Source organism: Flavobacterium hydrophilum (assembly GCF_003202405.1).
Lineage (GTDB): Bacteria > Bacteroidota > Bacteroidia > Flavobacteriales > Flavobacteriaceae > Flavobacterium > Flavobacterium hydrophilum.
In genome coordinates, this window is sequence record NZ_QJHL01000006.1 from 173,015 (window position 1) to 230,685 (window position 57,671).

The following is a 57,671-nucleotide window of genomic DNA, read 5'->3' on the forward strand; positions in this document are numbered from 1 at the left end:
AGGCGATGGGAGGACATTGTGATACTATCGGTGTTGCAATTAATGAAGATGGTTCAGTAACAGTTGAAGACAATGGTCGTGGTATTCCGGTTGATTTACATAAAAAAGAAGGAGTTTCTGCACTTGAGGTTGTAATGACCAAAATTGGTGCCGGAGGTAAATTTGATAAAGATTCTTATAAAGTTTCGGGAGGTCTTCACGGTGTTGGAGTTTCAGTTGTAAATGCACTTTCTGTTCATATGAAATCTACTGTTTTTAGAGAAGGAAAAATCTACGAGCAGGAATACGAAAGAGGGAAATCATTATATCCGGTAAAACAAATCGGAGAAACAGATAAAAGAGGTACACGTCAGACTTTTTATCCAGACGATACTATCTTTACTCAGACTACAGAGTTTTCTTACGACACATTGTCAGCGCGTATGCGTGAGCTTTCTTTTCTGAATAAAGGAATTACAATCACTTTTACAGATAAAAGAGAAGTTGACGAAAAAGGAGAATTTAAAAGCGAAGTTTTTCATTCTACAGAAGGGCTTAAAGAGTATATTCGTTATTTAGACGGAAATCGTGAGCCAATTATTGCGCATGTAATCTCTATGGATCATGAAAAAGGCGAAATTCCGGTTGAAGTTGCCCTGATTTATAATACAAGTTATACAGAGAATATTTTCTCTTACGTAAATAATATCAATACGCACGAAGGAGGAACGCATTTACAAGGTTTTAGAAGTGGTTTAACAAGAACACTTAAAAAGTATGCGGATGCTTCCGGAATGCTGGATAAACTGAAATTCGAAATTGCAGGAGATGATTTCCGTGAAGGATTAACAGCAATTATTTCGGTAAAAGTAGCTGAACCACAATTCGAAGGACAAACAAAGACAAAATTAGGAAACAGAGAAGTAGTTTCTCCGGTTTCTCAGGCTGTTGGAGAGATGCTGGAGAATTATTTGGAAGAAAATCCAAATGATGCCCGACTCATTATCCAGAAAGTAATTTTGGCCGCCCAGGCCCGTCACGCTGCGAAAAAAGCACGTGAAATGGTACAGCGCAAAACTGTTATGGGTGGCGGTGGATTACCAGGAAAATTATCAGATTGTTCTGAACAGGATCCTGCAAGATGTGAGGTTTATCTTGTCGAGGGAGATTCGGCTGGTGGAACGGCAAAACAAGGTCGTGATCGTGCATTTCAGGCTATTTTGCCATTACGAGGTAAAATTTTGAATGTTGAAAAAGCTATGCACCACAAAGTGTTCGAAAACGAAGAGATTCGAAATATTTTTACGGCACTTGGTGTGACTGTGGGGACAGAAGAGGATAGTAAAGCATTGAATCTTTCGAAACTCCGTTATCATAAAGTAATTATTATGTGTGATGCGGATGTCGATGGTAGTCACATTTCTACCTTAATATTAACGTTCTTCTTCCGTTTTATGAAAGAATTGATTGAAGAAGGTCACGTTTACATCGCAGCTCCACCTTTATATTTAGTTAAAAAAGGAAATAAAAAAGAATATGCATGGAATGATGTACAGCGTGATCAGGCCAACGAAAGAATGGGAGGAAGTGCAGCTATTCAGCGTTACAAAGGTCTTGGGGAGATGAATGCGGAGCAATTATGGGAAACTACAATGGATCCAAATTTCAGAACTTTACGTCAGGTAAATATTGATAGTCTGGCAGAAGCTGATCAGGTTTTCTCCATGTTAATGGGAGATGAAGTTCCGCCTCGTAGAGAGTTTATCGAGAAAAATGCTGTTTACGCCAATATCGATGCCTAATAAAATTTAACCGTCAATTCGTTTAATTGTTTAAATTTACCTAAACGATTAAACGAATTGTTGATTTATCAAATAAGCAGATTAATAACCAATAAAGTATAAAATATGAAAGTTACCATTGTAGGAGCAGGAAATGTTGGAGCCACTTGTGCGGATGTTATTTCTTATAGAGGAATAGCCAGCGAAGTAGTATTGTTGGATATTAAAGAAGGTTTTGCCGAAGGTAAGGCGTTGGATATTATGCAATGTGCTACAAACACAGGTTTTAATACTCATGTGTCAGGTGTTACAAACGATTATTCTAAAACCGCAGGAAGTGATGTAGTGGTAATTACATCGGGAATTCCAAGAAAGCCGGGAATGACTCGTGAAGAATTAATTGGTATAAATGCAGGAATTGTAAAAACAGTTGCTGAAAATGTACTGAAATATTCGCCTGATACCATTATTGTTATGGTTTCTAATCCAATGGACACCATGACTTATCTGGCTTTAAAATCGACTGGATTACCTAAAAACCGAATAATAGGTATGGGTGGGGCATTAGACAGCTCCCGGTTCAGGACTTATCTTTCTTTAGCTTTGGATAAACCGGCAAATGATATTTCAGCAATGGTAATTGGCGGTCATGGTGACACAACTATGATTCCGTTAACCCGTCTGGTATCTTATAACGGAATACCGGTAACTGAATTTCTTTCAGAAGATGTGTTGCAAAAAGTAGCTGCTGATACAATGGTTGGAGGAGCGACTCTTACAGGTCTATTGGGAACATCAGCATGGTATGCACCGGGGGCTTCAGTTGCATTTTTGGTGGATAGTATTTTAAATGACCAGAAAAAAATGATAGCCTGTTCTGTTTATGTAGATGGAGAATACGGACAAAAGGATATATGTATTGGTGTTCCATGTATAATTGGTAAAAATGGAGTTGAACAAATTCTGGAAATTCATTTGAATGAAGCAGAAAAAACTCTGTTTTCAAAAAGTGCAGATGCAGTTAGAGGCATGAATGATGCCCTGAAATCGATTTTAGTATAAAAAATATCGAAAAAAAAGAAAAAGGCTGCACTTTTGCAGTCTTTTTTTTGAGATTAATTAATAAATAAATTGTTTAATCTTTTCGAGAATTATATATTTGCTCGGTTTAAAAAAAATGTTGTAATTCGTGATCGCGATTTTTTAGTTTTAAAAACTCATGTCAGGACTTATTTTATGGGAATTTAAAGCAAAAACAAACAATAAAACATAATTAATTTTTAGTAATAATGCAGAATAAAGGACTTATTAAATTTTTCGCAATTCTATTTGCATTGGTAAGTATTTACCAACTTTCGTTCACTTATGTGGCAAATAATGTCAAAAGTGAGGCTAAAGCTTTTGCAGGAGATAATCCTGATAAAGAATTAAAATATTTAGATTCTATTGGTAAAGTAAAGGTTTTTGATCTTGGTTTTACAGATTTTACTTATAACGAAGTAAAAAACAAGCAATTGAATAAAGGTCTGGACTTAGAAGGAGGAATCAATGTGATTCTTCAAATTTCTATTAAAGATGTTTTGAAAGGTTTGGCCAATAATTCTAAAAATCCGGTTTTTAATAAATCATTAGCCGATGCAAGTGCAAATTTAGAAGGAAATAAAACGTATTTAAATAAGTTTTTCGAAGCTTTTGATGCAAATTCAAAAGGAGCTGTAAAATTAGCTTCACCTGATATCTTCGCAAACAGAAGTTTACAAGGTGAAGGTGGTATCGATTTTCAAATGTCTGATGCACAAGCTCAAAAAGTAATTAAAAGAAAAGTTGATGAGTCTGTTGAAAGTGCTTTTAAAGTATTAAGAGAGCGTATTGATAAATTTGGTGTTACTCAGCCAAATGTTCAAAAATTAGGTGAAACAGGAAGAATCTTAGTAGAGCTTCCAGGTGCTAAAGATGTAGACAGAATCAAAAAATTATTAGGAGGTAAAGCTCAGTTAGAGTTTTGGGAAACTTTTAAAATTGAAGAAATTGGAAACTTTTTAGTAGCTACTAATGAAGCTTTAAAAAAGACTGAAATCAAAAAAACAGAAACTAAAGCTGTTGCTAAAGATTCATTAAATGCATTATTAACTGATGCTAAAGATTCAGTTGATACTAAAAAGGGAAACAATCCATTATTTGATAAAATGCTTGGTCAGGGCGGTGGACCTGTTTTAGGTTATTTTGCTCCAAAAGATACTGCTGTTGTTAACGAGTATTTCAAAAGACCTGAAATCAGAATTTTATTGGCTGCAGACCAGCACAATGCAAAATTTGTATGGAGCAAGCCAACGACTACAAAAGATGCTAAAGGAAAAGATATTGAAGCTGTAGAATTATACGCTTTAAAAGGAAACAGAGATAATGCTCCTGCAATGAGCGGTGGTGTTGTTACGGATGCAAAAGATACTTTTGATCAGTTAGGGAAACCAGCTGTATCTATGCAAATGAACAGTCAGGGTGCTAAAATTTGGGAAGAATTGACAGGAAGAGCTTTTTCTCAAAAAAGTTATATCGCTATTGTTTTGGATAATGTAGTCTATTCTGCACCAGGAGTTACAAGCGGACCAATTGCTGGAGGAAGATCTGAAATTACAGGATCTTTTGATGTGGCTGAAACTAAAGATTTAGCAAACGTATTGAATGCAGGTAAATTACCGGCTTCTGCAGATATTATTCAGTCTACTGTTGTAGGACCATCTTTAGGTCAGGCTGCAATTGACGCGGGGACAATTTCTTCTATATTAGGATTTTTATTAGTTTGCGGATGGATGGTATTCTATTATGGTAAAGCAGGCTGGTATGCTAACCTTGCTTTATTATTAAACTTACTTTTCCTATTCGGAATTATGGCTAGTTTTGGTTTTGTATTAACATTGCCGGGTATTGCGGGTATTGTACTTACGTTAGGTACTGCAGTAGATGCGAACATTATTATATTTGAAAGGGCAAAAGAAGAATTGCGTGAAGGTAAGTCTTTATCTGAAGCTGTTACAGCTTCTTACGGATGGCACGGTGCAATGCGTTCTATTATTGATGCAAACGTTACTCACGTATTAACCGGAGCGATCTTGTTTATCTTTGGTACTGGTCCAATTAAAGGTTTTGCTTTAACATTGCTTATTGGTATTGTGACTTCATTGTTTACTTCAATTTTTATTGCAAGAATTTTTATTGACAGAAACATTGCTGGAAAAGGTGATTTAACTTTCTCTACAAATATTACTAAAAATTGGTTTACTAATTTCCACTACGATTTTATTAAAGTGAAAAAATTCACTTATATTTTCTCTTCTATTGTAACAGTTGTGAGTTTAGTTTCTATATTCTTTGTTAACGGTTTAGATGAAGGTGTTGATTTTGTAGGAGGAAGAACTTTTCAGGTTAAATTTGAAAAACCTGTAGATGCTACAGTTATTTCGGATGAATTATCTGCTGCGTTTGCAACTCCGGTTGAGGCTAAGATTTTAGGAGATGATGATCAGTTGAAAATCACAACTAAATACAAAATCAAAGAAGATGGAGTAGCTGTTGATGAAGAAGTGAATCAAAAATTATATAAAGCATTAGAGAAATATTTCCCTAATGTTACTTATGAAAAATTCACAAATACTTATGATGGAAAAACGATTGGAGTTTTACAAGCTTCTAAAGTAGGAGCTTCAATCTCTGAAGATATCAAAACTAATTCATACTGGGCAGTTCTTGGAGCAATGGCAGTTATTTTCTTATACTTAATGGTTTCTTTCCGTAAATGGCAGTATTCATTGGGAGCGATTGCAGCTGTTGCGCATGACGTAATCTTTGTTTTAGGAATCTACTCTTTATGTTATAAATTCATGCCTTTCCACATGGAAATGGATCAGCATTTCATTGCGGCGATTCTTACTGTAATTGGTTATTCTATGAACGATACTGTAATTGTATTTGACAGGGTAAGAGAATTTATAATTGGAAACCGTAAGGGAAGTTTTGAAGATATTGTAAATGCTTCTATTAATACTACTTTATCCAGAACATTGAATACTTCATTAATGATGATTATCGTATTATTAACGATGTTTATTTTTGGTGGTGAGTCAATCAGAGGATTTATCTTTGCAATGTTAATTGGTATCGTGGTAGGTACTTATTCTTCATTATTTATTGCTACACCAGTATTGGTTGATACGATTTCTAAAGATGAGAAACATACAATCGAAGACAAACATAATAAGGTTTAATTAACCTTTGTTTTATATAGAGAAAAGATCCAGTAAAAGCTGGATCTTTTTTTGTTTATATTTGAATTGAAAGAAAGATTTCGTGAAGGGACTACTGGTTAGGAAGAAATTAGTAAAATTATGAAGTTTAGCATTGGATCACAGTTTTCAAGAGAATTTACTTTTGAGGATAGTTTAATAGTTAATGATTTAGAAGATACTTTAAATAAATGTTTGCATGGAAAAAAGTATAATTCTGTAATAGAGAAAATATACATTGGTATAATTTGTGTCTCGAAAGATTTTGAACCTTTTTTTATGAGCAGACCTTTAAAAATATTAAGAAAAGAACCCGCTGTTGAATATGAATTAAAACTTCAATTTGATCTTTTTTTTAAGCAAACACTGAAGAAAGGATAAAGATTTTGCGGCAAGAATTTTTAATACATACATACGAGATTTTGAGCAGCAAAAAGACGAGAAAATTTGCGTTGGAGTTTTTGAAAGATGTTGGGGGATGTTTTGCTTAAATGTTTTAATAGAAATAAATTCTTTGTATGCGTCTATAGATCTGAAATCAGGATTAAATAGTTTTTTGAAAGATAAAATTTCTAATCCCAGCCGCGATGAAAGCGGCATCCTTTTCCTGCTTCTTTAGCAGGGAAAAGATATAGTGGATAGCGGGGACGAAAGGTGTTTTGGAACAATTAATTTCTGCTCCTTAAATTAGATTGTTATTATTTTTAAATAAAAAAAGCGCCCAATTCAATAAAGAACAGGGCGCTTTGTATTCTAATAGTATCTTTTAAGATTCAGCTAAAGGATTTCTTTGCGCTCTAATAATAAAGAAAAGCCCAATGATAATAAACGGTATGCTTAACCATTGTCCAGTAGAGAAATAGCCTAACGCGTTTTCAAAACCACCCTGACTTTCTTTTACAAATTCTACAATGAAACGTACAACAAATAAAAGAACTAAAAACAAGCCAAATAAATAACCGGATTTAAGCCTTGCATTTGTTTTCCAATACAAAAAGAATAAAATAGCAAATACAAAAATGTAACAGAATGCTTCATACAGTTGTGTTGGATGTTTTGCAGGAACTTGTGCTAATAAATCAGCAAATTTTGGATCTGTTGCAATTGCAGTATAGGCATCTGCCGGGTTTGCTATTTGGGTAGCATTTACAGCTTCATTTTTGCTAAACTGGTCATGCAAAAAACGAATGCCAAATGCAGAGGTAGTTTCGTTTCCGATGATTTCTGAGTTCATAAAATTTCCTATACGTACAAAGATTGCACCACTGGCTACCGGAATAACTACGCGGTCTAAAATCCATAATAATGGACGTTTTAAAATCATTTTACTATAATAATACATTGCAACGATGATTGCAATGGCAGCACCATGACTTGCTAATCCCTGAAATCCTGTGAATTCGAATTTTGGTTCGAATCTAAATGGAAGGAAGATTTCAAGTAAATGATTTCTAAAATATTCCCAGTCGTAAAATAAAACATGACCTAAACGTGCACCAATTAAAGTTGCTAAAACAGTCCATACAAATAGAGAATCTAATTTGTCGATAGATTCATTTTCGCGCTCGAAAATCTTTTTCATTAGAAACCATCCTAAACCAAAGGCAATTACGAACATTAAGCTGTAGTAGCGAATCATAAAAAATCCTAAATCGATCCCTTCTGAAGGATTCCAAACGATGTTTAAAGCGTGTGTCATGTAGTATTATGTTTTTTTAGATATGATTGTAAAAATAAATATTTATAACAGAGTAAGTCTTTATGAAAAGTTAATGTTTGTGCGAACATTTCTTTTCCGGTACAGGATCATAACCCGTTCTTCCCCATGGGTGACAGCTCAAAATACGTTTTATTCCCAGATATCCTCCATAAAATAATCCATGTTTTTGCAAAGCTTCAATCATATAGCTTGAACATGTTGGTTCGAATCGGCATGACGCTGGTGTAAATGGCGAAATAGCGTTTTGATAAAAGCGTACTAATAAAACAAATGGAGTGATGACTTTCATGATTTATTAGAAATGAATTGGATTATATCGAAAAACTGGTACCTTCTTTTCCATCTTTCAACTGAATGCCTAAAGCAATCAGCTGATCCCGAATTTGATCAGAAAGTGCAAAATTTTTATCAGCTCTGGCCTGATTTCTCATTCCGATAAGCATGTTTACAACGCCTTCCAGTTTGTCGTTATTGCTATCGGCCGCCTTCTCGTCACTTAAACCTAAAACATCAAAAACGAAAGCATTAATTGCAGTTGAAAATGATTTTAAATCTTCGGCAGAAATGGTTTCTTTACCTTCTTTTAGTAAATTAATATAACGAACTCCTTCAAATAATTGGGCAATTAAAATAGGAGTGTTGAAATCATCATTCATGGCGTCGTAGCACAATTGTTTCCATTTATTAAAATCAATAGAACTTAAATTGCCTGCTGAAATTGCTGGCAAAGTATCAAGTGCTTCCATTAATCTTTTATATCCTTTTTCGGCAGCTGTTATCGCGTCATCAGAAAAATCTAGGATACTTCTGTAATGCGCCTGTAACATAAAAAATCTAGTTACCGAAGCAGAAAAGGCTTTGCTTAAAACGGTATTGTCTCCGCTTAAAATTTCTCCCGGCAAAATATTATTTCCGGTTGATTTTGCCATTTTTTTTCCGTTAAGGGTAAGCATATTGGCATGCATCCAGTAATTTACCGGAGATTGACCCGTACAAGCCTCGTTTTGGGCGATTTCACATTCGTGGTGTGGAAATTTTAAATCCATTCCGCCACCATGAATATCAAAGTGATTTCCAAGATATTTGGTGCTCATGGCAGTACATTCCAGATGCCAGCCAGGAAAACCATCGCTCCATGGAGAAGGCCATCTCATGATATGTTCAGGCTCTGCTTTTTTCCAAAGTGCAAAATCCTGCGGATTTCTTTTATCTGATTGTCCATCCAGATCACGCGTATTGGCCAGCATATCTTCGATATTTCGGCCGCTTAAAACACCGTAATGGTTGGTTTTATTATATTTAACAACATCAAAATAAACAGAACCGTTGGCAACATAACCAATTCCGGTATCAATAATTTTTTTGATGATTTCGATTTGTTCAATAATGTGGCCGGTCGCAGTTGGTTCAATACTTGGCGGTAAAAAGTTGAAAGCTTTTAGGATATCGTGAAAATCAACGGTATAACGCTGAACAACCTCCATTGGTTCTAATTGTTCTAAACGTGCTTTTTTTGCAATTTTATCTTCACCTTCGTCAACATCATCGACAATATGTCCAACATCGGTAATATTTCGGACATAACGTACTTTATAATCCAGATGTAAAAAATACCTGAAAATTATGTCAAACGACATAAAAGTCCTCACATTTCCTAAGTGTACATTGCTGTAAACAGTAGGTCCGCAAACATACATTCCAACATTTCCTTCATGGATTGGTTTGAAATTTTCTTTTTCACCCGAAAGTGAGTTGTATATTTTTAGGGACTGCGTTGTATATAAAGGCATATTAGTTTATTGATGTTTTTTTAGGCGCTAATCCTGCTATTCGCTATATCTTTTATGGTGAACCCCACCATAAAAGAATGCCGCTACTATCAGGGCTAGACCATAAATATAATAGAAATATCGTAAAAAAAATTAGAACTGAGTGTCTAATTTAATATAATCTAAAAATTCTCTTTTAGTCTGAGGATCTTTAAATTTTCCACCAAATTCAGACGTTACAGTACTGCTTTCGATATCTTTAATTCCTCTTGAATTCACGCAAAGGTGTTTGGCATCTATAACGCAGGCAACATCTTCTGTACCTAAAGCTTTTTGAAGTTCTTGTACAATCTGCATAGTTAAACGCTCCTGAACCTGAGGTCTTTTTGCGTAATATTCAACAATACGGTTCATTTTTGATAAACCAATAACCCTTCCGCTGGAAATGTAAGCTACATGAGCGCGTCCGATGATTGGTAATAAGTGATGTTCACAAGTAGAATAAACTGTAATGTTTTTTTCTACTAACATTTCGCCATATTTATAATTATTGTCGAAAGTAGATGCTTTTGGTTGTTTTGCAGGGTTAAGTCCGCCAAAAATCTCTTTTACAAACATTTTTGCTACTCGATTTGGAGTACCTTTAATGCTGTCATCTGTTAAATCCATTCCTAAAGTCTGGAGAATGTTTTCAACATCTTTTTTTATTTTTTCTATTTTTTCATCATCACTTAAGGCAAATGCATCTTCTCTTAAAGGGTTTTTGGCATTGCTGCTAAAATGATTGTCACCTATTTCGTCTAAAAAATCTTCGTTATTTATCATTAAAAAATACTATTATAATGTGGTATATCTTTTTAAGGCGGTAAAGATAATTAATAAAAAGGAAACCTTTTCTATCGTTTTTACTATTTAATTGCTCCTTTTTGGATATAGTTTAAATAAAAATCAAATGTATGTTTGTTAAAAAGACAAAAGACAATAACTTAGGCAGTTATTGTCTTTTGATAATTATATTTTGTACTTGGTTATTTTTTATTGTAAACCAAAAGAGCTTCTTTTAATATGTTTACTGCTGTAATTAAATCCTGTTTGTTTAAGACATAAGCAATTCGAACCTGATTCAATCCCATTCCTGGCGTCGAATAAAAGCCGGCAGCAGGTGCGACCATAACGGTTTGTCCGTTCAGATCGTAACTTTCCAAAAGCCATTGGGCGAAATCTTCAGAATTTTCTATAGGCAATTGTGCAATGCAGTAAAAAGCACCTTTAGGTTTGGTTACGATAACACCGTCAATTTTATTTAATTCAGTTATCAAAGTATCGCGACGACTTTTATATTCTGAAATTACTTCGTCAAAATAACTTTGAGGTGTATCTATAGCTGCTTCACAAGCAATTTGTTCAATTGTTGGCGGACTTAAACGTGCCTGGGCAAATTTCATTACAGTTGCCAAAACCTGTTTATTTTTAGTTACCAGACAGCCGATTCTGGCACCACACATACTATAACGCTTTGAAACTGAATCGACCATGATTACATTTTGCTGTACATCATCTAAATTCATTACAGAAAAATGTTCATCATCACCATCGTATAAAAACTCACGATATACTTCATCAGCAATTAAATACAAATCATGCTTTTTTATTAAGCCTGCCAGTTGTTTAATTTCTGTTTCAGAATATAAATAGCCAGTTGGATTTCCGGGATTGCAAATCAGAATGGCTTTTGTTTTAGGTGTAATTAATTTTTCAACTTCGTCAATATTAGGTAAAGCAAATGCAGTTTCAATTGTAGAAACAAGAGGCACTACAGTTGCACTTGTTGATGATGCAAATGCATGGTAATTAGCATAAAAAGGTTCCGGTATAATGATTTCATCTCCGGGATCTGTAATTGTGGCCAGTGCAAAAAGTAAGGCTTCAGAGCCACCAGTGGTTACAATGATGTCTTCTGAGTTAACGTTTACATTTTGGCGCTGGTAAAAATGAGCTAATTTTTTTCTATAGCTTTCATATCCGGCAGACGGACTGTATTCTATAATACTCAAATCAATATTTTTTACCGCCTCGATGGCCACTTCCGGTGTCTTGATATCCGGTTGACCAATGTTTAAGTGATACACCTTGTGTCCTTTTTTCTTTGCTAAATCTGCAAAAGGAGCCAGCTTGCGTATCGGAGATTCGGGCATGTTTCTTCCCTTGTGTGAAATTGTTGGCATGAGTATAAATTATTGAAGTGCAAATTTGCATTTTTTTTTCCAATTTAACGGCAACAATACAGGTAGTTATAAAAATGTAACAATAATCAATATTTTTAGTAATTTTATAATAAAAAATTGTCAATGAGAAAATATATGCTATTGTTTTTTGGGCTTTTGGCATCATTTGCTGTAAATGCTCAGGATGATTTTTTAATTGAAAAGAATAAAACTAAAGTTGTAATACCTTTTAAGCTAATCAATAACTTAGTTTTTATTCCAATAAAAGTGAACGGTATTGAGCTGAATTTCTTATTAGATTCTGGTGTTGATGAAACAATTTTATTCAGCATGGAGGACAAGAAAGAGGTGAGTTTTAAAAACGTTCAAAAAATTAAACTTAGGGGGCTAGGAAGTGAAGAGGAAATAGAAGGTTTAAAATCAACTAATAATATTCTGGAAACGCATGGCTTAAAATCTACAAATCACTTGGTTTATATCATTTTGGACCAGGGATTCAATTTGTCTTCACATATTGGAATTCCGGTTAACGGAATAATTGGGTACAAATTTTTTAAAAACAATATTGTAGAAATTAATTATCAAAAGAAAAGAATTTTTGTATACCAGAATAATGAGCTGGTTAGGAGTAATTTAGATAAAAAATTTAAAACGATACCTATTACCATTGAAAGATCAAAACCTTATTTAATAGCAACAGCAAATGTTGATGAAGAAAATATTCCGGCCAAACTACTTGTCGATATTGGTAACAGTGATTCATTTTGGGTTTTTGAAAACAATAACATAAAATTGCCGAAAAAGAATTTTCCTGATTTTTTAGGAAAAGGATTTAGCGGGGATATTGAAGGGCACAGAGCTAAAATTTCCAATTTTTCAATTGCTGATTTTAAATTTAAAAACCCAATCGTTTCCTTTCCTGATTCAAGCTCCATAAAAAATGTAAAAATGGTTGCCAACAGAATTGGATCTGTTGGAGGCGAAGTTTTAAAAAGATTTACAATTGTAATGGATTATGCTGATAAAAAAATGTATTTGAAAAAAAATAATAAATTCAATGAGCCTTTCAGTTATAATAAAAGCGGAATTACAGTTCAGCATAATGGTTTGCAGTGGGTACAGGAAACCGTACATTTAGAGACAGTTCGTGTAAGTAACGCAACTGATGAAAATTTTAATGGTAAAAACAACAACGATTTTAGATATAAATTCCAATTAAAACCCATTTATGAAATCGTAAATGTCCGTAAAAAATCAGCAGCAGAAAAAAGTGGTCTGCAAAAAGGAGATGTGATTATTAGTATTAATAATACTAAGCCTTATAAATATACTTTACAACAAATTAATAATCTTTTAAAATCGGAAGAAGATATCTGGATTAATTTGGAAGTTGAACGTAACAGTATATTGTTGAAATTTCGTTTTCAGCTAGAAGATGAATTGTAATTGATTTTTTATTTCCATTTGATAATTAAGTAGTTATGTTGTTGTTTTTTAGGCTGAAAAAGCTAAATAAGGATAGTTCTAATAGTTTTATTGAATAAATTAAGTATTTTTAACACAAATTTAATTAGTATATGATTAAAAAATACTTTTCTCTAATTGCTTTTAGCTCTTATCTTCTTATTTTTCTTTTACTTCCTACTAAAAGTTTTGCACAATGTGCGGGTTTGGACTCATTGACTCCTTTTGAAGTTTGTGACATACCCAATGTTAGTAGTCAGGCAATAGATTTGTTTCCTTTATTAGGGGTTACTGCAGTTCCCGGCGGTACATGGTCAGATGATGATAATTCAGGAGGTTTAAATGAAATTACGGGCATTTTAAATGCTCAGATAATTCCTTTCAGGGGAATATATCACTATACTTATACGGTCGCAGGCACGAATGGCTGTGCAGATAATTCTGCAACTATCGAAGTTATTATTGGTGGATATGCAGGTTTCGCAGAAAAAGCTTCAGCGTGTAGTGATGATACTGCATTTAATCTTTTTCAAATATTCAATGCGAATAGTTATTTAAGCCCTCAATCTGGAGGAAGCTGGTACAATGATACAAACCATAGTGCTTCCCCAAGTGTTATTAATGCAACAACCTTCGAGCCTGGAACTTATAAATTTACATATTCTATTGCTGCTATTGGAAGCTGTCCGGCTGTTTCTTCAACAGGGTTTGTAACTGTTTTCAGATCTCCGGAACCAGGAACCGCTACGCCATTAATATTATGTGAAGACAGTGATTTTTCAATATATTCTAATCTTGATCTCAATGATCGAATTGCTGGAGAAGATCCAGGAGGAACATGGACCGATAATAACGGTACAGGGCAGATCACTTTTATAAAAGATCATAATATAAATGTTCAGCAAATATTTAATAATTATGGTATAGGGGAATATAACTTTACTTATACAGTTTTACCAACAAGTCCGGTGTGTAAAATAGAAACTGCTGTTGTAAGGATTAAAATTGAAAAGAAATACGATTTTACCGGAGCAAAATTAGAAGTGAGAAAAGATATTTGCGAGTCTGACATTCAAACTGCAACTTATTCGGTCATATTAAACCAGGGAATTCAGAAGATTCCAAATGGTCAATATTATATAGATTATACAGTTTCAGGGCCAAATGGAGGTTCAAATACAGTATTGGCAACATTTAATAATGGAGCTTTAACTTTTCCATTAAGCAGAAATTATTTTCGACAACCGGGCAATTTTACCGTAGCCATTACAAAAATAAATGAATTTGGCAGTGAAGGCGGCTGTGTAAACATTATAAATGATATATCTGATGTTTTGCATGTTTACAAAACGCCAGTTTTAACCGGGGCTTTTTTAACACCGGCAGTAACTTGCCAGAATAAAAGTACTCAGGCAGTAATTTCAAATGCTTCCGGATTAGAAGATGGAGCGTATACTATTTTGTATAATGTTGCCGGATCAAACACAGCAACAGCACAAGTCGCTGCCATTAATGTAATAGGGGGAAATTCAAGTTTTACGATTCCTTCCAACTTAAATTCCAATAGTGGCAATTCAGTTATTACGATTACTAATATTACCAATGCAGCAACTCCTTATTGTACAAATACGGCTAATTTGACTGGAAATTTAATCATAAATAAACTTCCGGAAGTACCGAATCTAAAAGTTGAAGTTTTGGATAATTGTTTTAATAAACCTTTTACAGCTTCAGTAACGGGTTTAGGGTTACTTACGAATGTTACAGTTTCATATGTATTATCTGGCAGTAATATTGCCACCTCACAAACGGTTACTTTAGTGGTGACTAATGGAAAAGCAGATTTTGTAATTCCGGCTATTTTATTACCAAATACAGGCTCAACCGCGATTTCGATAATAAATCTGGTGAATAATGATACAACTTGTGATGTGAATTTAACAACAGTTTCAGACGCTTTTGCAATAAATCCTATTCCGATAGCACCTGCTTCTGTTGATCAGCCTTTTTGTAAAGCCGATGGAGCAACTATTGCAAGTTTGGTTCCTAATGGATCTCGGTATAAATGGTATAATTCGGTAACACTTACTACGCCTTTGGCTTCTAATTATGTTTTAAAATCAGAGGATTATTGGGTAACCGAAACTTCTGCAGCCGGATGTACTTCACCAGCTACGATGATTACGGTAACAGTAAGCAATTTGCCTGCGCCGGTTTTAGATACAGACGGTCAAAATTTTTGTGGTTTACAAAATCCTACGATTTCAGATTTGTCTAATAATACAAATGCTTCGTCTACGATAGTCTGGTATGATGCCATAAATAATGGTAATCTGCTGTCTTCTACAACACCTCTGACAGATAATACAATTTATTATGGCTTCGATTTTTCGTCAGTAACAGATTGTCATTCTGAAGATCATTTAGAAGTGAAAGTTTCTCTGAGTCATTGTGGTGATACTGAATATGAAACATTTTTTATTCCGGATGGTTTTTCGCCAAACGGTGATAATGTAAATGATACTTTTAAAATTCTTAAAATTGATTTTTTATATCCGGATTACAAAATTGAAATTTATAACCGATACGGAAATGTCTTATTCAAAGGAAATAAAAATAAGCCGGATTGGGATGGAAGAAATTCTGAAGGTGGAGGTATGGGTGATGGAATAGCACCAAACGGAGTCTATTTTTATGTTATCCATTTTAATAAAGAGAATAAACCGCCTCAACAGGGCCGTCTTTATTTAAATAGATAATCTTCATTTACATTTAATATATTTCAAATGAAAAAAATAATACTTCTTATAAGTTTCCTTTTTTATATCACATCAGCATCAGCTCAGCAAGATCCTGAGTACACCCATTATATGTACAATATGAGTGTAGTAAATCCAGCTTACGCTAGCGGTACAGCAGCAATGCTGAATTTAGGAGGTTTATACAGAACACAATGGGTAGGAGCGGTTGGAGCACCAAAAACATTTACTTTTTTTGGACATACTGCTTTAAGCGAAAAGATCGAAGTTGGTGCTTCATTAATTTCGGATGATATTGGTGAAGGTGCTAAAAAAGAAAACAATTTCTATGCAGATTTTGCCTATGTGCTGCAATTAGAAGGCAAAAACAAACTTTCTTTAGGACTAAAAGCAGGATTTACTTCTTTACAGACTAATTTTAACGGATTTCGTTTTACGGATCCGGCAACAGATTTGGCTTTCGCCGAAAATATCAATGTGACTAAGCCAAATATTGGAGCAGGAGCTTATTACTTTACCGACAAGTATTATATCGGATTATCTGTCCCAAATTTATTGAGTTCAAAACACATCGAAGAAAAATCAGGAATAAACGCTTTCGGATCCGAACAAATACACACTTTTTTAACCGCCGGATATGTTTTTCAGATTAATGATGCATTTAAATTAAAACCGGCATTTATGTCCCGATTTGTTTCCGGAGCACCGGTGTCAGTTGATATCACAGCCAATATTTTGTATAATGACAAGTTTGAACTCGGGGCTGCGTACAGGGTAAATGACGCCGTAAGTGCTTTAATGAATATCAATGTTACACCTTCACTTAGAATAGGGTACGCTTATGATTATACGACATCAAATTTAGGACAGTTCAATTCAGGAACTCACGAAATTATGCTGCTTTTTGATTTAGATTTATTAGGAAAAGGATACGATAAATCACCAAGATTCTTTTAAAATGAAAAATATGAAAAGATTATTTGTTATTATATTCGTATTTTCTATACAGTTTATAAACGCTCAGGATCAGGATTTGGTAAGAGCCAAACGTTTTTTTGACAGAACATATTACGCCGAAGCCATTACTTTATATGAAAAATTAGCTGAAGAAAAACCTTCGCAGGAAGTAATTAAAAATCTTGCAGATTCGTATTATTACACGAATGATTTGATAAAAGCGCAGCGTTATTACAGACTTTTAATTAAAAACTACGATAAGGATTTAGATAGAAATTATTATTTCAGATACGCACAAACCCTGAAAGCTACAGAAAATAAAGAAGAAGCAACCGAAGCTTTAAAAACATATTTCTCAAAATCTGAAAATAGTGAAAATTTGGCCAATTTTGAAAAGGAAGCTAAAATTTTAGAAAATGTTTCAGCAATTGGAAATCGTTTCGAAATTAAAAACTTAGCCATAAATACACCAAATTCAGAGTTTGGAGCAGTAAAATACAATGACAGTCTGGTTTTCGCAGGTGTAAAACTGAAGCCGGGATTATTTGATAAAAAATACAAATGGGATAATGCGACCTATTTGAATCTTGTAGCTGTACCAATCAAAAATATCAATTCACCAGATCAGATTACGCGTTATTTTTCGAATGAATTAAAAACCGGAATGCATGAGTCGAACGCTGTTTTTACAAAAGACGGCAAAACAATTTATTTTACGCGTAACAATTCTAAAAACGGCAGCAAAAGAAAAAATGAAGAAAAAATCTCAAACCTTCAGATTTTTAAAGCCGAATTGGTTAACGGAAAATGGACCAATATAGTTTCGCTTCCTTTTAATAGTGAAAATTATTCGGTAGAGCATCCTGCATTAAGTGCTGATGAAAAAGTATTGTATTTTGCTTCTGATATGCCGGGAACATTAGGTTCTTTTGATATTTTTTCAGTAAATATAAATCAGGGTGCTTTTGATACCCCAAAAAACTTAGGCCCTATGATAAATACAGATAAAAGAGAGCAATTCCCTTTTGTTTCAAAAGACAATAAACTTTATTTTTCATCAGATGGGCATTTAGGATATGGATCTCTTGATATTTTTGTTTCTGTAATTAAAGGAAAAGAATATGACAAGTCTGTCAACGTTGGTATGCCGGTTAATTCTAATTTAGATGATTTTTCATTCTATTTTGATTCAGATACAAAGGAAGGTTATTTTGCATCCAATAGAAAAGGAGGAAAAGGCAGTGATGATATTTATGAGTTAAAAGAAATTAAGGAGTTAATTGTTGAAGATTGCAAACAGTTTATTACAGGAGTAATAACAGATGCTGATACTAAATTAGCCTTAGAAAATGCCACCGTAGAACTTCAGGATTCAAATAAAAAACAGCTCAATTTAGTTAAAACAACTGTAGACGGAAAATTTAGTTTTACTGTGCCTTGTGAAACTTTCTATACTGTTTTGGCTTCTAAGGAAAATTATGCGAGCAACTCAAAATCATTGACTTCGGGTAAAATCAGAAATGCAAATAACGATGCGTCAATGACTTTAAAATCACTAGAAATCATTAAGAATGAAGAGAAACTGATTGCTGAAAATAAAAGAAAACAGGAACTTATTATAGAAGAAGAAAATAAGAAAAAAGAAGCTTTAGCAGTAATAGCTTTAAAGGAAGCAGACAAAAAAGCTAAAGAGGATAAAATTGCTGCTGCAGAAGTTAAGAAAAAAGAGAAAGTTGATCAGATTCTGGCTCAGGAAAAAGATGTCGTAAAAGACAAAGACAGGCTGATTATAAAAACGGATCCTATCTATTTTGATTACAATATGTGGTATATTCGAAAAGAATCAAAAGTGGTTTTGGGAAGGGTAGTAGAATTAATGAAGAAATATCCAGGAATGGTAATCGAAATTGGATCACACACCGATTCGAGAGGAAATGCTAAATTCAATGAAGATTTATCTCAAAAAAGAGCCAGTTCAACCAGGGAATTTATAATACAATCTGGTATTGAGGCTAAAAGAGTAACAGCTAAAGGTTACGGGGAATCTGTGCCCATTATAAAGTGTAAAACCGATGATGCCTGTTCAGAAGAAGAACACGAATTGAACCGAAGATCTGAATTTGTAATTAAAAATTTATAGATTTTGAATAATAAATTTAACTAAGAAGCCTTTTCATTGGCTTCTTTTTTATTATTTTTATGAAGATAACCATTAAATTAAAAATATTCAATTATGAGAAACCTAGTTTTATCTTGCCTGATTTTGCCTTTAATTGCATTACAAAGCTGTAAAAACGATGAAAAACAAAAAGCAGCTGAAGCAGCAAAAGCCGATGGAGAAAAGATTGTAAGTACACAATGCTATCAGGCAACTTATGAAAATGATATCATTGATTTAAAACTGAATACTTTAAAAAACGGAAAGATTAATGGTAACATGATAATGAAAGTTGTGGATACTCCGGAAAGAACGGGAGAAATTACAGGTGAATTTCATGGAGATACTTTATTTGCAGATTACACTTTTCATGATGCCACAAATAAAAATAATAAATTCAAAAACCCAATGGCATTTTTAAGAAAGGATAAACAACTTATTTTAGGAAACGGAACAATGCAGACTACAATGGGCGTAACGTATCTGGTAAAAGACAAACCGATTGACTTTGAACGTGTAAAATATAAATTTGTTAGCATTGACTGCGTTGATAAATAAAAAATTAAGAGAACAAAAATCCATAAAAAAAACCGTTTCAAACTAATGAAACGGTTTTACTATTTTTCGTTGAAATTATTTTTATAAAACTTCACCTTTAATCTTAAGAGCTACTCTTCCGTCAGGGTAATTTACAGCATTGGTTTCAACGGTAATCGTTTTACGGATTGGTCCTGCAGTCATGTTGTATTTTACGTCAATTTTCCCTTTTTTGCCAGGTAAAATAGCTGCGCTTGGTTTTGTAACGACTATCGTGCTTAGTGTTGATTGGGCAGAAATTATCGTTAAGGGAGCATCACCTGTATTTGTAAATTCAAAAGATCTGACAGCATTGTCACTTTTTGAAATTTTCCCGTAATCAATAGTGTTGTCCTGAGCTGAAAATTCAATTTTTGGACCGTTTTGAGAATAACCCGCTACGCTAAACAGTACGATTACAATAAATTTAATAACATTTTTCATTTTGAAATTGTTTTTAAGATAGGAGTAAATATACTTTCTTTTAATTAATACACAAATTATTAATTCGTTTTTTATAGTGTACTTAATTATTTACTTTTGCTGTCAGTTATAAGTACAAAAATTAAACCAATTTTTTGTTTAACTGTTTAATCGACATTTCATCTATCATTTTAGATTGAATTCTAAATAATGTCATTAGTGCAGTTAAATATCTAAAAAGTAATTTTTGAATAAATAAACATTGATTAAAACAATTAACAAATTCAACGATTAAACCTATTTAAATGACAATTCCAGCACAATTTGACGCTAAGACGATTGAGAGTAAATGGTATGATTACTGGATGAAAAATAACTATTTTCATTCAGAACCAGATCATAGAAGACCGTACACCATTGTAATTCCGCCGCCAAACGTCACTGGAGTCCTTCACATGGGACATATGTTGAATAATACGATTCAGGATGTTTTAATTCGTCGTGCTCGTCTTAAAGGATTCAACGCTTGCTGGGTTCCGGGAACGGATCACGCATCGATTGCTACTGAAGCAAAAGTAGTAGCGAAATTAAAAGCAGAAGGAATCAATAAAAACGATTTAACCCGTGAAGAATTCCTAAAACATGCCTGGGAATGGACAGATAAATACGGAGGAACCATCTTAGAGCAGCTTAAAAAATTAGGTGCTTCATGCGATTGGGAACGTACCAAATTCACTATGGATCCGGATATGTCTGCTTCTGTAATTAAATCGTTTGTAGATTTATACAACAAAGGATTAATTTACAGAGGATACCGAATGGTAAACTGGGATCCGGAAGCGAAAACAACTCTTTCTGACGAAGAAGTTATTTATGAAGAACAACAAGGAAAATTATTTTTCTTAAAATATAAAATCGAAGGTTCAGAAGATTTTCTGACCATTGCTACAACACGTCCGGAAACTATTTTTGGAGATACTGCCATCTGTATCAATCCGAACGATGAGCGTTTTACACATTTAAAAGGTAAAAAAGCGATCGTTCCAATTTGCAGAAGAGTAATTCCGATTATCGAAGACGAATATGTAGATGTAGAATTCGGAACAGGATGTTTGAAAGTAACGCCTGCTCACGACATGAACGATAAAACGCTGGGTGAAAAACACAACCTTGAAATCGTTGATATATTTAATGAAGATGCGACTTTAAATAGTTTCGGATTACATTATCAGGGAAAAGACCGTTTTGTAGTTCGTACAGAAATTGCAAAAGAACTGGAAGAAAGCGGAGCTTTGGCGAAGACCGAAATCCATTTAAATAAAGTGGGAACTTCAGAAAGAACCAAAGCCGTAATCGAGCCAAGATTATCAGACCAATGGTTCCTGAAAATGGAAGATTTAGTAAAACCGGCAATTAAATCAGTTTTAGAAACAGGAGATATTAAATTGCATCCAAAACGTTTCGAAAACACGTATGCGCACTGGTTAAACAACATCCGTGATTGGAATATTTCCCGTCAGTTATGGTGGGGACAACAAATTCCGGCATATTATTATGGAGACGGAAAAGAAGATTTTGTTGTTGCTGAAAACATTGAAGACGCTTTAGCATTAGCAAAAGAAAAAACCAACAACCAACAACTAACAACCGACAACCTAAAACAAGACGTTGACGCCTTAGATACCTGGTTCTCATCATGGTTATGGCCAATGTCAGTTTTTGGAGGTATAATGGATCCTGAAAGTGCAGACTTCAAATATTATTATCCAACAAATGACTTAGTAACTGGTCCGGATATTTTATTTTTCTGGGTGGCAAGAATGATCATCGCAGGTTACGAATATGCAGGAGAAAAACCATTTACAAATGTATATTTAACTGGTTTAGTTCGGGATAAGCAACGCCGTAAAATGTCTAAGTCTCTAGGAAATTCTCCCGATCCTTTAGATTTAATTGATGCTTTTGGTGCAGATGGTGTTCGTGTTGGATTGCTTTTAAGTGCTTCTGCAGGAAACGATATTATGTTTGATGAAGAATTATGTAATCAGGGAAAAGGGTTTTCAAACAAAATCTGGAATGCGTTTAAATTGATTAAAGGTTGGGAAGTTTCAGAAACTATTCCACAGCCGGAATCATCAAAAGTGGCAATCGAATGGTACGAAGCAAAATTGCAGCAGACTTTAGTAGATATTGAAGATAATTTTGAGAAATACAGAATTTCAGATTCATTAATGGCCATTTATAAATTGGTTTGGGATGATTTCTGTTCCTGGTTCTTAGAAATGATCAAACCGGCTTATCAACAGCCAATTGACAGCGTAACTTTCGCTAAAGCGATCGAAATGTTAGAAAGCAATTTGAAGTTATTGCATCCGTTTATGCCTTTCTTAACTGAGGAAATTTGGCAGTTAATCGCAGAAAGAACGCCTGAAGAAGCTTTAATTGTTTCAACCTGGCCGGAATTAAAATCTTTCGATGCAAAATTAATTACCGATTTTGAAAATTCTATTGAAGTGATTTCAGGAATTAGAACGATCAGAAAAGACAAAAATATTCCGTTCAAAGATGCAATCGAATTAAAAGGAATCAACAATGAAAATCTTTCGACTTATTTTGATTCCGTTGTAACGAAATTAGGAAACGTTTCAGCTTTCGAATATGTTTCTGAAAAAGTAGACGGCGCATTGTCTTTCCGTGTAAAATCAAATGAATATTTCATTCCGATTACTGGAAATATAGATGTCGAAGCTGAAATCAAAAAGCTAACAGAAGAGTTGAATTATACTAAAGGATTCCTGAAATCTGTAGAAGCAAAACTTTCAAACGAGAAATTCGTAAACGGAGCTCCGGAAAAAGTTTTAAACATTGAAAAACAAAAACAAGCCGATGCTTTGGCAAAAATTGCTACAATCGAGCAGAGTCTGGCTGGTTTAAAATAAAAAATTAAACTTAGTTTTTATACAAAACCCGACAGATTTTAAAAATTTGTCGGGTTTTATTTTGGGGCTAAAATGACTAATTTTTATTCAAAAAATATATGTGGTTTTTATGATTTTGTATTTTAAAATGATATAAATTTAATACGATTTTACACTATCTAAATTTTATTTTTTCAATGAAAAAAATCTTCTTTTTTATCTTTATTTCATGTCTCTTTTTTTCTTGCTCCAATAAAATTGAGAATGTTGAAAAATCTGTTTATTACTGGAAAAGTGACAGTTGGGACTTAAGTACAAAGGAAAGTACTATTTTAAAAGATTTAAAAATTAAAAAACTTTATATTAAGTTTTTTGAAATAGATCATAATGAAGCTTATGGAGATTTTCCGGTTTCTAAAACTTCTCTTCGTTTTTATCAACAGGAGGACCTTGATATTGTTCCAACCGTATATATTAAGAACGAAGTTTTTAAAAACACTAACAGAAAAAGGTTAGATACACTGGCAGATAATATTAATTTCCTGATTAATAAATATGCCAAAGATAAATTTGAAAGAGTAAATCCAATAAAAGAGTTTCAGATGGATTGCGACTGGACACTGACAACAAAGGATAATTACTTCTATTTTTTAAAGAAATTAAAAGAGATTTCGAAGAAAGAGATTAGCTGTACGTTACGATTATATCCTTACAAGTATCCCGAAAAAATGGGTGTTCCTCCAGTCGATAAGGCTATTTTAATGTGTTATAATTTGATTAATCCTTTAGAGAATCATTCTAAAAACTCCATTTTAGATATTGAAGAACTAAAGCTGTATCTCAATAAAAAAAGAAAATACCCATTGCATTTAGATATTGCATTGCCAACTTACTCCTGGATGCAGGTATATCAAAATGATCACTTTTATAAAGTAATTTATGATGGACAGAAAGAGATTTTAAAATCTTTAAAAGAGATAAAACCTTTGTGGTATGAAGTTAAAAAAGATACAGTAGTTGACGACTTTTATCTAAGAATTGGGGATAAGATTAAATATGAAAATTTAACTTCAGCGAAAATTAATGAGGCAATCGAAGTAATTAAAAAAAATGTTGATTTTGACGCAAATACTACAGTTACCTTATTTCATTTAGACGAAAAACAATTAAGCAATTACACCAATGAAGAACTTTCTGCTTTTTATAGCAACTTTAGTAGGTAATAGCATTTTTGCATGTGGTTTTTATCCGTTTGGAGAAGACATCCGATATTCTTTTTTAAACCCGGCAAAATTTAATTACTATTCTTATTCTGAATTTAATTATTCTTCTAATACATTTTATCCAAATGCAGATGGAGTTTATCCAAAAGGTGCAATTGATGAGAATGAAAAATTATGGATAAAATATTGCAATAATAAAGTTTCTGCTGAAGCGATACGAACTGTTTTATATGATTTTAAAGAGGAGGATATTAATGAAAAATCGTCGAATGAATTGCTTCAATATTTTTATAAAACTAAAAATATCGAAGCCATAAATTATTTAAAATTTGCTAAAACCTGCGAATTTTTCAATGGAACCTATGAAGATCCATGGGAAAGAAAGGAAAGTGTTTCGCTGCCAAAAAGAAGAGAACTGATTGATAAAGCTATTTTCATTTCTAATAAAACAAAAAATAAGGAACTTAGATTGAGATATACTTTTCTGGCGATAAGGCTGGCTTATTATAATAATGATTTCAATCAAATTAAATCCTTATTTGATACTGTTGTTAAGTCTCAGAAAAAAGATATCCTATATTATTGGAGCTTGTATTTCAGAACATTCGCAGAAAAAGATAAAGCTTTGGTAAATTTTTATGCAGCACAGGTTTTTGTAAATGCACCCGATAAGCGTTTTATGATCTCTCAGGTATTTGATGCTAAAATTTCTTTGGATGCTGTTTTGAAATATGCTAAAAACAATGAGGAAAGAGCAAATGTTTATTTTTTGGCAGGTATAAAAAAAAGCGATCAGGCATTATTTTGTTTAGAGCAAGTGTACAAATACAATCCGAAGTTTGAAGGTGTTTCATTTTTATTATTAAGAGAAATCAATAAAATTGAAGACTGGGTTTTTACGCCATATTATTCTTTATTTAATCCGTCTGTTTCAAAGTTTAGTTATTGGGGCGAAGATGATGATAAAAATAATTCAATACACGATATTTTAAATCGCCTACAAAATGACAGAGCTTACGCCGGTAAAGTATTACAGTTTATAAATAATGTAAACCTTAAAAAGATTAATGATCCCGTTTTATGGAAAATAGGTAAGGCGTATCTGTCATTTGTAACGAGAAATAATCAAAGTTGTTTAAATGAGATTACGGCGGTAGAAAAAAATATTTCTAAGAAAGATGCTCTTTATGATCAAATACAGATTATAAAAGCATTGGCATTAACTGCAAATCAGGAAAGTGGAAAAGCTTTGATTATGGAAGATGTGAAACCAATTCTTATTAAAAATCAAAAAAATAAAAAGTTTCTATTTGCTATTGGAAGAGAATTAGAATATAAAAAGAATAGAACTGATGCTGCTTTTCTGTATTCTAAACTTAATGATGTCAAGCAGGAATACGGAAATTATAATTATAAAGTTGCCCACTGGAAAAGTCCTAAGAACAAAAGAACATCTTATAGGGACTATTACTCAGATTATTTCGATTATATTGATGTAAGCTATTCTCCTGAACAAGTACAGGAAATTGTTTCGCAAATTGAAAATACAGACAATACTCTGGATTCATTTTCTAAATGGAAACAAAGTTATCTCAAAACTCAAATTCCAAGACTGTACGACCTGATTGGTACAAAATACATTCGCCAGAATAATTTAAAACTCGCAGCTAAATATTTTGCTAAACTAAATATTGATAAATTGGCGAACTATTCTGATTGTCTGTGGGAAAAGCCAAATTGTAAAGAATCTGATATGTTTGATGCAAATCCGTTCTTTGTACTTAAATATACACCTGAGTTTATTAAACAGGAGAAGCTTTTTAAATTAAATAAACGGAGTATTACAGAACATTTGATATCATATCTTAAAAAAGCATCTGATCCAAAAGAAGAAAATAAAGATTATTACTATTTTCTGGCAGCCAATGCTTATTACAATATGACACAAAATGGCAATTCATGGATGATGCGTCGTTACTACTGGCATAGTTACACTGATGATGCTCCCTTTGAAGATGAAAAAGAATTTTATGAAAGTAATCTGGCACAAGAATATTATCTTTTAGCATTAAAAAATGCAAAAACAAATCAGTTTAAAGCCTTATGCTTAAGGATGCTTGGGCGTTGCGAAAAGAATAAACTGGAATATCAGAATCCAAATGATTATGATAACAGAATTGAAAATTATGATGATTTTCTATTGAATAAAAACAGATATTATCAGGATTTAAAATCAAATTATTCAGATGATTATGAAATCTTAATGTCAAGCTGTAGTTCTTTTGAAGAATATTTTAAATTCAGAAGATAAATTAAACCCCGGCAGAATTTTTAAATCCTGTCGGGGTTTATAAATATTTTTAGAATGTGATTTATTTCTTATTAAGCTCTTCTGCTTTTTGTTCCCAATGTGTTTCAAGTGCACTGTAATCAACTGGATTTGCAGGTTTTTGATAAGATAACCTGCCCGATTCAAATGCCCTGACGAGAATGCTTTCTATCAGATAATCCTCGTTGACTTCAAAAGGTTTGTATTCCCTTTTTAAACTAATGTCAAACATGTTGGCGGTTGCGTTTGATACAAATGCCTTAAAACCGCTTTTTAAGGTTTTAACTAATTCATATGTTGTTATTCCGGTTTGTCGATTAATTAGTTTGACCAAAATCTGTCCTTGCTTTCGCGAAAGCTTTTTTAGTCTTGCTTCAAACTCATTGTTAAGATAATCTTCAACGATTTTAAAATATTTTTTCTTTTCACGACTGGTTTTTAAACGGGCCATACCATTATTTAAGGCCGTCAATCTGTCTGCTGCCAGTCTAGCGTAAGGATATACTTTATACACCCTGTTTTGAAGAATCAGGAATTGCTTTTTGGCTTCGGGATCTAGTTTTTCTTTTGAAAGGATAATTTCCGGTAATTCAATAGTATCACCCAAAATAGAATCATTTTCAGTGAGGGTATAGCCCATTTCTGAAGTTTCTTTGGGAGTAATCTGCGCTTTAGCAGCGAAAGAAATCAAAAGAAAACATAAAATACAAGTTGTAAATCTCATCGAATATATATTTAAGTGTAAAATTATACATTATATACACAACTGTAATACCAAATTTATAAATTAGCAAAAAATATTTTTATGAGTACAAAATCTATCTTGAAAGATACGTCAATTGCTTTCCTGGAAAGCTACCTAAATAATGCTTCACCTACCGGATATGAAAGTGAAGGGCAAAAACTTTGGATGAATTATTTAAAACCTTATGTTGATACTTTTATTACTGATACGTACGGAACTGCTGTTGGAGTTATAAATCCTGACGCTCCTTTTAAGGTTGTAATTGAAGGTCATGCAGATGAAATTTCATGGTATGTTAATTATATTACAGAGGACGGTTTAATATATGTAATTAGAAACGGAGGATCTGATCACCAGATTGCGCCTTCAAAAAGAGTAAATATCCACACTAAAAAAGGCATTGTAAAAGGTGTTTTTGGATGGCCTGCAATTCACACCCGTCTACGTGATAAGGAAGAGATTCCAAAATTAAGTAATATTTTTATTGATTTAGGTTGTGAGACCAAAGAGCAAGTTTTGGAAATGGGTGTTCACGTGGGTTGTGTGATAACGTATCCTGATGAATTTATGATTTTGAACGAAAATAAATTTGTCTGTCGTGCTATTGACAACAGAATGGGCGGCTTTATGATTGCCGAAGTAGCTCGTTTGTTAAAGGAAAACAATAAAAAACTTCCTTTCGGTTTATACATTGTCAATTCTGTTCAGGAAGAAATTGGACTTCGTGGCGCCGAAATGATTGCGCAAACCATTAAACCAAATGTTGCCATTATTACAGATGTTTGCCACGATACAACCACTCCAATGATTGATAAAAAGGTTGAAGGCGATCTTAAAATGGGTAAAGGTCCTGTAATTGCCTATGCACCGGCAGTTCAAAATAATTTACGTGATTTAATTGTAGACACGGCTGAAGAAAAAAATATACCTTTTCAGCGTCATGCAACTTCCAGAGCTACGGGAACTGATACTGACGCATTTGCTTACAGTAATGGTGGTGTAGCTTCAGCATTGATTTCGCTCCCATTGCGTTATATGCATACGACTGTAGAAATGGTTCACAAAGAAGATGTTGAAAATGTTATTCAGCTGATTTATGAGTCATTACTGAAAATAGAAAACAATGAAACTTTTTCTTATTTCAAATAATAGTTAAATAAATTCAGTTGTTTTAATATTTTTTAGTGAATGAAAAGAATTATAGTAATTTTAATTGTGATGCTTTCAACTTGTGTTTATTCACAAGAATCAAAAGAAAGAAATTGGGGCATAAAAATTAATCCAGTTCAATTAATTGATATCGCTTCATTTCCAACTTTACAATTATCTGTTGAACGAAAAATAAATTACTATTCAAGTTTGAATGTTGAAGTTGGCTATCAACTTTATGATGTTTCAAATACAGATACCATTTTTTTTAAGGAAAAAGGATTTAAAACCAATATCGAAGGGCGAATTTATTTGCAAAAACTGTTTAATTCAAGGGTTAAATCTAAACGAAGTGAGTTGTACGCCGGTATTCAGGTATTTTATAGAGAGAATCAGACAAATAGCTTTATAAGATATGTTGCGACTGATCCAGTAAATGAAGACGAGTATATTGATGAATATGTTGATGATTTTGGAGTTAAGAAAAACGCTAAAGGAATTAATTTAACTGTTGGTAATCAATTTTCATTTGCAAGATTTATTTTAGAACCATTTGTAGTATTTGGCTATATGTATAGAAATACAAGCAATACCGATCTTGATTATGATGAAAGTAAACATTCTCTGAATATGAATCATGCTTTTTTTTTTAGGTAGTGATTTAGAAAGTAATTCAGGAAGTATATTCAATTTTGGACTTGGTTGCAGGGTGGGGCTTAGATTTTAAATACATAAAATCTTAATATGAAGATTGCTATATCAAGAGGGTTTGAGATTTGTTTTTAAGTTTTTTAAACTTGAAATTATTGTGAAAACTGAAATATTGCTATCGCAGAGATTGACGGGCAGATTAACTAATAAAAACAAGCATGAAAATTTTACTGCTCGAAGACGATTTTACTTTATCCAAAGAAATAGCGGTGTTCTTTGCTTCAAAAGAATTTGAGTGTGTTCCTTATTATGATGGTGCATTGCTGTTAAGGAAATATTTTCCGTATGATTATGATCTGATCATTCTCGATATTAATGTTCCCGGTACAAACGGAATCGAAGTTTGTAAAAAAATCAGGGAAGCCGATAAAAAAACGCCTATTATCATGCTGACCGCTTTTAGCGAAATCGAAGACAAACTGGCTTCCTTTGACAGTGGTGCCGATGATTATCTGGTAAAGCCTTTTCATTTTGAAGAATTATTTGCCCGAATTTCTTCTCTTTTAAGACGAAAAGAAATTCCGCAGCAGGCAGAAGATAAGATTGTTATTCAGAATCTGGAAATTGCAGAATCCGAAATGAAAGTATTCCGCGCAGGCGAAGAAATTAAACTTACGCCTAAAGAATTTAAACTCATTCTGATTTTGGCTCAGGCCAAAGGGAAAGTGCTTTCAAAACAATTTATAGCCGAAAAACTTTGGGATTATCACATCGAAACCAATCAGAATACAATTGAAGTTTACATCAATTTTCTTCGAAAAAAAATTGATAAAGACCACGAAACAAAACTAATTCGTACCAAAATTGGTTACGGATATTATCTAAGCGATCAGGAATGACATTAAAAAACAGGATATCACTTTTAGTAAGTCTGCTCTTTACAATCCTTTTTGGGCTGGCTTCGACTGTGATTTTTGTTTTGTATTCTAATTTCAGAAAAGAAGAATTTCGGGATCGTTTAGAAATAAAAGCGCTTTCAAATATAAAACTTCTAGTAAATGTAAAAGAAGTTGACGATCAGCTTTTAAAAATGATTGACCAGAATTCAATCAATAAATTGTATGATGAAAAAACACTGGTTTTCGATTCCCATTTCAAACTCATTTACAGTAGTATTGATGATGCCAAAATTGACTGGTCTGTCAACGATTTAAAATACCTTAAAAAACATAAAACGTTTTTTAAGCAACAGGGAGATTACGAAGTTTACGGTGTTTTTTATGATACCAAAGACAAGGATTTTTATGCCTTAATATCCGCGACAGATGATTATGGCAAACGAAAATTACTTTTTTTAAGATATACCTTAATTATTTCTTATATCTTTTTCACCTGTATCTGCTGGGTTTTAACCTCTTTAATGGTAAAAAAAGCCATGAATCCGTTAAGTATTTTTCATCAGAAGATTAAAAATATAAACGAGAACAATCTGGATACCCGTGTTGAATCCAAAAGCAATAAAAACGAAATTGATCTGATTGCCAATGAGTTCAATTTTATGATGGACAGAATCGAGGTTTCGTATCAAAAACAAAAAGAATTTACCGCCCACGCTTCTCATGAACTCAGAACTCCTTTGTCGAGAATAACAGCGCAAATTGAAAATACAATTGCCGATTCGGGAACATCCATTAAAGGAAAAACTTTTTTAAACACTATTTTATCAGATGTCAATCATTTGTCAGAACTGATTAATTCTTTACTGGTATTGTCAAAAATAGATACCAATACAACTGGAAACAATGAAATTCACCGAATGGATGAAATTCTGTTTTCGGCCATTGAAAATTTAAATAAAACCTTTCCTGATTTTGTTATTCTTTTTGAAATAGAAGAAAGTGAGAACCTCGATACGGCTTTAGAAATCAAAGGAAATAAAAACCTTTTAGAAATTGCACTGAGTAATGTTCTAAAAAATGCCTGTGTTTATTCTGACAACAAACAGGCAAAAGTCAAAATTAGTACTCAGGAAAATCATTTGGTCATCTCGGTTTTAAATACCGGAAAAACGCTGAGTGAAAAGGAACAAAAAAATCTTTTCCAGCCTTTTATGCGTGGCGAAAATTCAAAAGGAACGTCCGGTTTTGGACTGGGCTTGCGTATTGTAAACCGAATCTTAATGCTTCATAATGCAAAAATCAGGTATAGTATACCTTCAGAAAATACCAACTTGTTTCAGTTGATTTTTGATTAATCAAACCTCCACCTCCTTAATTTTTTAAGCACTTTTTAAGGTCTTTCTTAAGGTGTCTTAAAGTCTCCCGATAGCATATTTGTATCAAATAAAAATGATACAATGAAAAAGTTATTTGCATTATTCCTGCTGATTGCCATGAATCAGATGGTTCTGGCTCAAAAAACAGTCACTTTAGAAGATTGTGAAAGTCAGTTTTTAAAAAACAACCTCTTCCTGCTGGCTTCGCATTACAACGTCGATGCCTCAAAAGCGCTGACGATTCAGGCTCGGATCTGGGATAACCCAGTGATTTCGGCAGAATTAAACGCTTACAATCCTGATCGTGATAAATATTTTGATATAGGAAAACAAGGTCAGAAAGTATTTGGCATCGAACAGCTGATTTATCTGGGCGGTAAAAAACGCAACGAAGTAAAGTTAGCGAAAACCAATGAACAGCTGGCAGAACTGCAATTCAATGATTTGCTAAGAACACTGAAACTACAATTACGTAAAAGTTTTTATACGGTTTATTACAATTCAAAAAGTCTGGAAACCACAGACAAACAATTGGCTCACATTGAAGATTTAATCAATTCCTATTCAGTTCAGGCGCAAAAAGGGAATATTCCTTTGAAAGATGTTGTTCGTCTGCAGTCGCTTTATCTTAATTTCAAGAACGAGCGAATGGAAGTAGTAAATAACAATATAGAAGAACAGGCGAATCTGAAATTGCTTATGAATTCTACCGAAGAAATTGTTCCGAATGTTTCAAAAGATGAATTCAGCAAATACTTAAAAACGATTGATTTCGATTTAAAATCTTTTGAAAATGAAGCCATTGCTAATAGACCGGATTATCTCGCAAAACAAAAAGAAATCGATGCTAATGAATTAAACGTAAAATGGCAAAAATCGCTTTCCGTTCCGGATATCACTTTAGGAGCCAAATACGATCAGCGAAGCGGCGCTTTTAATAATGAGGCGAATTTGACTGTTGGAATTCCGTTGCCGCTTTGGAATCAAAATAAAGGAAATATTAAGTACGCAAAGACCATTCTGGAGCAATCAAAAATTGAAAAGCAAAATTTTGAACTGCAGCTTCAGACTGAAATTACATCCGCCTGGAATAAATGGGACGAATCGCGTAAAAACTATGTGGTGATAAAACCAACCGTGAACTCCGATTTTGAAGCCGTTTACAACGGAATCCTAACCAATTTCCAGAAACGAAACATCAGCTTATTAGAATTTACCGATTTTATGGAAAGCTACAATCAGGCAAACATTCAGGTAAACGAGCTAAAGAAAAAACTGGCGCTGTCTGCAGAAGAACTCAACAGTACAATCAATAAAGACTTATTTTAAAACCAAATAAAATGAAACATAAACTAATTATCGGAATTGCAATTGTGAGTTTATCCATTGCAGGCTGTAAAAAAGAAATAGAAAATCCGCAGATCAATACCTCTTTTGCTTTAAGCGATAACATGCTAAAAACGACAACAACAGCAGTTGCTCAAACACAGCCCGTAACAAACGAATTGAGTTTTTACGGTAAAATTACGGCCGACAACAATAAAATGATCGATGTTTATCCGCTTGTAGGAGGAAACGTAATCAAGGTAAATGTAGAGCTTGGCGATTATGTAAAAAAAGGTCAGGTACTGGCAACTATAAAAAGTACTGATATTGCCGATTTCGAGAAACAATCGCTCGATGCCAAAAGTGATTTGCTGGTTGCTAAAAATAACCTGAAAGTGGCTCAGGAACTATTTGATGGAAAATTAAACTCTGAAAGTGATGTGCTTCAGGCAAAATCTGAAGTGAATAAAGCACAGTCGCAATTAAGCAAAGTTCAGGAAACGTATAAAATCTATAATATCAAAGCTGGTTCCATTTACGAAGTAACAGCACCAATCAGTGGTTTTGTGATTCAAAAAAGCATCAATCAGGATATGCTTTTGCGCTCTGACCGCTCAGAAAATATTTTTGACATTGCCGAAATAAGCGAAGTCTGGGCTATGGCAAACATTAATGAAATCGACATTAATAAAGTAAAATTAGGAATTGATGCAGATGTGACAACCATAAGTTATCCTGATCAGGTTTTTAAAGGAAAAGTAGATAAAATTTTTAACGTGATTGATCCGGAAACCAAGGCGATGCAGGCAAGGGTTAAATTGCAAAACCCGGGATTTTTACTGAAACCGGATATGAATGCCAACATCAAATTATCTTTTAAAGAAGATAAATCGATGATTGCAATTCCGAGTGACGCTATTGTTTTCGATAAAAGTAAAAACTTCGTCATGATTTTCAAAGACCGAAATAACATCGAAACCAGACAAGTTGAGGTTTACCGAGTGGTTGGAAAAACTACCTACATCTCAAGTGGTTTAAAAGAAAATGAAAAAGTCATTACCAACAATCAGTTATTTATTTACCGTGCTTTAAACGAATAAGACATGAACAAATTCATACGAAATATTATTGCTTTTTCGCTCAAGAACAAAGCATTTACCTTTTTTTGGGTGGGATTACTGGCTGTTGCAGGATTTATTTCCTTCAAAAATATGCCCATTGACGCTTTTCCGGATGTAACGAATACTCAGATTATCATCATTACACAATGGAACGGAAAAAGTGCCGAAGAAGTAGAGCGTTTTGTGACTTCTCCTATTGAAATTTCCATGAACTCGGTTCAGAAAAAGACCAGCGTACGAAGTATTACCATGTTTGGTTTATCGGTTATCAAAATCATTTTTGATGATGCAGTCGATGATACTTTTGCCCGTTTTCAGGTCAATAATTTATTAAAAAACGTTACGTTGCCTGATGATGTCGAACCCGATGTTCAGCCGCCATATGGTCCAACAGGTGAAATTTTCAGATATATAGTAAAAAGTGACAGCCGTGACAGTCGTGAATTATTAACGTATCAAAACTGGCTGATCGACAAACAGCTTCGTTCTGTTCCGGGTGTGGCCGATTTGAATGTTTTTGGAGGTCAGACTAAAACGTACGAAGTTGGTGTTGATCCCGTTAAATTAGCAAAATACAATATTACGCCGCTTCAGGTTTATAATGCTGTTGATACAGGAAATTTGAATGTTGGTGGTGATATCATCGAAAAAAACGGACAGGCTTTTGTGGTTCGTGGAGTTGGACTTTTAAAATCCCGAAAAGATATTGAAAATATCATCGTTGATCAGGCGGGAGGAAATCCGATTTTGGTTAAAAATTTAGCTTCTGTTTACGAAAGTTCAATGCCAAGAGTAGGACAGACGGGTATTGGAAACAATGATGATGCTGTCGAGGGAATTGTCGTGATGCGTAAAGGCGAAAACGCTCAGGAAACTTTGGCTTTAATCAAAGACAAAATCAAGGATTTAAATGAAAATGTACTTCCTAAAGACATTAAAATAGAAACTTTTTACGATCGTGATAATCTGATGAATTTCACGACAGAAACGGTAATGCACAATTTATTTGAAGGAATTATTCTGGTTACCTGCGTTGTGTTTCTTTTCATGGCCGACTGGAGGACTACTTTTACAGTTTCGATTGTGATTCCACTTTCTTTATTGTTTGCATTTTTATGCCTGAAAATGATGGGAATGAGCGCCAACTTACTGAGTCTGGGTGCAGTCGATTTCGGAATTATTATTGACGGTGCGGTGGTAATGGTCGAAGGATTGTTTGTGGTTTTGGATCACCGTGCGCATCAATTAGGAATGACAGCTTATAATAAAATTGCAAAAGGTAGTCTGATTAAGAAAACCGGAACAGAAATGGGTAAAGCCATCTTCTTTTCTAAGTTAATCATTATTACAGCTTTACTGCCTATATTTTCTTTTCAGAAAGTAGAAGGAAAAATGTTCTCGCCTTTGGCCTTTACGCTAGGTTTTGCTTTAATGGGAGCTTTGCTTTTTACTCTGACACTCGTACCGGTTTTGTCACACATTCTTTTAAACAAAAATGTAAAAGAAAAAAACAATCCTTTTGTGAATTTTTGGGACAGAATCGTAGGGAAAGGTTTTGCGTGGACATTCAAACACAAAGTAAAATCATTAGTTATTTCAATTTCGATTATTGCTGCAACATTCTTTTCGGCTTCGTTTTTAGGTACCGAATTTTTACCTCAGTTAAACGAAGGTGCTTTGTGGGTAACTGCAGAGTTGCCAATGAGCACGTCGCTTCCTGAAAGCGTACAGACAGCGGCACTGATCAGAAAAGATCTGGAAACTTTTCCCGAAGTAAAAAAAGTACTTTCACAAACCGGAAGAAGCAATGACGGAACAGACCCGAACGGTTTTGGATTTATACAGCTTCAGGTAGATTTAAAACCTAAATCAGAATGGACGCGTAAAATCAATATGGATGAGCTGATTAACGAAATGGACCAAAAACTAAAAGTACATCAGGGAATTACCTATAACTATTCGCAGCCGGTTATTGACAATGTAGCCGAATCTGTAGCGGGTTTTAAAGCTTCAAATGCAGTGAAAATTTATGGTGATGATTTGGATAAACTGGATGAATTATCAAATGAGGTTTTAGCGAAAATCAAAAATATTCCGGGTATAAAAGACGTCGGAATTCTGAGAAACGTTGGTCAGCCTGAAATCAGTGTGATTCTGGACAGAGAAAAAATGGCGGCTTACGGTGTAACTTTGGGTGACGCCCAGGCTGTTTTAGAATTGGCTTTTGGAGGAAAAACAGCAACTCAAAAGTATGAAGACGAAAAGAAATTCGATGTAAGGGTTCGTTTTTCCAAAGAATATAGAAAAGATGAAGAGGATTTAGCCGAATTAAAAGTGCCAACAATCAGCGGCGCCAAAATTCCGTTGAAAGAAATATGTGATATTAAAACCGTTACTGGCCCGGCTTTTATTTACAGGGATAATACCAAACGATTTATTGGTGTGAAATTCTCTGTTCGTGATCGTGATCTGGGAAGCACAATTGCCGAGGCACAGGAAAAAGTAGCCGAAGTGAAAATGCCGGCAGGTTATACGACAGGCTGGACAGGTGAATTTGAAAATCAGGTTCGTGCGAGTGCGCGTCTCGCTCAGGTCGTACCCATCAGTTTAATTGGAATTTTTGTACTGCTGTTCATTCTATTTGGAAATATAAAAGATTCACTGCTCGTTTTGTCTAATGTTCCGTTTGCCATAATCGGAGGAATTATAGCATTGCACTTGACGGGAATGAATTTTGGAATCTCGGCAGGGGTTGGTTTTATAGCCTTACTCGGAATCTGTATTCAAAACGGGGTTATCCTGATATCCGAATTCCATCATAATCTGAAGGCTAAATTTTCACTCGAAGAATCTATTTCCATGGGAGTAAAAGCCAGAACGAGAGCCGTAGTGATGACAGCGTTAATGGCTTCAATCGGTTTGTTACCTGCTGCAATTTCAACAGGAATTGGTTCAGAGTCGCAAAAGCCATTGGCCATTGTAATCATTGGAGGATTAATCACAGCAACAGTTTTAACCTTATTGGTTTTCCCAATTCTGTTCTGGATTTTCAATCGTAAAAAGCACGCTCCAATCGAATAATAGTAATAGTTGGTTATTTTAATTTGGGGAGAAAAGCATCATTATTTTTATAATGGTGCTTTTTGTATTATACAGAAATAGTAATGAGAGGATATTAATTTTCAGAAGCTGATCCCGCTGTCCCTTATATCTTTTATGGTGAACCCCACCATAAAAGGATGCCAGTCCCATCGGGGCTAAAAAGACCTAAAAATAAAAACGACCTTCTGCTCAGGAAGGTCGTTTTATTACTAACTCAAAAACTCTTTAAACTTTTAGGTTTAAACTCTTATTTTAATTCTTTCAAAATGGCAATTGCATCTGTAGCATTTGATAATTGTGCATATTTTAAAGCAGTATACCCTCTTTCATTTTTGTCATTCGGGCGTGCTCCGTTTGCTAATAAAATTTTCATGATTTCTACCTTGTTTGATCGGGCGGCAATCATTAAAGGCGACATATCTTCAGATATCTGATTTACATCAGCTCCATATTCGATAAATTTTTTAACCACTTCAATATCTCCTTTGCTAATTGCAATGTTCAATGGAGATACAAAATAAGCTGATAACTCTACCTGGTTTTTTACTGATGGCTCATTATTTGAAGCCATTGAAACATTTGTAAATGCTACTAATGCTAATCCTAAATAAATTACTGTTTTTTTCATGATGATTGATTGTTCGTTAAATGATTGATTGATGATTTTTAAATTGTGTGTAAATGTAATTTTATTTTTTGTATTATGTATTGCAAGGTACTTTGTTTTAACTAATTATTAACATTTATTTAACAAACTGAGTCAGTAGCCTTAAATGTCTAATAACAGGTTTTATATATAGACGATGATTAAATTAATATGTTACAGTTTCTGAGAAAAAGATATATAAAATCTTATAAAAAAGGAAAATTTTTAATTGGTGGTTTATCTTTTTTTAACTTTACAATATTTCCAAACTTTACAAAAGACTACTATTAACCTTTAAACCACAGAATTATGTTAGTCATCAAAAGAATCTTAATTGTCCTTATTTTGATTGTATCGATTGTATTAATTGCAGCTTATTTCATGCCCAAAGAATACGCTGTTACGAAAGAAATTACGATTAATAAACCAGTTGATTCGGTTTTTAATTATGTCAGATATTTAAAAAACCAGAACAAGTTTAGTGTCTGGGCTAATATTGATCCTAAAATGAAATCTACGTACAGAGGAACAGACGGAACTGTAGGTGCCATTTCTGCATGGGAAAGTGATGTTAAGGATGTTGGTGTTGGTGAGCAGGAAATCACAAAAATTACTGAAGGAAAACGTCTGGATTTTGCTTTACGTTTTAAAAAGCCAATGGAGGATACAGCCCAGGGATTTATGTCTACAGAAGCAGTACCCGGAAATCAAACTAAAGTAAAATGGGGAATCAAAGGTGTTTTTCCGTATCCCATGAATATTATGATGCCCATGATGAAAATGGATCAAATGATTGGTAATGATTTGCAAAAGGGTTTAGAAAATTTAAAAACAAAAATGGAACAATAATAATTTTGCTACAGATTTTTAAATCATTTCAATTTGAAAATCTGTGGCTAAAAAACTATTTCAATCTGAATTTCTTTTGATAGACATTCTTCAAATTATTTTCAAATAACGTATAAGGATCGTCATAAAACTTTATAAAATCAGGGACACTTAACTGGCCAGGGAAAGGTGCATAATAATGTGTCGGACTTGTAATATCGTTACGCCAGACCAAAACATAAGCCAGTTCTAACTTTTCCGATTGCAATGTTTTTAATAGTGTTTGTGTCCACCATGTAGAATTTGGAATAGATTCTAAACCTGTCTCTGTAAAAGCGGCTAATTTTTTCTTTTTGATTGCAATACCTGAAATTATTTTCAATTTCTTCTTAGCTGCTTCCAGATCATACTTGCCCTCACGTCCAAAATCTCCGTAATCATCCATTCCAAAGAGATCTACGTAATCATCTCCGGGATATCGCTCCAAATATTCTTCTTCAGAATTAAACCGATTATCTGGTGAAAAAGCATAAATAAAATTATGAACCCCCAAAGTATCTCTCAAATAAGAAACTGTAAATTGCCAGACAGTTATAAAATCTTCACGGAAAGTATATTTTTTACCCCACCAGAACCAGTCGCCATCAAATTCATGAAAAGGTCTGAAAATCATAGGAGCTAATTTGCCGTCTTTTGCTTTAACCGAATGAGCAAAATCGGCAATGGTTTTTAAAATTTCTTTGTATTCTTGGTGATGAGAACCACCAGGCTTAATTAAAGAAATTGAAGCAGTCGAAATTCCGTCTTTCCAATAAAAACCTCCATCTGATGCCGGATTATTAAAATGCCAGGACACAGTAGTAATTCCGCCCCGTCCATAAGTATCAATTACATTTTTTTTTAACCTTTCTTTCTCTTTTTCAGTCTTCTCTTTTGATTGTCCGGAAAAGTCACTGAAATCAATTCCCACAACTGCAGGATGTGAACCGGTTACTAATTTGACATCTGACTTATTATTTTCATTAGACCATCCATGTCCATATTCCAGTGCATGCTGATGCCCAAATAAAATATGTTCTTTTGAAATCAGTTTTAAATTGTTGTATAAATTCTTAGTTTCCTTTGTTGCATTTTTATCAATTTGTGCAAAAAGAAAATGCCCTGCTGTCATTAACACAATTAGCAAGGCATTTTTTTTATTTGGAAATATATTCATGGTTTAAATGGTTAATTTAAACCCGAAAATTACTCTTTTGAAGCAAGATATTCTGATACATTTTTATCAATACGTTGGTCAATATTATCAATATCAGCCTTAACGAATTTTTCTCCTAAAATATTCTCGTATAATTCAATATATCTTTCAGATACTGATTCAATGTAAGCATCCGTCATTTCAGGAATCTGCTGACCTTCCTGTCCCTGAAAACCGTTTTCGATCAACCAGCGTCGTACAAACTCTTTTGATAATTGTTTTTGCTCTTCGCCTTTGTCTTGTCTTTCCTGATAACCATCTGCATAAAAATAACGGGAAGAATCCGGAGTATGAATTTCGTCAATTAAAACAATAACACCTTCTTTTGTTTTTCCGAATTCGTATTTAGTATCCACTAAAATCAAACCACGCTCTGCAGCAATTTCTGTTCCTCTTTGAAATAAATCACGTGTGAATTTCTCCAAAACAATATAATCTTCTTCAGAAACAATTCCTTTTGCAAGAATGTCTTCGCGTGAAATATCTTCATCATGTGAACCATTATCAGCTTTTGTAGTTGGTGTAATAATTGGTTCAGGGAATTTATCATTTTCTTTTAAGCCTTCTGCCATAGATACTCCACAGATCTGTTTTCTTCCTGCAGCATATTCTCTCGCAGCATGTCCTGAAAGGTAACCGCGAATTACCATTTCTACTTTAAAAGGCTCGCACAAATGCCCAACAGCAACGTTTGGATCCGGAGTTGCAATCAGCCAGTTCGGAACAATATCTTCAGTCAATTCCATAAATCGTGTAGCAATCTGATTTAAGATTTGCCCTTTGTACGGAATTCCTTTTGGTAAAACCACATCAAATGCCGAAAGCCTGTCAGTAGCGACCATTACTAAAAGTTCATCATTAATATTATAAACTTCTCTAACTTTTCCGCGGTAAACTGATTTCTGGTTTTGGAAATTAAAATTTGTGGTTGTGATTGTATTGCTCATTTTCCTTGGTTGTATTGTTTTATAAATGCAAATTTAAAATTATTTCACATAGTTACACCATTAAACGGATTAGATAAATTAGAAATCGTATTAAAATTCAAATAAAAAAAATCCCTGAGTTAGTATTTCAGGGATTTAAAGTTCTAAATTATATAAATTAGCTTGAAGCCAATTCTTTATCAAGTATTTTTGACGCAATATATCTCGCCACACCATCTTCGGCATTGGTTTTTATAACTTCCAAATCGGGCAAAGTTTCTTTCAATAAAGCCGGAGCATTTCCCATGATTAAGCCTTTTCCTGCCGCTGATAACATCTGAACATCGTTGAATCCATCTCCAAAACATACAGCTTCTTTCAATGTAAAGCCTTCTTTTTCAAGAGCCCTCTCAATAGCTACCGCCTTATCAATTGACTTATCCATAAATTCCAGACAAGTTGGCAAGCTAAATGCATGATGTAAATGTTCTGAAGAATTTGCCAGAACAGCATCTTTTAATTTCACTAATTTTTCATGGTTATCACACGAAAAGAAAATTTTAATAGCTCCAAAATCTTCCAATGTTTTATAATCAACTAATTCGGGATGATATTTTAATTCAGCCTGAAAAGCATTTAGTTTTTCGCTCACTTTATTGGTTTGCCAAACATTCTCTTTGAATAAAACTACTGTAATTTCAGGATCAATTTCAACATTCAAAGCTGCTTTTACAACATCACTGTCTAAATTAAAAGAAAACAATTCTTCTTTTTCCGGCGAATGAATTCTGGCTCCGTTTGAACTTACTAAATAAACAGGGACTTCAAGCGTTTCGATAATAGCCATCGCATCAAGATGATGGCGTCCTGTTGCTACAACAATAAGATAATTTTGATTGTGAAGTTCCTGAAAAATGGATTTGGTGTAATCTGAAATTCGGTGTTGAGGGTTGAGTAAAGTACCGTCTAAATCGCTTACTACAACTTTTATATTTTTAAGCTTAGTCATATTAATAATCAAATATTTATGAAGTGCAAATTTACCGCTTTCTGGCGGGAAGAACAAAGTTTAAATGATTCTAAAGCCCGAATTAAGGGAAGTTTATTATTTATTTAACTATTTGCTTATCTAAGTATAAGTTTTACGATACTGATTTTAAATCATATTTTCATTCCTTTTTTTTCTTTAAATAATCAGAAGGAGATATTTTGTAATATTCCTTAAAGCAGGTGCTAAAATATCCTGCACCATTAAATCCGACTTTATAAGCAATGTTTGCGATATCAGTTTCACCTGCATCCAGAAATTGTTTTGCTCTTTTTAAACGAAGTTCGCTGACAAATTCTACCGGCGTTATATTGGTAAGGCTTTTAAATTTTCTGTAAAAGGTCACCCTTGACATATTTAGTGTTTTTGCAATAACATCAATATTAAATTTCGGATCATTCAGGCTATTTTCTACTAAAGTTATAATGTCTTTTAAAAACTGCTGATCCTTGGTTGTAATGACAATTTCCCCAGGATTCAGCTCAATCTTTTTTGCATCATTTTGTAGACTATCAAAAATTTTCTTTCTGAATTTTATTAAATTTTGGACAGAAGCAATTAGAAAATCTGTTTCAAAAGGTTTTGTAATATAATAATCTGCCCCATAATTCAATCCTTCAATTTTACTTTCAACAGATGATTTTGCCGTTAATAAAATTACCGGAATATGGCTGGTTTCTGTTGTGTTTTTAATTTTGTCTAATAATTCTATACCATCCATTTCAGGCATCATAATATCACTGATTATTAAATCCGGAAGTTTATCTGTCGCAATAAGCAAACCTTGCTTCCCGTTTTCAGCTTCCAAAATTTGGAAGAAACGCTGTAATTGGTTTTTTAAAAATTTCCTTAATTCAGGGTTATCTTCTACAATAAGAACCAAAGGGAGTTTTGAGTTACTTTCCTGAAGCTGATTTTCATCACTTTGTTCATCAATAACGAAATGTTTTTCTAATTTTTCTTCAGCAAAATTTGGTATAGCAGGGGGATTGGTTTTTAAAATTTTATTGCTTAAATCTATTTCTATGCAAACAGTCAGACCTTTATAATCATTATTAATGGCATAGATAGTGCCCTGATGTAATTGTATATATTCCCTGCAAAGCGCAAGGCCAATTCCAGTGCCGACATTTTTATTTTTATCGGTATTGGTTTCATAATAAAGTTTAAAAATATCCTCCAATTTATTTTCTTCTACACCAACACCCTGGTCAATAACATTAATTTTTAGAAGGTTATTATTTTCGACTTTTAATTCGATTATGATGCTACTGTTATTAGGAGAAAATTTAATAGCATTCGATAATAAATTATAGATTACAATATCCATTTTTGCTCTGTCGAGATTTACAATAAGCTTTTCAGAGCCGGATTGGGCTTTAATTTTGATATTTTTCTCGTGTGCTGCCTGAGAAAATAAAGAAATGATTTCATTTACAAATGGTATAAGTTCTATAGATTCAACATGAAGTGTTTCATTGCCGCTTTGGACTTTTCTAAAATCAAGCAATTGATTTACAAATCGCACCAATCGATTCGTGTTTTTTCTCACAGTTTCTATATATTCACTGCCTAACGGACTAAATTCTTCATTTTTAGCAATTTCTTCCAGAGGATTAACTATTAGCGTAAGTGGTGTCCTTAATTCATGAGAAATATTGGTGAAAAAGCTTAATTTTAGTTCGGTCATTTTTTGTTCTACAACAACCTTATTTCTTAATCGAATCATTGAATAGGCAATTCTCCTTGAAATTTCCAGTATAACAAGAATCAAAACTGCATACACAAAATAAGCCCAATTGGTTTTCCAAAATGGAGGAGTAATAGTGAAGGATAATTTTTTGCCCGGTGTATTGGTGTACAAATCGGTATTTAAACATTTCACTTCGAATTCGTAGTCTCCCGGATCTAAATTTGTAAAGGTTGCTTTTTTCTGATTTTTCACCTGATGCCAGGTGTCATCAAGACCTTTTAATCTGTAGGCGTATAATTGTTTATTATTGGATTTATAATCTAAAACGGTATAATAAATACTAACCGTATTGTGCAGATGATCTAATTCGATTTTGTTATTATAATTTATATCTAATTTTAAAGGTAATTCTGCCGATTTTACATTCGAAATTTTATTGTTTATTTCAAAATTTGTAAAAACCATTTTTGCATGATTCTCCTGGGGTTCAATTTTTCCAGGATCAAAATTTAAGTAACCATTAGTACATCCAAAAATCAAATTGCCATTTTGCAGTTTTAAACCAGATGATTCTGAAAATCGGGTTTTAAGCAAGCCGTCATAAGAATCATAGTTTTTAAAGGTTTGGCTGGACAAATTAAATTTTGAGATACCATTTTCAGTCGCCAGCCATAAGTTTTTATAATCATCTTCAGCCATGCTCAGGATAAAATCACTTGGGAGACCATTTTTTTTTGTGAAATTTTTGAATTTTAAACGATGATTTTTTTCAATGGCCAGATTAAGTCCGCCTCCGGCTGTTGAAAGCCATATTTTGCCATTTGAATCAGTAAACATAAACAAGACATCATTACTATTTAGGCTGAATTTGTCTGTGGAACTTTTTGTGTATCTTGAAAATTTTAATTGATCTGCTTCGTAATTATCCGGATCAAAAGTTACTAATCCGTTTGTTGTGGCTATCCAGATTTCACCCTTATATCCTTGTATCAGGTATCTGACCTTGCTGGACTCTTCATAAGGATAATTCCGGAATTGATGTTTAAAACTCAATTCTCCATTGTTTTCCTCCAGTAAATTTATTCCATGTTCGAAAGTTCCCACCCAAATGCGTCCTTTTTTATCTTCTAAAACAGAGTAAATCAAATCACTGCTTATACTTTTAGGATTACTTTTATCTGCTTTAAATTGTTGTAATGTATATTGAGAATTTTGAACATTAACAGGTGTTGCTTTGTATAAACCTTTTCCTTTTGTACCTAACCATATATTTCCTTTTGAATCTCCAACAATGGTATATATCAGACCAATATCCTCTGCTTTAAAATTTACAAACAGATTTTTTAATTCCTGATTGTTCTGATACACTTTTAATTTTCCTGCTTTTGAAGCAATCCATAATCTGTTTTTCTTATCGTTATAAATCGCTCTGACTTCATTTTCGAGTTTATTAGTGGTATTACGGACTAAAAACTTTTGCTGAAAAATATTTTTTTGAAGGATAATTTTATGAATACCCCCGTCATTGGTACTGATCCAGAGAATTCCCGAACGGTCGAAATAAGAACTGGATATGATATTTGAAAATTTCTGATCCTGGTCTCCGGGTTTATTAAAAAAGTAATCTAAAGAATTTGTTTTTTGATTGTAATATCCAAAACCACCACCTTTTAATTTGACCCACACTCTATTAAAATTATCTTCAAAAACGCCAAAACTGTTTTTTAGCTGAATAATAGAAACATCTGCTTGTTGAGAAAAAAACTGAATACTTTTAGTTTTTGGATTAACCATTAAAACTCCTTTTTTATTGGGTTCAATCCACAAATTTTCTTGCTTATCCTGATAAATTTTATAAATAGGATCATTAGAAATTCTAAGTTTAGAGTCAATTTTTTGTATCGCAGTATTGAAGGTAATCAATTCACCGGAAGAAGAAGTCAGGAATAGTAAATCCTCATTATTAGATTTTATAATGGAGTTTATACTTTTTTCGCTAATCGTTGTTTTCGAATATTTTTTACTGTTTTTATTATAACAAATCAGTTCCCCATTACTCGTACCAAACCAAATCGTATTTTCTTGTGTAAAGAAAGACGTTATATTATTGTTTCGTATTATATTTTGACTTTTGTAATTTTGATTTTCAGATTGGGTTATCCTGTCTACACCCTTGTCAGAACCAATCCAGAGAGTGTTTCTTTTATCCGAAAAAACAAAGTTTAAATTGTTAGAAGTAATAGCAAAATTGTTTTTTAAGTGTTGTTCAAAATGGGTGATTTTAATTTGGTCATCACTCATTTTTTGTGCCAGGTAGATCCCTTTCTTTACAGTAGTCAGCCAAACGTTTCCATTAGGAGTTGGAATAATATTATCAAATTCAATTTTATTTGTGCCAATTTTATTTGCTATAGAAAGAAAGGATTCAGTTTTTTTATCAAATCTGTAAATCTGATCATCATAAGCTTTAAGCCAAATGTATCCGAAAACATCTTCCTTAATTAAATCGATTCGGTTATTACCTAAAGTGTTATGATCTCCTGCTGTTGCTTTGTAGGTGATGAAATTTTTTCCATCAAATCTGTTGATTCCATCCCATGTTGCAAACCACATAAAATCATCTTTTCCTTTTATGATGTCCCTGATTACATCATGAGAAAGGCCATCTTCAGTAGAGTAATTTTCTATTTTGCATTTTATTTGAGCTTCTGAATTATTTGTGAAAGCAATAAATAAAAGACTGGTAAAAAAGTAAAAAAATAAAGTTTTATTCATTCAGTAATTTCTGTTTTGATGATTTAGTATTATCAGCTTTTAAGATCTGTTTTTTATCTACGAAATCGTTTTCTAATCATTATTCGAAAATAGTACATTTAGAAGCAGATAATATTCATTTTAAACTAATAAATGGGTTTAATGAACAAAAATTGAAAGTAAATGCACAAAAATTGAAATCCGTTCCTGTTTTATTAAAATAATTTTGGCGAGATATAATTGTTGATTGATTAAAAATTTAGCATTAAAAATATTGCATTGCTATTTTATATCCGATAAATATAAAAATTTATTCTGTTTTAACTTTCAATTACTATTTACTAACTCAACCAAACTTTTATGAAGAAACTCGACTTTTTTATCCTATTTATTATAGGTTTCTTATCAATTAATTTATCTATTGCACAAAATTTTAGTCCGGACATTATTGTTGATATCAACGGAACCGGAAATTTTACTTCTATCCAGGCGGCATTTGATGCAGCACCAGCAGGTACACCTACCATTATTTATGTCAAAAGAGGTTTATATGATAAGGAAAAATTACTCGTTCCTGCCAATAAAACCAATATTACTTTGATTGGAGAAAGCAGGGAAGAAACCATTATTTCTTATGATATTTATAACTGTAATGATGGCGGAGATGGTTTATGTCCGGATGCTAAGGTTGCACTATGGGGCAGCAATACTAATTTAATTAGAACAGCGGCAACACTTACGATCATGGCAAATGATTTCAGGGCAGAAAACATTACGATTAGAAATACCGCCGGGCCCGTAGGACAGGCTCAGGCTATTACGCTGCAGGCTGACCGAAATGTATTTGTAAATTGTGACATAGCAGCTTATCAGGATACTATTTATTTTTGGACAGCCGAAACTTCACGCGCTTATTTTAAATCCTGTATGATTCTAGGCCGTACCGATTACATTTATGGTCGTGGAATAGGTGTTTTTGATCAATGTGAGATTAGAAGTTACGGAGGAGCATGGATCACAGCACCTTCAACTGAAGCTTCGCAAACATATGGCTTTGTATTTTATAAATGTAATTTGACCTATCAGCCTAATAGCCCAAGAAATGGCGATGATGGCGTAAAAATTAAATTCGGACGTCCATGGCATGAATATCCCAAAGTAGCGTGGCTGTATTGTTCAATGCCTGCAGAAATTGATCCTTTAGGCTGGGGTGATAAATGGAACATGACTTACTCTGATACAGATACCAGACTTCATTTATACGAATGGATGAATACAGGTCCCGGAGCTGATATGAGTGGAAGGGCAAATTGGGCAGGACTTAGAGCCATGATGGATCAGGCAGAAGCGAATTTATACGAGCCAAAAATTGTTTTGGCAGGTTCAGATAATTGGGATCCCACTGCTATCGCTCCAACTGTAACAGTTTTCAACTGGGACGGAGGTGCTGCAAATACAGGTTGGCTTGAAGCTGACAATTGGAATCCAAACGGGCTTCCGGCAGTTTCAGAAGTTGCAAATGTAGATGGCAATTTTACAATAAATGCAAATGGAGGAAATTTTGCTTCAGATTTGAATTTACTGAATGGAGCTACTATTGATGTTTCGACAAATAGCTCAGCAACTTTATTAACACTTAATCAGGCTGCTATTTCATCTTCAGCCACTGCTTCATTATCCGGAAATATCAAAACTAAAGGAACAGTAAATATCAATGTATCGGGAAATCTGAATATCAATGCTATTTTAAGCGGTGTGCATCAAATTACAAAAACAGGCAACGGTATCGCTCAGTTCAATAACAATAACTCAGGTTATAGCGGGAATTTAGTGATTGAAGGAGGTGATTTACAAGGCAAAGTTGCAAACTCATTAGGAAATTCAGCTAAAATAACGGTAAAAACTAATGGGAAATTAACAATAGATGTCAGTAATGCTGTTCAGCCAAAAACAGCGCTTTATACAGAAGGATCAGCATCTATAGTACTTAATAAGGATATTACAATTAACGAATGGTATAACAATGGTATTTTACAGCCTATTGGTATTTACGATGCTGCCACAAATGCTGCTACTATCAGCGGGACAGGTAAGATAATCATTGGAAGACCAAGTGAATTTGTTTTTTTGGGTGGACTTTGGGATGATGTAAGTAAATACTCGCCGGCTTTGCTTCCAAAAGCAGGAGAAAAAGTCAACATAAACAGTGGAATAACAATTGAAACGACTCTTTCACAATTTGAGGGCGATTTGTATGTAAAAACAGGCGGAACAATTCGTTTACGACAAACAAAAGATTCAAAATGTTTAGGTCCTGTAAGAATGTCTCAGGGAAGCATAATTACTTATGCAACAAGTGGTACAGGTATGTATTTAAATGCTTCAATCATTACAGAAGGTGATGTTTCTCTTACGATGAGCAGTAATAATGTGGCTGGAAATACAATGGATTTACCGGGAACATTTACCGGTTCAAATAAAGTAATTGTACGTAACATCAGGGATTTTGCCAGTACAGCAACTGCAAAACTGGGAGGAGACAACAGTAATTTTACAGGAATATGGGATTTGACACTTGCTGCTGCTAATGCCGGAGGTTCAGCGGCAATTAACGGAACCGTTGAAAATGCTTTTGGAAAAGCGACAATCAATTTGGCAGCAACCAATAAAGCTGTTTTTAATCATGCAAAATGTGCTGGAGATGAATTAAACATGAATATTACCGGATCAGCTTCTGCAGTATTAAACACGGCCGTTACTGTTAAAAAATTTACTTTAAATGGTATCCTCCTTGCAGATGGTACATATTCTGCAACTACACACCCGGGTTTACTTACAGGCACAGGCTCAATTATTGTTAATTCTGCAAGTTTAGGTTTGAATGAAAATGTTTTTTTACAAGATAACGGAATGCTGAAAGTAAATGGCGTAATTGAAAACCTTGATGTTTACTCTCTTGCAGGACAACGCGTTTATCATACAAAAGCTACTGCTGAAATTGATTTAAACGGACTGAAAACCGGAATCTATATTGTTCGCTATAAAATTAATGGCAAACAAGGAGCTGTTAAGGTGTATAAAAGATAATACAATCCTTTCTCAATAAATACCACAAAGTATATGTCTGTTCATGTACCACAATTTATATAAAATAAAATCCAAAAATGAAATCACTATTATCTAAATTATTTATTGTTGCTTTTATTTTTTGCAGCATCATTTCTGCAAAGGCACAAATTACACTTCATACCATTGGCGATTCTACAATGGCTACTTACGACGAAAATACTTCTGATATTCGGGGCTGGGGTATGATGTTCCAACAATTTTTTAATACAGGGGTCACGGTTAACAACCGGGCAAAAAACGGTGCCAGCAGTAAAAGTTTCTACATGGAAGCTCCTTATTGGACAACCGTAAAGCAACAGATAAAATCAGGTGACTATGTTATCATTCAGTTTGCTCATAATGATGAGAAAAACGGAGGGCTTGACGGAGGAACTGATGCTGCAAATCCAATCAACGGAACGGATTACAGAGGTACAAATCCACAAACAACCTACAAAGAATATCTTCGAAAGTATATTGATGAAACCCGTGCCCTGAATGCTACGCCGGTTTTAGCGACTTCTTTGTGTCGAAAATATTTTAGCGGAGGTACAATTACCCGCAAAGGGCTGCATGATTTGGGTCCCGATTTTAGTCTTCCGGCTACAGATCATACATATGATTACGCTTATGCCATGAAAGAAGTTGCAGTAGAAAAAGGCGTACTTCTTATCGACTTAACAACGCTGACAAAAAATCTGGTTGAATCGTATGGCGATGCTGCCAGTACAGCGCAGCTATATGTTTCTGCTGATTCTACGCACCCAACAGCATTATTAGGAACCTTAACTGCCCGATTATGTGCCCAGGAAATGGTGAAACAAAATATTTTAGCGTCTTACATCAATACATCAAGTGATGTACTGATTAATCCAACTGCATGTGATTTTGGAGATGCCTATACTGGACAGACAATTACAAAAGAGGTCACTATTACAGGTTTTGACCTCACACCGGCTGCCGGAGCGTTTAGTCTTTCTGTAGACAATGGTTTCCTGATTGCTGCGAATAAAACAGATACGTTTAGTTCGTCTATAAACATGAATTATACCGGAGGAAATCTTGCGTTTACAAAATTTTATATTTCCATAACACAATCGGCTGGAGGAAATAAAACAGGCACACTTACTGTAACTAATGGGGCAGTAACAAAAAAAGTTCCACTGACAGCTAATTTTATTACATTAACGGGAGGAACTGAAGTCAATTTAATTTGGGGATTAACCGCAAACGACAGTTATGTTTTACAAGGTCCTGCAATTGCTGTGGATCAATCGCATACCGGCATGTCTGTTCAGTCCTATGCTGCACCTGCTAATTCTCAAACGGCAAGCACTACATGGCCAGCTGCCAGTGGTTATGATACGACAAGAAAAACACAAAGAAACGACCCACAAGGAGGAAGCTGGCCAGCCGGAGAGATTGATGAGGTATCTACTCGTTATACCCAATTCGGAATTTCTCCTGCCGCAGGAACTGAATTAAATGTTGATTTGATAAGCTTATATGTTGGCGGAGCCGGCGGTAACGGAATGAGATGCCGTATTTCTTATTCAGTTGATGATTTTGTAACTACATCAGTAGTAGGAGAGTTACAAAGTATGACATCCAATACCATGTATGCTGTTTCGAAAATACCGGTTCTTAAAGTGCCTTATGGAAAAACCTTAAAAGTTCGTGTTTATCCATGGTACAATACTACTTCTGCAACAACAGGAAAAAGAATTTGCCTTTCGGATGTCAGGATTCACGGAGTAGCACTTCCTGCTACAAATTTAGCTACCGATGATTTTTCGAAAAACCAGTTAAAATGGATTGTAAAAGATGGTTTTATCAAAATAGAAAATGCTCCTTCAAACAGTAAAATCACAATTTATGATTTAACTGGAAAACAAGTCCAGGAATCATCAATTCTTAATGATAATTCAAGTCTTGAATCGCCAAAAGTTAACGGTATTTATATCGCAAAGGTGGAATCAGAAGACGGTGTGAAAACAATAAAGTTTTTAGTACAGTAAAAATAATTCCATCAAGTAAAGTTTATAATACAATTGAAGTTTAATTGAAGCCGTTAAATTTAATGATTTAGCGGCTTTTTGATTATGATAACCCCGAATTTAAAATTCAATCAAAAAAATATTCGTTTTCCACATTTTTATTATGCAGAAAACGAATATCAATAAATGCTAAAATACAATTCACGGTTTACATTTAACATTTTACTAAAATTAATTAGTCGTGATTTTCAATCTGCTTATAAGCATCAATCACCTTTTTCACTAATCTGTGGCGTACAATATCTTTATCATCCAGATAGATAATTCCGATACCTTCAATATCTTTCAGAACCAAAATAGCTTCTTTCAGACCGGAAATAGTCCTTCTAGGTAAATCTACCTGACCGGGATCTCCCGTAATCATGAATTTTGCGTTTTTCCCCATACGGGTCAGAAACATTTTCATTTGCGAGTGGGTGGTGTTTTGTGCTTCATCCAGAATTACAAATGCATTATCTAATGTACGTCCACGCATAAATGCCAAAGGCGCAATCTGAATAATGCCTTTTAAAATATAATCTTCGAGCTTTTCGTTTGGCAGCATATCACGCAAAGCATCGTAAAGTGGCTGCATGTACGGATCGAGTTTTTCCTTCATATCGCCGGGTAAAAAACCAAGATTTTCGCCTGCTTCGACTGCCGGACGTGTAAGAATGATCCTTTTTACTTCTTTGTCTTTCAGCATTTTTACCGCCATTGCAACACCCGTATACGTTTTTCCGGTTCCTGCAGGACCAATAGCAAACACCATATCATTTTTTTTGATTGTATCAACAAGTAATTGCTGATTAGGCGTCATGGCTTTTATAATTTTACCGCCAACTCCATGCACCAGTATTTTGTCATGATCTAATGATTTTCTTTCATCTTGACCATCACTCATAATCACACGTTCAATTACGTTATCGTCAATGTTATTGTATCGGGTAAAATGAAGCATAAGCCTCTGAAATCTTTTTTCGAATTCATCTAAAACTTCTTTTTCGCCAAATGCTTTCAAAGTTGTCCCTCGTGCTACGATTTTAAGCTTTGGGTAGTACTTTTTAATGATTTCTAAATGGCTGTCCTGAGCTCCCCAAAAGTCTTTTGGAGCGATGTCTATAAGCTCTATAATTCTTTCGTTCAAATGAGGTAAATTTAAATTAAAATAAATTTGTTTGTAAATCTATTGTTGTCGGGTATGTTTATATCTTTAAATGCAAATTGTCTTTTCTTTCTTTCAATTTGTATTTACTATTATTAGCTTTGCATTTCTCAAATTTAATGAAAATTAGATTGAAATACTACCAATAGTTATAAACAAAAATATGTCAATAATTACCCTTACTACCGATTACGGCTTGAAAGACCACTTTGTTGGTTCGCTTAAGGGTAAAATACTTTCAGAATATCCTGAAGTACAAATTATTGATATTTCTCATGACATTGATCCATTCAACACTGCCGAAGCAAGTTATGTTATCGGAGCATCCTATTTAAGTTTTCCAAAAGGAACCGTGCATTTAATTGGTGTTGATATCGAACGCAATAAAGAGAATCAGCATATTGCTATGGAATGGGACGATCATTATTTTATTTGTGCCGATAACGGTATTTTAAGCATGCTTACGCAGAAGATAGTTCCGCAGAAAATTGTCGAAATCAATATTCATGATCGTTTTCCTACTGAATTCAGTGATTTGGATATTTTTATTCAGGTCGCCTGTCATATTGCAAAAGGAGGTTTGTTGAATGTTATCGGAAAAGAAATTCAGGGCATCAAACAAATAACCGAATTACAGTCGGTTGTAGCAAACGACGGGAATTCGATCAAAGGGTATGTGATCTACATTGACCATTTTGGGAATGTTGTCACTAATATTTCTAAAAAGCAATTTACTGAAGTTGCGAAAGGGCGTACTTACGAAATTGTTATGAAGCCAAAAAATATAAAGACCATTCTTCCTAATTATTCGGCTATCGCAACCTCAGATAAATATCCTATAAAGACATATGAAGGCGAAAAATTGGCCATTTTTAATGAAGCCGGTTTTCTCGAAATTGCCATTTTTAGAAGTAATCCTTCAAAAGTAGGTTCTGCAAATAGTTTGTTGGGACTGAATTATCGTGATGTAATTACGGTGCAATTTCTGAATTAGGATTTTAAAATGATAAATTCCGTAATAGTGCTTCAAATTGGAATTATTAAAAATTTACTGAAATGAACGATCTATTTTGGTATTTTTGCGCGCTGTTAATTGAATAAACAAATCAACAGATTAAAAGAATAAACGTTTTTACATGAAATCAATCATTTTACGGGAAATAAAATCCTTTTTTGGCTCTCCAATTGGCTATTTGGTCATTGCGATTTTCTTAATCAGCAACGGGCTGTTTTTATGGGTTTTTGAGGGAGATTACAATATTATGAATACTGGCTATGCCGATTTAACTCCGTTTTTCACCTTAGCCCCATGGATTTTGATTTTCCTGGTTCCCGCTGTTACCATGAGAAGTTTCTCTGATGAAAAAAAACAAGGAACACTTGAATTGCTTTTAACTAAACCATTATCGATTTGGGAAATTGTAAACGGAAAGTTTTTAGGTGCAGCGTTGTTGATTATTCTGGCAATTATCCCAACATTTATTTATGTAAAAGTGATTTCAGATTTAGGATTACCAGAAGGAAACATCGATATGGGAAGCACTATTGGTTCTTACTTCGGATTATTATTTCTGATTGCTTCCTATTCTGCAATTGGAATTTTTACTTCAACACTTTCAGAAAATCAAATCGTTGCTTTTATCATTTCTGTTTTTTTATGCTTTTTCCTTTATTTCGGATTTGAAGGATTGGAATCTCTCATTCCTGGTTTTTCAGGTTTTGTATCTGCATTGGGTATGCAGGATCATTTTAAAAGTATGAGTAGGGGAGTAATTGACACTCGTGATGTAATTTACTTTTTAAGTATTACAGTGCTGTTTTTGTCTTTTACAGTTTATAAATTAAAATCCTTTAAAGTCTAATGAAAGCATCTACTCAAATAAATATCAAAACATTGTGGATTACTATTTTTATTTTAGTGATGCTAAATGTATTAGGAACTCTATTTTTCTACCGATTTGATTTAACAAAAGACAAACGATACACTTTGTCCGAAACTTCTTTAAAGATTGTAAAACAAGTTCAAAATCCATTATCAATCAAGATTTATATGGATGGTGAGCTTCCTGCAGATTTTAGACGTTTACAGCAGGAAACCAGACAGTTGCTAGAAGAATTCCAGGCTTACAATCCAAATGTAGTTTTTGAATTTGTAAATCCGCTGGAGAGTGAAGAAGAAAGCGCAGATTTAACAAAATCATTATTCCAAAAAGGACTTACGCCAATTAATATAACAGTTGACGACAAAGGAAAACAATCTCAGGCAATGGTTTTTCCATGGGCAGTAGCGGTTTATAATAATAAAGAAGTTAATATTCCTTTGTTGAAAAACATTATGGGAGCTTCTACGGAACTAAAAGTCAAAGGATCAATTCAGCATTTAGAATATTCTATTGCAGATGCGATCAATAAAATCACTAAAGACAAGCAAAAGAAAGTTGCGATTATTAAAGGAAATGGTGAAATGAAAGAAATTCATATTGCCAAAATGCTGATGCAGATTCGGGAAAGCTATTACATCGGGCCTTTTACTTTAGATTCTGTTGCCAAAGATCCTAATCGAACTTTAGAGGCTTTAAAAAAATATGATTTAGCAATTATCGCCAAACCTACTGAATCTTTTTCTGATGGAGAAAAACAGGTTTTGGATCAATTTATAATGAATGGCGGAAAAACATTGTGGCTGATAGATCAGGTTGCTGCTGATATGGATAGTCTTTACAATAGTGCAGGTGCAACTTTGGCATACCCAAGAGATTTGAATTTGAATGATATGTTCTTTAAATACGGATTCCGAATTAATCCTGATTTGATAAAAGATGAACAAGGAAGTCCAATTAAATTAGCTACCGGAGAACAAGGAAGCGCAACACAATACCAGGATTTTATTTGGAAATTTGCCCCGCTTGTTTCACCTGAGAGCAAACATCCAATTGTGAAAAACTTAGGCGGAATCAAATTTGATTTTACAAGCCCAATTGATACATTGAAAAACGGAATTAAGAAAACAGTTTTGTTACAGTCATCTCCTTACTCTAAAAAAATAGGTGCTCCTGTTGAGGTTAATTTAGGCATTGTTTCAGAGCAGACTTCTCCAAAAGATTATCTTAATAAAGGAAATTTATTGCTTTCTGTTTTATTAGAAGGAAGTTTTCATTCTGCTTTTGAGAATCGTGTTTTGGCTTTTAAAGAGAACACATTTTCAGCAAACGGAAAACCAACTAAAATGATTGTAGTATCTGATGGAGATATTGCTAAAAATCAATTGGATAAAAATAGTATGCCAGTTGAATTAGGGTACGACCAACGCTCAGGAAACTTATACGACAACAAAGATTTTATAATGAACTGTATCAATTATTTATTAGATGATACCGGACTTATTAACATTAGAAGCAAAGATTTAGATTTACCGTTATTGGATAAAGAGAAAGTTTACGAAAACTATACTCAGACGCAATTCATAACTATCGGGCTTCCAATCCTGATTTTATTGATTTTCGGATTGGTGTTTACCTACATTCGTAAAAGACAATACAGCAAATAGATGTTAATAAAAAAATTGTAAAACTAAGATTGTTTACGATATATTTGTAATCCCTATTTTTAGGTTCATATTATTAAAATAGGTTCAAAAAAATTAAAAACAGACAGATGAAATTTATAGTATCGAGTTCGTACTTATTAAAACAATTACAAGTTTTAGGTAGTGTAATTAACAGTAACAATACGTTGCCTATTTTAGACAATTTCCTATTTGAACTAAACAATAATGAGTTGACAGTTTCGGCATCAGACTTAGAAACCACAATGTCAGCTACATTATCAATCGATTCTAAAAGTAAAGGAAGCGTGGCTGTGCCTGCAAAACTTTTACTTGAAATTTTAAAAACATTCCCGGAACAGCCTTTGACTTTTACGGTTGAGGATAATAATACCGTTGAAATTAGTTCTAATTCGGGGAAATATGCATTAGCATATGCTGCAGGAGAAGAATTTCCAAAATCAGTAAATCTTGAAGATCCATCTGTAACACTTGTTCCTGCAGATGTATTGGCAACTGCAGTAAGCAAAACTATTTTCGCAGCAGGTAATGACGATTTACGTCCGGTAATGTCTGGAGTTTTCTTCCAGTTTTCACCTGAAGGATTAACTTTCGTAGCGACTGATGCTCATAAATTAGTCAAATATGCACGTACAGATGTAAAAGCATCTCAGGTTGCAGATTTTATTATGCCTAAGAAACCTTTGAATATCTTAAAAAGTATCCTTGGAAGTTCTGATGCAGAAGTAAAAATTGAATATAACGATTCTAATGCAACTTTTTCGTTTGATAATTATATTTTGATGTGCCGCCTAATTGATGGAAAATATCCAAATTATGAAGCGGTGATTCCAAAAGAAAATCCAAACAGGTTAATGATTGACCGTTCTTTGTTTTTAAGTTCTGTTAAGCGTGTTGCGATTTTCTCAAACAAAACTACTCATCAGATTCGTTTGAAAATTGCAGGAGCTGAATTAAATGTTTCTGCTGAGGATATTGATTACTCAAACAAAGCCGAAGAAAGATTAACTTGTGATTATCAGGGAGATGATCTTCAAATTGGTTTCAACTCACGTTTTTTAACAGAAATGCTGACTAACCTGCAATCTGACATGATCATGTTGGAGATGTCATTGCCTAACAGGGCTGGGATTCTAACACCTGTAGATGGTTTAGAAGAAGGAGAAACTGTAACAATGTTGGTAATGCCTGTGATGTTAAATAGTTAACATTAAAACCGGGATTTGTTACAAGGATTTTTTTTAGTTTCAAATTAAAGGCATATCATTGTAAAAAAAAATATCGCTATTAACCAACCATTTTTTATACCTAAAAACCGCAACTCTTAATAAGAGTTGCGGTTTTTTATTTTTAGTTATTCATGAAAAGCTTGAAATTAAGAAAATCTGAATATTTTACTCTTATTGTTTTCTTAAGCGAAAAACATTTTTGGCGGCATTTAATTATTTTTGTAGTATGAAAATAGAAATTTGGTCGGATATTATGTGTCCGTTTTGTTATATAGGAAAAAGACAATTGGAAAAAGCTTTGGCTGAATTTCCAAATGATGAATTTGAAATTGAATGGAAAAGTTTTCAACTCGATCCATCAATAACTCCTCAGCCAGATAAAGATGTATATACTTTTTTAGCTGAGCGGAAAGGTATTTCAATTGAACAGTCAAAAGAAATGCATATAGGAGTTGTTGAGCGTGCGAAAAATGTTGGCTTGGATTATC

The 57,671-nt window shown here is 33.7% G+C and carries 40 protein-coding genes (2 of these 40 running past the window's edge); 27 read left to right on the plus strand and 13 right to left on the minus strand.

Annotated elements, in window-relative coordinates; genetic code table 11:
• From gyrB to DMB68_RS23430, 4 genes are all read left to right on the plus strand, one after another.
• A protein-coding gene (gene gyrB, locus DMB68_RS20725; protein WP_110348546.1) for a DNA topoisomerase (ATP-hydrolyzing) subunit B crosses the window boundary here: on the plus strand, window positions 1-1,781 show its 3' portion. Its footprint begins 160 nt before the window's first position; only the last 1,781 of its 1,941 coding nucleotides appear in the window; its start codon lies beyond the left edge, outside the window; it ends in the stop codon at window positions 1,779-1,781.
• A 105-nt stretch (window positions 1,782-1,886) separates the two neighbouring features.
• Window positions 1,887-2,822 carry a malate dehydrogenase gene (mdh, locus tag DMB68_RS20730; RefSeq protein WP_110348547.1) on the plus strand — a complete coding sequence of 312 codons (936 nt, stop codon included), beginning with the start codon at window positions 1,887-1,889 and terminating at the stop codon, window positions 2,820-2,822.
• A 227-nt stretch (window positions 2,823-3,049) separates the two neighbouring features.
• Window positions 3,050-6,022 (plus strand): protein translocase subunit SecDF, encoded by a 2,973-nt coding sequence (secDF, locus tag DMB68_RS20735; protein ID WP_110348548.1) that lies wholly within the window; start codon window positions 3,050-3,052, stop codon window positions 6,020-6,022.
• A gap of 120 nt (window positions 6,023-6,142) precedes the next feature.
• Window positions 6,143-6,421, plus strand: coding sequence for a hypothetical protein (locus DMB68_RS23430; protein ID WP_110348549.1), 279 nt, complete (start codon window positions 6,143-6,145; stop codon window positions 6,419-6,421).
• Between the two features lie 385 nt (window positions 6,422-6,806).
• Here DMB68_RS23430 and lgt read toward each other — a convergent pair whose 3' ends face one another.
• The 5 genes from lgt to DMB68_RS20765 form a co-directional block, all read right to left on the minus strand.
• On the minus strand, window positions 6,807-7,739 hold the full coding sequence (gene lgt, locus DMB68_RS20745) for a prolipoprotein diacylglyceryl transferase (protein ID WP_110348550.1): 933 nt from the start codon (window positions 7,737-7,739) through the stop codon (window positions 6,807-6,809).
• A gap of 70 nt (window positions 7,740-7,809) precedes the next feature.
• Entirely contained in the window at window positions 7,810-8,049 is a 240-nt protein-coding gene (yidD, locus tag DMB68_RS20750; RefSeq protein ID WP_035136655.1) for a membrane protein insertion efficiency factor YidD, read from the minus strand.
• Window positions 8,050-8,071: 22 nt separating this feature from the next.
• Complete coding sequence (cysS, locus tag DMB68_RS20755) at window positions 8,072-9,550, minus strand: cysteine--tRNA ligase (RefSeq protein ID WP_110348551.1); 1,479 nt, start codon at window positions 9,548-9,550, stop codon at window positions 8,072-8,074.
• A 132-nt stretch (window positions 9,551-9,682) separates the two neighbouring features.
• A complete protein-coding gene (gene folE / locus DMB68_RS20760; RefSeq protein WP_110348552.1) occupies window positions 9,683-10,354 on the minus strand; it encodes a GTP cyclohydrolase I FolE in 672 nt (223 codons plus the stop codon).
• A gap of 203 nt (window positions 10,355-10,557) precedes the next feature.
• Window positions 10,558-11,754: a pyridoxal phosphate-dependent aminotransferase gene (locus DMB68_RS20765; RefSeq protein WP_110348553.1), complete on the minus strand. Its 1,197-nt coding sequence runs from the start codon at window positions 11,752-11,754 to the stop codon at window positions 10,558-10,560.
• A gap of 123 nt (window positions 11,755-11,877) precedes the next feature.
• Here DMB68_RS20765 and DMB68_RS20770 point away from each other — a divergent pair, with 123 nt between their 5' ends.
• The 5 genes from DMB68_RS20770 (at window position 11,878) to DMB68_RS20790 (ending at window position 19,650) form a co-directional block, all read left to right on the plus strand.
• Window positions 11,878-13,200, plus strand: a complete 1,323-nt coding sequence (locus DMB68_RS20770) for a PDZ domain-containing protein (protein ID WP_110348554.1) — start codon at window positions 11,878-11,880, stop codon at window positions 13,198-13,200.
• A 131-nt stretch (window positions 13,201-13,331) separates the two neighbouring features.
• Window positions 13,332-15,977: a gliding motility-associated C-terminal domain-containing protein gene (locus tag DMB68_RS20775; protein WP_110348555.1), complete on the plus strand. Its 2,646-nt coding sequence runs from the start codon at window positions 13,332-13,334 to the stop codon at window positions 15,975-15,977.
• 27 nt (window positions 15,978-16,004) lie between these two features.
• Window positions 16,005-16,934: a PorP/SprF family type IX secretion system membrane protein gene (locus DMB68_RS20780; protein WP_110348556.1), complete on the plus strand. Its 930-nt coding sequence runs from the start codon at window positions 16,005-16,007 to the stop codon at window positions 16,932-16,934.
• Window positions 16,935-16,944: 10 nt separating this feature from the next.
• A complete protein-coding gene (locus tag DMB68_RS20785) occupies window positions 16,945-19,074 on the plus strand; it encodes an OmpA family protein (protein ID WP_110348590.1) in 2,130 nt (709 codons plus the stop codon).
• A 93-nt stretch (window positions 19,075-19,167) separates the two neighbouring features.
• On the plus strand, window positions 19,168-19,650 hold the full coding sequence (locus DMB68_RS20790; protein WP_110348557.1) for a hypothetical protein: 483 nt from the start codon (window positions 19,168-19,170) through the stop codon (window positions 19,648-19,650).
• A gap of 81 nt (window positions 19,651-19,731) precedes the next feature.
• On the opposite strand, the gene DMB68_RS20795 is transcribed toward DMB68_RS20790, so the two are convergent.
• A complete protein-coding gene (locus DMB68_RS20795) occupies window positions 19,732-20,112 on the minus strand; it encodes a DUF1573 domain-containing protein (RefSeq protein WP_110348558.1) in 381 nt (126 codons plus the stop codon).
• A gap of 284 nt (window positions 20,113-20,396) precedes the next feature.
• Here DMB68_RS20795 and DMB68_RS20800 point away from each other — a divergent pair, with 284 nt between their 5' ends.
• From DMB68_RS20800 to DMB68_RS20810, 3 genes are all read left to right on the plus strand, one after another.
• Window positions 20,397-23,030, plus strand: a complete 2,634-nt coding sequence (locus DMB68_RS20800; RefSeq protein ID WP_110348559.1) for a valine--tRNA ligase — start codon at window positions 20,397-20,399, stop codon at window positions 23,028-23,030.
• Window positions 23,031-23,206: 176 nt separating this feature from the next.
• Window positions 23,207-24,232 carry a hypothetical protein gene (locus tag DMB68_RS20805; protein WP_110348560.1) on the plus strand — a complete coding sequence of 342 codons (1,026 nt, stop codon included), beginning with the start codon at window positions 23,207-23,209 and terminating at the stop codon, window positions 24,230-24,232.
• On the plus strand, window positions 24,192-26,543 hold the full coding sequence (locus DMB68_RS20810; protein ID WP_110348561.1) for a hypothetical protein: 2,352 nt from the start codon (window positions 24,192-24,194) through the stop codon (window positions 26,541-26,543). The genes DMB68_RS20805 and DMB68_RS20810 overlap by 41 nt, the downstream gene beginning before the upstream one ends.
• Before the next feature lie 61 nt (window positions 26,544-26,604).
• Here DMB68_RS20810 and DMB68_RS20815 read toward each other — a convergent pair whose 3' ends face one another.
• Window positions 26,605-27,285, minus strand: coding sequence for a DUF4294 domain-containing protein (locus tag DMB68_RS20815; RefSeq protein WP_110348562.1), 681 nt, complete (start codon window positions 27,283-27,285; stop codon window positions 26,605-26,607).
• An 81-nt stretch (window positions 27,286-27,366) separates the two neighbouring features.
• Between DMB68_RS20815 and DMB68_RS20820 the strand changes: the two genes are divergently transcribed.
• The 7 genes from DMB68_RS20820 to DMB68_RS20850 all read left to right on the plus strand — a co-directional run bounded on the left by DMB68_RS20820 (window position 27,367) and on the right by DMB68_RS20850 (window position 36,909).
• Window positions 27,367-28,455: a M42 family metallopeptidase gene (locus DMB68_RS20820; protein ID WP_110348563.1), complete on the plus strand. Its 1,089-nt coding sequence runs from the start codon at window positions 27,367-27,369 to the stop codon at window positions 28,453-28,455.
• A 39-nt stretch (window positions 28,456-28,494) separates the two neighbouring features.
• The gene (locus DMB68_RS20825) at window positions 28,495-29,112 is read left to right on the plus strand and encodes a DUF3575 domain-containing protein (RefSeq protein WP_110348564.1); all 618 of its coding nucleotides are present in this window, start codon (window positions 28,495-28,497) and stop codon (window positions 29,110-29,112) included.
• Between the two features lie 212 nt (window positions 29,113-29,324).
• Window positions 29,325-30,005: a response regulator transcription factor gene (locus tag DMB68_RS20830; protein ID WP_110348565.1), complete on the plus strand. Its 681-nt coding sequence runs from the start codon at window positions 29,325-29,327 to the stop codon at window positions 30,003-30,005.
• The gene (locus DMB68_RS20835; RefSeq protein ID WP_110348566.1) at window positions 30,002-31,360 is read left to right on the plus strand and encodes a HAMP domain-containing sensor histidine kinase; all 1,359 of its coding nucleotides are present in this window, start codon (window positions 30,002-30,004) and stop codon (window positions 31,358-31,360) included. Before DMB68_RS20830 ends, DMB68_RS20835 begins: the two co-directional genes overlap by 4 nt.
• Window positions 31,361-31,462: 102 nt before the next feature.
• Complete coding sequence (locus DMB68_RS20840; RefSeq protein WP_110348567.1) at window positions 31,463-32,710, plus strand: TolC family protein; 1,248 nt, start codon at window positions 31,463-31,465, stop codon at window positions 32,708-32,710.
• Window positions 32,711-32,721: 11 nt separating this feature from the next.
• Window positions 32,722-33,807 (plus strand): efflux RND transporter periplasmic adaptor subunit, encoded by a 1,086-nt coding sequence (locus DMB68_RS20845; RefSeq protein WP_110348568.1) that lies wholly within the window; start codon window positions 32,722-32,724, stop codon window positions 33,805-33,807.
• Between the two features lie 3 nt (window positions 33,808-33,810).
• Complete coding sequence (locus DMB68_RS20850) at window positions 33,811-36,909, plus strand: efflux RND transporter permease subunit (protein ID WP_110348569.1); 3,099 nt, start codon at window positions 33,811-33,813, stop codon at window positions 36,907-36,909.
• Window positions 36,910-37,177: 268 nt separating this feature from the next.
• Here the strand turns inward: DMB68_RS20850 and DMB68_RS20855 are convergent, their stop codons facing one another.
• On the minus strand, window positions 37,178-37,558 hold the full coding sequence (locus tag DMB68_RS20855; RefSeq protein WP_110348570.1) for an ankyrin repeat domain-containing protein: 381 nt from the start codon (window positions 37,556-37,558) through the stop codon (window positions 37,178-37,180).
• 327 nt (window positions 37,559-37,885) lie between these two features.
• On the opposite strand from DMB68_RS20855, the gene DMB68_RS20860 reads away from it, so the two are divergent.
• Window positions 37,886-38,425, plus strand: coding sequence for an SRPBCC family protein (locus DMB68_RS20860; protein ID WP_110348571.1), 540 nt, complete (start codon window positions 37,886-37,888; stop codon window positions 38,423-38,425).
• Window positions 38,426-38,480: 55 nt separating this feature from the next.
• Here the strand turns inward: DMB68_RS20860 and DMB68_RS20865 are convergent, their stop codons facing one another.
• From DMB68_RS20865 to DMB68_RS20880, 4 genes are all read right to left on the minus strand, one after another.
• Window positions 38,481-39,620, minus strand: a complete 1,140-nt coding sequence (locus DMB68_RS20865) for a glycoside hydrolase family 26 protein (RefSeq protein WP_110348572.1) — start codon at window positions 39,618-39,620, stop codon at window positions 38,481-38,483.
• A 29-nt stretch (window positions 39,621-39,649) separates the two neighbouring features.
• Window positions 39,650-40,606 carry a phosphoribosylaminoimidazolesuccinocarboxamide synthase gene (locus tag DMB68_RS20870; RefSeq protein ID WP_110348573.1) on the minus strand — a complete coding sequence of 319 codons (957 nt, stop codon included), beginning with the start codon at window positions 40,604-40,606 and terminating at the stop codon, window positions 39,650-39,652.
• A gap of 157 nt (window positions 40,607-40,763) precedes the next feature.
• Window positions 40,764-41,594, minus strand: coding sequence for a Cof-type HAD-IIB family hydrolase (locus DMB68_RS20875; protein ID WP_110348574.1), 831 nt, complete (start codon window positions 41,592-41,594; stop codon window positions 40,764-40,766).
• Window positions 41,595-41,754: 160 nt separating this feature from the next.
• Complete coding sequence (locus tag DMB68_RS20880) at window positions 41,755-46,101, minus strand: hybrid sensor histidine kinase/response regulator transcription factor (RefSeq protein WP_110348575.1); 4,347 nt, start codon at window positions 46,099-46,101, stop codon at window positions 41,755-41,757.
• A gap of 339 nt (window positions 46,102-46,440) precedes the next feature.
• Between DMB68_RS20880 and DMB68_RS20885 the strand changes: the two genes are divergently transcribed.
• Together DMB68_RS20885 and DMB68_RS23435 are read left to right on the plus strand one after the other, a co-directional pair.
• A complete protein-coding gene (locus tag DMB68_RS20885; RefSeq protein WP_110348576.1) occupies window positions 46,441-49,167 on the plus strand; it encodes a pectinesterase family protein in 2,727 nt (908 codons plus the stop codon).
• A 77-nt stretch (window positions 49,168-49,244) separates the two neighbouring features.
• A complete protein-coding gene (locus tag DMB68_RS23435; RefSeq protein WP_165830179.1) occupies window positions 49,245-51,206 on the plus strand; it encodes a GDSL-type esterase/lipase family protein in 1,962 nt (653 codons plus the stop codon).
• A gap of 214 nt (window positions 51,207-51,420) precedes the next feature.
• Here DMB68_RS23435 and DMB68_RS20895 read toward each other — a convergent pair whose 3' ends face one another.
• Window positions 51,421-52,371 carry a PhoH family protein gene (locus DMB68_RS20895; RefSeq protein WP_110348577.1) on the minus strand — a complete coding sequence of 317 codons (951 nt, stop codon included), beginning with the start codon at window positions 52,369-52,371 and terminating at the stop codon, window positions 51,421-51,423.
• A gap of 181 nt (window positions 52,372-52,552) precedes the next feature.
• On the opposite strand from DMB68_RS20895, the gene DMB68_RS20900 reads away from it, so the two are divergent.
• The 5 genes from DMB68_RS20900 to DMB68_RS20920 all read left to right on the plus strand — a co-directional run.
• Window positions 52,553-53,383 (plus strand): SAM hydrolase/SAM-dependent halogenase family protein, encoded by an 831-nt coding sequence (locus DMB68_RS20900; protein ID WP_110348578.1) that lies wholly within the window; start codon window positions 52,553-52,555, stop codon window positions 53,381-53,383.
• A 142-nt stretch (window positions 53,384-53,525) separates the two neighbouring features.
• A complete protein-coding gene (gldF, locus tag DMB68_RS20905; RefSeq protein ID WP_110348579.1) occupies window positions 53,526-54,251 on the plus strand; it encodes a gliding motility-associated ABC transporter permease subunit GldF in 726 nt (241 codons plus the stop codon).
• Window positions 54,251-55,936 carry a gliding motility-associated ABC transporter substrate-binding protein GldG gene (gldG, locus tag DMB68_RS20910; RefSeq protein ID WP_110348580.1) on the plus strand — a complete coding sequence of 562 codons (1,686 nt, stop codon included), beginning with the start codon at window positions 54,251-54,253 and terminating at the stop codon, window positions 55,934-55,936. Before gldF ends, gldG begins: the two co-directional genes overlap by 1 nt.
• A gap of 107 nt (window positions 55,937-56,043) precedes the next feature.
• On the plus strand, window positions 56,044-57,162 hold the full coding sequence (dnaN, locus tag DMB68_RS20915) for a DNA polymerase III subunit beta (RefSeq protein ID WP_110348581.1): 1,119 nt from the start codon (window positions 56,044-56,046) through the stop codon (window positions 57,160-57,162).
• 247 nt (window positions 57,163-57,409) lie between these two features.
• A protein-coding gene (locus DMB68_RS20920; RefSeq protein ID WP_110348582.1) for a DsbA family oxidoreductase crosses the window boundary here: on the plus strand, window positions 57,410-57,671 show its start. Its footprint extends 368 nt past the window's final position; the window shows 262 of its 630 coding nt (coding positions 1-262); its start codon is at window positions 57,410-57,412; the stop codon falls past the right edge of the window.

What these genes read in the sequence shown, in the direction of transcription:
- mdh (WP_110348547.1), top strand. Translation starts at nt 1,887, where the DNA reads ATGAAAGTTACCATTGTAGGAGCAGGAAATGTTGGAGCCACTTGTGCG.
- secDF (WP_110348548.1), top strand. Translation starts at nt 3,050, where the DNA reads ATGCAGAATAAAGGACTTATTAAATTTTTCGCAATTCTATTTGCATTG.
- DMB68_RS23430 (WP_110348549.1), top strand. Translation starts at nt 6,143, where the DNA reads ATGAAGTTTAGCATTGGATCACAGTTTTCAAGAGAATTTACTTTTGAG.
- lgt (WP_110348550.1), bottom strand. Translation starts at nt 7,739, where the DNA reads ATGACACACGCTTTAAACATCGTTTGGAATCCTTCAGAAGGGATCGAT.
- yidD (WP_035136655.1), bottom strand. Translation starts at nt 8,049, where the DNA reads ATGAAAGTCATCACTCCATTTGTTTTATTAGTACGCTTTTATCAAAAC.
- cysS (WP_110348551.1), bottom strand. Translation starts at nt 9,550, where the DNA reads ATGCCTTTATATACAACGCAGTCCCTAAAAATATACAACTCACTTTCG.
- folE (WP_110348552.1), bottom strand. Translation starts at nt 10,354, where the DNA reads ATGATAAATAACGAAGATTTTTTAGACGAAATAGGTGACAATCATTTT.
- DMB68_RS20765 (WP_110348553.1), bottom strand. Translation starts at nt 11,754, where the DNA reads ATGCCAACAATTTCACACAAGGGAAGAAACATGCCCGAATCTCCGATA.
- DMB68_RS20770 (WP_110348554.1), top strand. Translation starts at nt 11,878, where the DNA reads ATGAGAAAATATATGCTATTGTTTTTTGGGCTTTTGGCATCATTTGCT.
- DMB68_RS20775 (WP_110348555.1), top strand. Translation starts at nt 13,332, where the DNA reads ATGATTAAAAAATACTTTTCTCTAATTGCTTTTAGCTCTTATCTTCTT.
- DMB68_RS20780 (WP_110348556.1), top strand. Translation starts at nt 16,005, where the DNA reads ATGAAAAAAATAATACTTCTTATAAGTTTCCTTTTTTATATCACATCA.
- DMB68_RS20785 (WP_110348590.1), top strand. Translation starts at nt 16,945, where the DNA reads ATGAAAAGATTATTTGTTATTATATTCGTATTTTCTATACAGTTTATA.
- DMB68_RS20790 (WP_110348557.1), top strand. Translation starts at nt 19,168, where the DNA reads ATGAGAAACCTAGTTTTATCTTGCCTGATTTTGCCTTTAATTGCATTA.
- DMB68_RS20795 (WP_110348558.1), bottom strand. Translation starts at nt 20,112, where the DNA reads ATGAAAAATGTTATTAAATTTATTGTAATCGTACTGTTTAGCGTAGCG.
- DMB68_RS20800 (WP_110348559.1), top strand. Translation starts at nt 20,397, where the DNA reads ATGACAATTCCAGCACAATTTGACGCTAAGACGATTGAGAGTAAATGG.
- DMB68_RS20805 (WP_110348560.1), top strand. Translation starts at nt 23,207, where the DNA reads ATGAAAAAAATCTTCTTTTTTATCTTTATTTCATGTCTCTTTTTTTCT.
- DMB68_RS20810 (WP_110348561.1), top strand. Translation starts at nt 24,192, where the DNA reads ATGAAGAACTTTCTGCTTTTTATAGCAACTTTAGTAGGTAATAGCATT.
- DMB68_RS20815 (WP_110348562.1), bottom strand. Translation starts at nt 27,285, where the DNA reads ATGAGATTTACAACTTGTATTTTATGTTTTCTTTTGATTTCTTTCGCT.
- DMB68_RS20820 (WP_110348563.1), top strand. Translation starts at nt 27,367, where the DNA reads ATGAGTACAAAATCTATCTTGAAAGATACGTCAATTGCTTTCCTGGAA.
- DMB68_RS20825 (WP_110348564.1), top strand. Translation starts at nt 28,495, where the DNA reads ATGAAAAGAATTATAGTAATTTTAATTGTGATGCTTTCAACTTGTGTT.
- DMB68_RS20830 (WP_110348565.1), top strand. Translation starts at nt 29,325, where the DNA reads ATGAAAATTTTACTGCTCGAAGACGATTTTACTTTATCCAAAGAAATA.
- DMB68_RS20835 (WP_110348566.1), top strand. Translation starts at nt 30,002, where the DNA reads ATGACATTAAAAAACAGGATATCACTTTTAGTAAGTCTGCTCTTTACA.
- DMB68_RS20840 (WP_110348567.1), top strand. Translation starts at nt 31,463, where the DNA reads ATGAAAAAGTTATTTGCATTATTCCTGCTGATTGCCATGAATCAGATG.
- DMB68_RS20845 (WP_110348568.1), top strand. Translation starts at nt 32,722, where the DNA reads ATGAAACATAAACTAATTATCGGAATTGCAATTGTGAGTTTATCCATT.
- DMB68_RS20850 (WP_110348569.1), top strand. Translation starts at nt 33,811, where the DNA reads ATGAACAAATTCATACGAAATATTATTGCTTTTTCGCTCAAGAACAAA.
- DMB68_RS20855 (WP_110348570.1), bottom strand. Translation starts at nt 37,558, where the DNA reads ATGAAAAAAACAGTAATTTATTTAGGATTAGCATTAGTAGCATTTACA.
- DMB68_RS20860 (WP_110348571.1), top strand. Translation starts at nt 37,886, where the DNA reads ATGTTAGTCATCAAAAGAATCTTAATTGTCCTTATTTTGATTGTATCG.
- DMB68_RS20865 (WP_110348572.1), bottom strand. Translation starts at nt 39,620, where the DNA reads ATGAATATATTTCCAAATAAAAAAAATGCCTTGCTAATTGTGTTAATG.
- DMB68_RS20870 (WP_110348573.1), bottom strand. Translation starts at nt 40,606, where the DNA reads ATGAGCAATACAATCACAACCACAAATTTTAATTTCCAAAACCAGAAA.
- DMB68_RS20875 (WP_110348574.1), bottom strand. Translation starts at nt 41,594, where the DNA reads ATGACTAAGCTTAAAAATATAAAAGTTGTAGTAAGCGATTTAGACGGT.
- DMB68_RS20880 (WP_110348575.1), bottom strand. Translation starts at nt 46,101, where the DNA reads ATGAATAAAACTTTATTTTTTTACTTTTTTACCAGTCTTTTATTTATT.
- DMB68_RS20885 (WP_110348576.1), top strand. Translation starts at nt 46,441, where the DNA reads ATGAAGAAACTCGACTTTTTTATCCTATTTATTATAGGTTTCTTATCA.
- DMB68_RS23435 (WP_165830179.1), top strand. Translation starts at nt 49,245, where the DNA reads ATGAAATCACTATTATCTAAATTATTTATTGTTGCTTTTATTTTTTGC.
- DMB68_RS20900 (WP_110348578.1), top strand. Translation starts at nt 52,553, where the DNA reads ATGTCAATAATTACCCTTACTACCGATTACGGCTTGAAAGACCACTTT.
- gldF (WP_110348579.1), top strand. Translation starts at nt 53,526, where the DNA reads ATGAAATCAATCATTTTACGGGAAATAAAATCCTTTTTTGGCTCTCCA.
- gldG (WP_110348580.1), top strand. Translation starts at nt 54,251, where the DNA reads ATGAAAGCATCTACTCAAATAAATATCAAAACATTGTGGATTACTATT.
- dnaN (WP_110348581.1), top strand. Translation starts at nt 56,044, where the DNA reads ATGAAATTTATAGTATCGAGTTCGTACTTATTAAAACAATTACAAGTT.